Raw genomic sequence first — 57,671 nt, forward strand, 5'->3', positions numbered from 1 at the left:
GCTTGCAACTGAACTGTGCGATAGTTCCGTTGATTGTCACACGTCCCATGATAGGGACAATTCCGTTTCTCTCCTTGCTTCCGTTTACATAGAAGACTGTCTTGAATGTACTTCTCATAATTCCTTGCTTTTTGTTCTGTGCAAAATTAAATCATGAGAGTTGCATGGCAAATTCACAACCTGTGCAGAATTGAGAAGTAAAAACCGAAGCCGTTAAAAATGCTTATTAGAGCGTTTCTTTGAGGTAATGACTTGAAAGCGTTTCTACTTCTCAAATCCGCCATTTTCGCATTTCCTCACGAATGCCACAAAAAGCCAACGACTGCCACAACCACTTGAAACTCAAAACAAAAGCTCAAATCTGCTATTTTTTGCTTTTTTAGTCATTCTTTTTAAGTAAAAAACATCGCTTGATATGTAGATTTCAGAGAAAATGTTTGCAGATTCCCAATAAAAAACTTATATTTGCAGCAACAAATCCCACCACGCCTCTCAACGATGCGTACCACGGTGGGACTTCGCTTTTTATATTAGTATATGTATCCTTGCTTAAACTGTTTTCAGCATATCCGAATGTAGATTTGCATGCCATGGGATTTCCAAACGGTTGGCAGGATGAGCCTTTATGGAAAATGCCTTTCACCCCGATTTAAACACACATATTGATTATTATAGCTGGAAGATAGCAAGCAAAGGCTGGAAGATAGGCTGGAAGATATTTCGTTTCCAAGCCTATCTCCCAGCCTTTATCATGCTCATAATGTGCAGCTTACGGCATTTCTGGAAGATATGGTAGATTTTTTCGCCTACTCTATAGTGTAGGCCGTTCCTTCGCACTTGTGCTTACACTCTCCACACGTCTGCCGTTTATCTTTTTGCCGAAGTTAAAGTTCCAGCTTAGGTTATAGGCTATTCTGAATTCAGAATATCTGTTGCGTCGCTCCATGCGCCAACCGTCTCCTGACGTTGTCGTCACCACTTTGTTACACAAAGCCCTGTAGCCCGTAAGGTCCATGTTAAGATGATTCTTGCAGAACGAGGCGTATGCTCCTAAGCTAAGAACGTAATTTCCAGATTTCTTTACGTTTACAGACTTGCTCGGAGCTTTATAATCGAACCTCAATTTCAGCCCCGTGTTGTTTGTCAGACGAGCATAGCTGTGCACACTCAGAAAAGCCGTAGCCGCATTAAAACGCTCGTTTGGTGTATGCGTATTCTTGTACTCACCGACCAGCATGGCATTTACAGTCCATATTCTGAACGGATTCACACGATAGCTGAGCACCAAGCTGTGTACGTTCTCGTGTCCTGCATTTTCCGGACAGGTATAATATACCGTCGGATCGGTTGAGTCCTGATGCATGAACACACTCACGAAGTTGGTACGATGGGAGAAGCCGTAATTAATGCTGAGATGGGGGTTGGCAGAATATGCCAATTCGAAGATATACAGCTTCTCGACATCAAGGTCGGGGTTGCCTTTGTTGTACAGTTTGTCGTTCTGATACACTACGACAGGCGAATAGTAGCCGTAGTTAGGGTAAGAGAATGTGTATATCGCCGACATGTTCAGATAGCGCTGCTTTTCCTGATTGAACGGAATGTAACCCGACACGCTGCCATATAGTCCGTTGCTGACATTCGCAATACGTGCACCGGCAAGATGGTCATCGTAGCCCAGTTTGTAATGGTCGAAGTTCATCTCCGCCTTCAGATAATACTTGCCAGCTATAGTGTTCTCATACTCCACCATTCCGTGCGTCTGCGCCACGGAGAGCCTGTTGTCAGTGTCGTCCATAAACTTAACAGTGTTTCCACCAAGGTTTTTATAGCTGTTCAGTTCCGATATCCTATTATAGTTCACGCCCGCCTTCAGCGAATGACTCCTGCCGATAGCGTATGTAAGTATTGTGCTGATGTCGGCATTGTATCTGCCATTGTCGATGTCCATCAACTGTACGCCGGACGAGAAGGCTTCGTACTTACGGTCTTCCTTGAAATGCGATTCGGAGTAAGAACCCTTCACCGACACCTTGCTCACACCGTCCTTCTTCAATCCCTTCACCATCTTCACGCTTACTCCGTTGCCGTAGTTGGAGTCATGCCCATGCTCGTTGAACAACGCAACATCCCCCGTGTTCAGAAGTTTGCCGCTTTCTTTATGCGTAGAATACGAGGCATTGACATCAATATGGTCGTATGGCGTGAAGCTATAACGCATATTCAAGTCGTTTTGCAGCGAACGCTTCAGCTTTTGACGCGATTCTGCCTTTTGATGTGTTTCGTGGTCGGCATAGAAGACATCCTGTTTGATTCCGTCCCTCCAGAATCCGTTTGTGTTACTGAAGTTGTTGAGCAGACTGAATTTGCCCAACGAAAGCAGAGCGTTTGCGGTCTCCGTCAACGCCCAACTCTCATCCATACAATACCATGACGAAAGCCCTACTGACCCTAACAGACCAGGTTCATTGCGCAAGACCACACGCAGAAGCGGCGGCTTAACGCCACCACTCACATACTCCGACGGAGCCTGCTGTTCAAGTTCTATACGCTCTATCATTGAAGTCGGTATCTCTTTAAGCTGCTTGTAGCTTATCACACGGTCGTTGAGCGCAATTATCACTCCCTGCTTGCCGAACACACGTATATCGTCAGATATGGATATGCCACGAATAGTGCTCAAAAAGTTCTCTGTTGAGCTGACCTTTGCCAGCGGATTACCCTTCACTTGCACCACATAACCGCCCTTATGGTTCATCTTTGTGTATTTAGCATTAACGAGCACCTCATTAAGCATGTGCGCAGACTCCTTCAATACGAATGACGGAAGTATGGTGTCATTACCGACCATGACTGTCCTTGACTCGGTTTCATAGCCTACACAAGACACCTCCATATTATACTTGCCCTTGATAATATCCTCAAGCCGAAACACACCATTCTGGTCTGTCGCAGTGCTGTATGTCTGCGTGCTGTCTGCAGCCGACCGCAGCCGGACCGTAGCCCATGCCACACGTTCGCCATTTGCATCTCCATCGAACACCTCACCGCCGACAAACACTTTCACAGTATCTGTCTGCGCAGAAACATCAAGACTATACGACATCAGCGCAAACACAAAAAGGTTAATTAGATTTGGTATTCTCATAAGCATAAATAATTTTGTTCGCTGCAAATGTAACACAATTAGCCCGACATTCATTAAAAAACGACTTTTATTGCTTAACAAAAAAGTTCACAATACTTCACAAAACTTCATTAAATTAATAGTTTGATAGATTATAACATGTTCTATATCAGCGTCTTAATATATTCGTCGAAATCCTTAGCAGAGCCTTTCGATTTTGTCAGTTTTTCATACATCCTTTTGCGTGCATTAGATACATTCGGCAAAGAACTGTCTGTAAGCACTGCTATTTCGGACGGCTTAAAACCTAACCTGACAAGGATCATCACATCAAATTCGAATGGGCTAACTACAGATTTCAAAGCAAAAGTCTGCGGATAGAACTCCTCTATGTATAGTTTCAGTTGATTCCACTCTTTTCTCGTAGCGGCTCTCGGAGTCTTGTCAACGATATGCCAGAGTAAGCTGATTATAGAGCCGTTCTGATCGTCTGTACCATCGGACGAATCGGCAGACGAACGTCCTTTTCCTTGAAGCTTTGCAACCAATTCTTTCTTCTCTTCGATAAGAGCATTTATCTTTGATTGCTGTTTAGACATCAATATGTCGAGGTCTTTCTTTCCTTGTTCGAGTGCAAGAAGGTTGTTTCTTTTTGATTCGTTCTCTGCCTCCAACTGTTGTATCTGTAGCATTCTTCGTATGCGCTCCATTGATTTCTTGTGTATTTCTCTCAAAAAAAGCAACGCCAACACAGACAACAACACGAGGAATGAGAGCACAACCGTTTTTAATCGTGTTGTGGCTTCTGCCTCCTTGCTTTTAGCCACAAGCGCCTCTGTTTCCTTACTGCTATAGTTGTATGCCGCTTGCATCTGCTGCATTCTCAACGTAGACAGTTCGACATAGGCAGAATCGTTTTCACGGCGAGCAAGCTCAGAGTATTTAGCTACGGAATCGGACAAGCCCAGCTTCTTGTAAGTTTGCGCAAGTCCTCGCAGAAACGCTTCTCTGTATTCGTGGTCGTCGGTAGAGCGCATGCCTTTCCGATAATAACCCAAAGCACCTGACACATCCGATTTAGCCAAAAGATAATTGGCTTTGTCGTTATAGTATTTTTCAAGTCCACTAACTACATTGCCCAGACTATCCACATCTCCAGAATGCTCTTCGTAAGAGCGTAATATACGACCCACCTCTTCCACCTTGCCTCTTCCGAGCAGAGTAGACACATTGGGTACAAGAACCTTTGAAGCTTCTCGCACAAAACCGTTTTTCAGATATTCATCATGCAGCCACTCTCTCAACTTACACGCCTCGTCTCGCCGATTTTGCAAATAAAGCACATTAGCTATCTGCTCTTTTGAGAGCAACACACCAAGCGTATCCTTATCTTTACAAGCAAAACGTACAGCCAGAGAGTAGGCAACGCCTGCCTCGTTGAAAGCAAGTTGGCTCAACAACACGTCGCCCATCTGTCCATACACACGATTGAGGAAAGCGTTATTTTTATTGCCGTCTGTTGTGTCAGCCAACGCAACCGCCTTCTGATAATCGGCCAACGCCTCTGGGTAATTGTCAAGGTCGCGATAAACGCTTCCAAGCACATAATAGGCGGACATTTGCTCTTCAACGCTGCCGTTGTCGTCGAAATACTCCACCACTTTACGTGCCAGAGAATCAGAAGCGAACGGCTCACCGACAGAATTCTGAGCCCTTAAACGATATAGAGTAAGAAGCATACGATTATGTTGCGACATATCATTGTGGCATGACATAAAACTATCTATAGCAATAATGGCTTCAGCAGGATTCTGCTGATATAGGGTATCAATATGCGACAGAAACGCATTTGCACGACGATTGCTTCCACACGAAACGATACAAGCAAGTGTCAACAATAATATAAAGGGCTTCATTTTTTCATGCATCAGAACGTTGCACACATTATATATATACACAACATATTTGTAGTTCTTCATAATTCTTAATATTTAGATTCGTCTGCAAAGATACGACTTCTTTGGAATAGCGCAAGTTTTGCCCTCTATTTTCTTCTAAATAAGCATTGATAGCGCAGCCAAAGGACTATTTACAATAAAAACCTCGTTTTATTCGTCAATTTTATGTAAGTTTGTATTTTCAATTAAACTACGATCTGATTATAAAAGCAAAAGGAGGGACGATTATGGAGACTTCGTATATTGATTTGATAATGCGGCTCTCGCTCGCTCTTGTTCTTGGCGGAGCGATAGGTCTTGAGCGCGAGTATAGAGCGAAGGAGGCGGGCTTCCGCACCCATTTTCTTGTGGCGTTGGGCAGCGCACTGTTCTGCGTCGTGTCGCAGTTCGGTTTCGGCTTCGACCTGAAGGACTCATCGCGTGTGGCGGCGCAGGTGGTGTCGGGCATCGGCTTCCTCGGAGCCGGAACCATCATCTTTCAGAAGAACGTGGTGCGCGGACTCACTACGGCAGCAGGACTTTGGGTTACGGCGGCGATAGGTCTGGCTTGCGGCACAGGCATGTACGTTGCAGCGACGCTGGCTACGGCGATGGTGCTGCTTGGCTTGGAGGTGATAAACGCCATGATTCCGCAGCTCGGCACCACAAGTGTAGAGGTGTCGTTCTCGGCTACGTCGATAGAGAGCGTGCGGCAGGTGATAGCAAGCATGCGATACGACGGAATGGACGTGCAGACCTATCAGATTAAGGAGCGCCGCACATCGCAGGGCGAGTTCATCGAGGCGGATATACAGCTGAAGGTGAAGCGCGGCACTACCGACACACTGCGCGTCATCGAATACATGGACAAGTTTACGGACGTAACGATTTCGGCTGTAGAAGGATAAACAAAAAAGGCTGAGTTCCAATGCGGAACTCAGCCTTTTTGCTATTGTATTTCTAAGCCTATCTAAGCCTATCTAAGTCTATCTAAGCCTTCTTAAGCTTAGAATTTTTATGCGATTTCTTTACTCAAGACCCTTGCCGTGGCAGTTCTTGAACTTTTTGCCGCTTCCGCAAGGACACGGGTCGTTGCGTCCCGGGAGCTTGTCCTTAACCAGCGGAGTGTGGTTCTCTTCGATGTTCTCGCGGGTGTCGTGGTTAGCGGCAGCCTGCTGTGCAGGGTCGTTGAGTTCGGCCTTTTGCTCGGTATACTGCTGACGCTGTGTACGTTCCTCGGGAGCTGCCTCGCGCACCTCCTGCTGCTGTTGCATTTCAGGAATCTGTCCGCGTGTGAGGATAGAAGCGATGCGGTTGTTCATGTCGTTCACCATCGAGTCGAAGAGCTTAGCACTCTCGAGCTTGAAGATGAGCAACGGGTCCTTCTGCTCGTAAGAAGCGTTCTGCACGCTGTGGCGCAACTCGTCGAGCTGGCGGAGGTTCTCCTTCCAGCAGTCGTCGATGATGTGGAGCATTATGACGCGCTCGAACTGCTTAACAACGTCGCGACCCTCGGTGCGGTAAGCCTCCTTAAGGTTGCACGGAATGTTGTAGACGCGCTTGCCGTCGGTGATAGGCACCATGATGCGCTCGTAGATAGCACCCTGGTTCTCCTCAACCTCCTTGATGATAGGCCAAGCAACGCTCTCGATGCGGTCGGTCTTGCGCTTGAAGGTAGCCATTGCGCTCTGGAAAGCACGCTCCTCAAGCTCGTCGTGGCGTACGTTCTCGAAGTCCTCCTCGCTGAACGGACACTCCATAGCCAGAACCTTGAGGAAGTCCTCGCGGCATCCGGCGTAGTCGTTTGTCTCGATGATGTTCACTACGCGGTCCCAGATGACGTTGGTGATGTCCATGCCGATACGCTCGCCCATGAGTGCGTGGCGGCGCTTCTCGTAGATTACGGTGCGCTGCTTGTTCATCACGTCGTCGTATTCGAGCAGGTGCTTACGTATACCGAAGTTGTTCTCCTCAACCTTCTTCTGTGCGCGCTCGATGCTCTTAGAGATCATCGGGTTCTCGATACGGTCGCCCTCCTTGAAGCCGAGACGGTCCATGAGGCTTGCGATGCGCTCTGAAGCGAACAGACGCATGAGCTTGTCCTCGAGCGATACGTAGAACACTGAGCTACCCGGGTCGCCCTGACGACCTGCACGACCACGCAACTGGCGGTCGACGCGGCGGCTCTCGTGGCGTTCTGTACCGATGATGGCAAGACCGCCTGCCTCCTTAACCTCCTTGGTGAGCTTGATGTCGGTACCACGACCTGCCATGTTGGTAGCAATGGTAACGGCGCCGAGCATGCGCTCCTCGAAGTGCTTGCTGCCGTCTTCTTCTGTGATCTCTACCATGCCCTTTGTGCTGCGACCAGCCTCTGCCACGATGTCTGCCTCCTTCTTGTGGAGCTTGGCGTTGAGCACCTGGTGAGGAATCTTGCGCATGTTGAGCATCTTAGAGATAAGCTCAGAGAACTCTACCGATGTGGTACCTACGAGCACCGGGCGACCGCTGTTGCGCATCTCTACGATTTCGTCGATAACGGCTGCATACTTCTCGCGGTTGGTCTTGTATACACGGTCGTCGAGGTCCTTGCGGAGCACCGGACGGTTTGTAGGAATCTCTACAACGTCGAGCTTGTAGATGTCCCAGAACTCGCCTGCCTCAGTAGAAGCAGTACCGGTCATACCAGCGAGCTTGTGGTACATACGGAAGTAGTTCTGCAGTGTGATGGTAGCGAATGTCTGTGTGGCTGCCTCCACCTTTACGTGCTCCTTAGCCTCTACAGCCTGGTGGAGTCCGTCGCTCCAGCGGCGGCCTTCCATAATACGGCCTGTCTGCTCGTCGACAATCTTCACCTCGCCGTCCATAACAACGTACTCGTCGTTCTTGTTGAACATGGTGTAAGCCTTCAGCAACTGCTGCAGGGTATGTACACGCTCCGACTGTACGGCGTAGTGGTTGAGCATGGCGTCTTTCTTGTCGAGGCGCTCCTGCTCGCTGAGGTCTTTCTCGTTCTCAAGAGCCGAGAGCTCTGAAGTGATGTCGGGCAGCACGAAGAGCTCGTTGTCGTTCACCTGTGCTGCAAGCCATGCTGTACCCTTATCGGTAAGGTCGCAGCTGTTAAGCTTCTCGTCTACAACGAAGTAGAGCGGCTCTACAGCCTCCGGCATGTGGCGGTTGTTGTTCTCCATGTAGTACTCCTCGGTCTTGAGCATACCTGCCTTGATACCCTCCTCAGAGAGGTACTTGATAAGCGGCTTGTTCTTCGGGAGAGCCTTGTGAGAACGGTATAATGCGAGGAATCCTTCCTCAATCTTCTTCTGGTCCTTGTTGGCAGTACCCTCGCTGATGAGCTGCTTTGCCTCAGCAAGATACTGTGTGGCGAGCTTGCGCTGAACGTCTACGAGGCGCTCTACAAGCGGCTGATACTCCTCGAACATCTGGTCGTCGCCCTTGGCGATAGGGCCGGAGATGATAAGCGGAGTACGTGCGTCGTCGATAAGCACAGAGTCGACCTCATCGACAATGGCGTAGTTGTGCTTGCGCTGCACGAGGTCGGCAGGCGAGATAGCCATGTTGTCGCGAAGGTAGTCGAAACCGAACTCGTTGTTCGTACCGAATGTGATGTCTGCCATGTAAGCCTTGCGGCGCTCAGGCGAGTTGGGACGGTGCTTGTCGATACAGTCGACAGAGAGTCCGTTGAACATATAGAGCGGGCCCATCCACTCAGAGTCGCGTTTTGCGAGGTAGTCGTTGACGGTTACGACGTGAACGCCGTTGCCGGTAAGAGCGTTGAGGAATACAGGGAGTGTAGACACGAGAGTCTTACCCTCACCGGTAGCCATCTCCGCAATCTTGCCCTGGTGCAGTACGATACCGCCGAAGAGCTGTACGTCGTAGTGAACCATTTCCCACTTCAGGTCGTTGCCACCTGCTGTCCAGTGGTTGTGATAGATAGCCTTGTCGCCGTCGATGGTTACGAAGTCGTTCTTCGGGTTGGCAGCGAGCTCGCGGTCGAAGTCGGTAGCTGTTACTACTGTCTCCTCGTTCTCTGCGAAACGGCGTGCTGTGTCTTTCACGATGCTGAAAGCTACCGGCATCACTTCGTTGAGTGCCTTCTCGTAGATTTCGAGCACTTCCTTCTCCAACTTGTCGATAGCGTTGAAGATGCTTTCGCGCTCGTCAATAGGTGTGTCCTCAATCTTAGCCTTGAGCTCGGCAATCTTTGCCTTCTGCTCGTTGGCAGAGTCCTGAACGTACTTTTGCAGTTCTTTGGTGCGTGCGCGCAATTCGTCGTTGCTCAGCGCCTTGATCTCTGGATATGCTTCCTTCACTTTATCTACGAGTGGCTGGATAAGCTTCATGTCCTTTGATGACTTGTTGCCAAACAATGACTGTAAAAATTTGTTGAAATTCATTGTATATTATTTTTATTTTTTCCTTAAATACTTATTCGGGTGTAAAATTACAAAAAAAAATCCATATATCGCCATTAATATATGTGTAAGTTGGTTTTTATTGCAATGGCGCAACCGAACAGGCATTAGGCGCACGTATACGAATAGCCTTGGCAACAGTAGGCGCAATGCGGTCTACGGTGGCCGGTGTATTGATGTGCTCTGCCTTTATTCCGCTTCCGTACAGGATGATGGGGAAGGGTACAAAGGCGGCACGCGAAAAGTAGTTCTCGTTAGTGTCTTCGTTTATGATTTTCCAGCCTGGGGCAGTCTCGATGAAGAGGTCGCCCGACACAGCCGGACTGTATGGACTTGTCGTAACACTGCGCACGCCAGACATTTGCACGAGCAGCTCCTTCGAACGTGTGATGACGTCGGTGTAGCTGAGGTGGCGCTGCTCGAGCAGCTTGTGGTCGAGATATATCTGGTTGTGGAAACTTGCTTCTACGTACTTCGCCTGACCGTAGATGGCGCCGAGGTACATGTTGAGCAGGTTGCATGTGCGGTTTATGTAGAATGTGCCCGAAGGAATGCGGAAACGCTCGTAGTCGGGCTGCTGGTCTTCGGTATATCCGGTGCTTGTGAGTACGAAAAGCACGTTGTCGCGGCCCACTTTGTCCTCAATGCGCTTCACGAGCGAGGCTAAAGTGCGGTCGAGCTTCAGATATACTATCTCCATTTCTGTCTGCCAGTGGGTGACATCGGTGCATTTTGCTGACAAGGTGACAGACAGCATGTCGGTAACATTGTCGCGTCCGAGCTGCAAGTCGTTGATGCAAGCCACCGAAAGGTCGGCAACAGCGTCGTTGTCGCCGTTGGTACGCTTCTGCGAGATGCTGTTGTATGCACGCACGAATCCCTGCGCGCCTTTAGAGTAATATGTAGAGGTGGTCCACTGTCCGGTCTTCTCGTTCAGCCAGAACGCTCCGTCGGCTGCATGACCTGCCGAGATTACGGCGGCGTCCTTCTCCATAGCGGTCGAGTAGACGAGGGCGGCGCCCTTGGTGAATATCTTCAGCTCGTCGCTTACTGTGGTGGTGGCAATCTTCTGCGGCGACACGTTGTATGTCTCGTCGTCTGTGCAGAATACCGGGCGTAACGTGTTGCGGTCGAGCCATTTAGTGCCTACGATGTTGTTGTAGTGAGGAGTAGCGCCGGTAGCGATAGTGGCTATTGCCGAAGCGCGGTCTACGGGCGAGAATGGGTAGTTGGCAGCCTCATAGACACAGCCATTCTGCAGCAGTTTGCGGAAGCCTTCCTCGCCGTAAAGCGGAGAGAAATGCTCTATATAGTCGGTGCGCAGCTGGTCGATGGTGATGTTCACAACAAGGCACGGCGCAGACTGCAAAGTCTGTGCTTGCAGCTCCGTGCCAGCAAGTGCCGCCAACATCATTATCGTCGATATGTATTTGTTCATATTCGTGTCTTATGCCTTATGCTTGGGCTGTCTGTCGCCCTTATTATTAAATGTATATATGTTCAATATGTTTCTTAATAGCAAAGATAGTGCCACAATTGTCACGCCTTCTGCATACGACTGCAGAAAACTGCCCAAAAGCAGCAGAATTATCATTGCGCTCCATGTTTTTGTCCACCAGTGTATGCGGTTTCGGCGTGCCGCCTTTGCTACGCTGTACAGCATGAAGAGGTTGAGCGGGTTGAGCAGAAGTATCTGCAGATTGAGGCTTACCGTAGGATGTTGCGAGAAAATCATGGCGAACATTATCAGTCCGCATGCGCCGGTGAGGAGCATTGCTACTGCATCGAACGCCCAAACAAGGCGCTTGCGGCGGCGTTCTATTGCTGCCACTACCAGTGTGAGCAGTGCGAAAGCGCCGAGGCAGACCATCGGAGAGAGAATATCAAATGCGCTCAGACTTGCCTGTTCGGCATTGATATCCTTAGCTGCCGGTTCCAGCACCCAGAACGAGCGGCTCACGAGCTTGCGCTTTGTACCGTCGGTGTTCACGATCACTGCGTGTTCGAAGTCGTCCGACAGACGCTCGGGCAGAAACTGCTGCTGTTCGAACGTTGTCTTGCGGTCGGCTTTTACGCCGAGAAGCAGGTCGTTGCCGAAGCGTGCCCAGCGGTGCTCCTCGTTGTAGAGGTGTATCAACTCGCGGAACGGCGGGTACTGTGCAGAGGTGTTGAGGTGTTGAGGTGTTGAGGCTTCATAAACGACCTTGCCGCTCAGGTTGTTCACGATAATGTCGCGGGCACGTGTCGTGCAGTTGTCGTAGAAGAAGTTGTAGCGGTACACGCGGTTCTGCGGTTCGTAGTTGCGGTCGATGGCTTGTGCTATCGCCATCTTCTCCTGCGCAGTCAGGTTGAGCACCTGCTGTCTTACGCCGCATCCCGTGCTTCCGTACTCCCAGCTGAACATCTCGAAGGTGTTGATGCCAATCTCGTAGTCGGTGAGTCCGAACACGAAGCGCAGCACAAAGTAGGGCTTATCGAACGAGAACATGCCATAGTTGACGACGAGGTCTCTGCCGCTCTGCTTGTCAAGAAAGCGTATAGCGGTATGTCCGTACATGCTGTACACCTGCTGGCGCGGTCCGCATGTCAGCAGACTTATCTCTATTGAGTCGGCTTGTTGAGTCGGCTTGTTGTCCTGTGAAGAAGCTGTGATAGGGGAGAAAAAACACAGCAAAATCGCTAATGATATGTATTTAAATAACCTTTCAAATAGTTTCATGGTGCAAAAATAACTTTAATTTCTCACTTTTCTGCCATTATCTCGTTTTTTTTCGATAATTTTGCAAGCATTATCCTACAAAGGGTTATAAAAACACCTCTATATACATATTATATATAATAGCATTTCTAAAATCTAATTAGATAAAATAAATGAGGAAAGCACTCACAACAGTCCTCTTTGCTGCGGTTTCTTTGGTTGCTGCGGCTCAAAGCGGCACTAATTCACCCTATAGTCAGTATGGTTTGGGCACGCTCGGCGAGCAGTCGGGTGGCTTCAATCGTGGCATGAACGGACTCGGCATCGGTTTCAACGAGCACAACCAGGTTAATAGCCTTAACCCTGCGTCGTATGCAACCATCGACTCGCTGTCGTTCATCTTCGACGCTGGCATATCGGGTCAGATCACAAACTATAGCGAGAGTGGCGTGAAGGTGAACGCCAAGAACGCCAACTTCGAGTATGTTATTGCCGGTTTCCGCCTTGCAAAGCGTCTCGGCTTGAGCTTCGGCTTGTTGCCGTTCAGCAACATCGGCTATTCATATTCTAACACTAAGGCGCTCAACAGCACCGACGGAAGCACATCTGTAGTGAAAGCCACCAATACATATTCGGGTACGGGCGGCTTGCACCAGGTTTACTTAGGTTTGGGCTGGAGTCCGTTCAAGGGCTTCGCTATCGGTGTTAATGCTGCATATCTCTGGGGCGACTACAGTCGCTCGGTTGTCAACTCTTACACCGATGCGTATGCCAACACGCTTTCCAAGTACTACACAGCCGAGGTGCACAACTATAAGCTCGACTTCGGTATGCAGTATACTCAGAAGATTACGAAGAACGACGCCATCACTTTGGGCGTAACCTACGGACTTGGTCACAAACTCAGTTCAGACCCGAAGTGTCAGATTATATCGACCAATGCGCAGACAGCAGTTGCCGACACAGCTACATACTCTATCGGCAACGGTTTGGAGTTGCCTCACAGCTACGGCGTAGGTCTTATGTGGAACCACGCAAACCGCTGGCGTGTAGGTGCCGACTACACACTGCAGAAGTGGTCGTCGGTGGCTTATCCTAAGTTCGACACCTCTACAAACAGCTACGAACTGGTAAGCGGACAGTTTGCCGACCGTCATAAGATGACTGTAGGCGGCGAGTTCTGTCCCGACGAGCGTAGCCGCAGCTTCTTCAAGCGTGTTCACTACCGCATGGGTGCATCGTATGCTACCGATTATCTGAAGATAAAGGGTCAGAACGGACCTAAGGAGTACAGCGTGAGCGCTGGTTTCGGCATTCCTATCGTAAACGGCTACAACAACCGCTCGCTGCTTAATATCTCGGCACAGTGGGTGCGTCAGGACTCGAAGACATTCGTCACAGAGAACTCGTTCCGCATCAATATCGGTCTGACGTTCAACGAACGTTGGTTCGCCAAGTGGAAGATGGAGTAACAGAAAACAATTCTATTCTGAATAAGCGTTGAGACTATCCAAGTACATAGTAATCATTATGTTGTGCATCGTGGCGCTTGCTTCTTGCGAAGAGCAGAAGGAGCACACGGCGCCAGCCATACACGACCGCGACTCGGTGTCAATGATGACGAGTTACGGCGTCAACACCCTAATCTCTGACTCGGGTGTCATAAAATATCGCATCGTGACGGAGCGTTGGGAGGTGAACACCGTGCGCAACCCGTCGCGCTGGATCTTCGAGAAGGGCGTGTTCTTCGAGCAGTTCGATGAGAAGTTCCATGTGCAGTCGTACATACAGGCAGATACAGCTTACTATTACGACCAGAAGAAGCTGTGGGAGTTGCGCAGCCGTGTGAGTGTGCTCACCAAGGACGGACTGAAGTTCAACAGCGAGCAGCTCTTTTGGGACGAAGCGGCTCACGAACTCTATTCGAACAAGCCCTCTAAGCTCGTCACTCCTGAAAGAACGCTTGAGGGAGCTTATTTCCGTAGCGACGAGCGCATGACCAACTATTACGTTTCGAATACATCTGGTTCGTTCGAGAAGGGACAGCTCTCAAGCGATGGTGACACAATAACTACCGCCCCCGACACTGTAAAGGCTGCTATGCGTCAGCAAATTAAGCCGCAGCGCCGACTGCGGGATCGGTAAAGGTGAGATGGTGTTATGTTGAGATGGTGAGATTTGTATCTCCTTGTCAACTTGTTGGCAGAATTTCATCTTTACCTCCTCAGCATCAACTCCTCAGCATCACAACCCTCAACCCCTCAGAATCACACCCCCTCAACACCCCAAATATATAAGAACCAATATTTAAACTATAGTGGAAGCAGACATACCTCTTTTAATTAGCATAGCCGTAACAATGGCGCTGTCGGCATTCTTTTCAGGAATGGAGATAGCGTTCGTGTCGAGCAACCGAATGCTCGCCGAGATGGATCGCGAAGGAAATGGCATTGCGAAGAAAATCATTTCCAAATTCTACAATCATCCCAATGGCTTTGTAAGCACGATGCTTGTGGGCAACAATATCGTGCTTGTGGTGTATGGTGTCCTTGTGGCACGCCTCTTTGACAGCACTATCTTCAGCTCGCTCGATGACGGCATGAAGGTGACAGCCGACACGTTGCTCTCCACACTCGTCATTCTTTTCACAGGAGAGTTCTTGCCTAAGATTCTGTTCAAGAACAACGCCAACCGCCTGTTGTCCGTATTCTCCGTGCCAGCCTATCTTTTCTACATCCTCCTGTGGCCTATAAGCCGCTTCTCTACGCTCATGTCCAAGTGCTTGCTGCGCATTGTGGGCATACGCATGGAGGCGGAAGCCGATGACGAAGGCTTCTCTAAGGTAGACCTCGACTATCTCGTGCAGTCGAGCATCGAGAATGCACATAGCGACGAGGAGATTAACGAGGAGGTGAAGATATTCCAGAACGCCCTCGACTTCTCCGACTGCAAGGTGCGCGACTGTATGGTGCCGCGTACTGAGGTGAACGCCGTTGACGTCAACGACTGCACCGTCGACGAACTGATGCAGAAGTTCGTAGAGAGCGGCAACTCGAAGATTATCGTCTACGAGGGCGACATCGACCATATCATCGGCTACATACACAGCTCCGAAATGTTCCGCAACCGCGACAACTGGCGCCAGTGCGTCTGCAAGATGCCGTTTGTGCCCGAAACGATGGCTGCGCAGAAGCTCATGCACATCTTCCTGCAGCAGAAGAAGAGTCTCGGAGTGGTGGTCGACGAGTTTGGCGGAACGAGCGGCATCGTCTCGCTCGAGGACATCGTTGAGGAGATATTCGGCGACATCGAGGACGAGCACGACAGCACGAAGTACATCGCTACGCAGGTGGGCGACAACGAGTATATGCTCTCAGCCCGTCTGGAGATAGATAAGGTGAACGACCTCTTCGATCTCGATCTGCCCGAAAGCGACGATTACATGACCATAGGCGGATATATACTGCACGAGTACCAGAGCTTCCCGAAGCTCAACGAAGTGATAACCATTGGCTGTTATGAGTTTCGCATTATCAAGAGCACTATGACGAAAATAGAGTTGGTAAAGCTAAAAGTTAACCGCTAAACTCACTTTTTCGTGCAAACGTGCCCTTGTTTGGCAATAAATTAGTATTTTTGTACGCATTTTGTGGCATTACGCCGCGAGCCGCCTTGCAGGGCAGGCTTCGCAGCAGCTGCAGGACAGATGCACGAACCTACATCTAACGAAATAATAAATAAAAAATAAAAACAAAAAAATGGCAGCATTAGGAAAAATCAGAAGCAAAGGCGCACTGCTGATAGGCATTATCGGCTTAGGCCTTTTCTCTTTCATCGCCGAAGAGGCGTTCCGCTCATGCGACTCTGCAAGCGCTGACAAGCATCAGCAGGTAGGCGAGGTGTTGGGCGAGAAAATCAACGTAACAGAGTTCCAGAAACTTGTAGACGAGTACACAGAAGTGCTCAAGATGCAGCAGGGACAGGAAAACCTCAACGAAGACCAGCTCAACCAGGTTAAGGACATGGTTTGGAACACATACGTTCAGACCAAGATCATAGAGAACGAGGCACACAAGCTCGGTCTTACAGTAACAGACGCTGAGCTCCAGCAGGTTCTCACCGAGGGTACCAACCCTATGCTTCAGCAGACTCCGTTCTTCAACCAGCAGACAGGTCGTTTCGACGTTAACGCTCTTAAGAAGTTCCTCGCCGAGTACAAGACACAGCAGACAGCCAACCCGCAGATGGCTAAGCAGTACGATACAATTTATAAGTATTGGACATTTGTAGAGAAGACTCTGCGCCAGCAGCTCCTCTCTCAGAAGTACCAGGGTCTGTTCGCTCACTGCTTCCTCTCAAACAAGATAGAGGCTAAGATGGCGTTCAACGAGCAGAACCAGGAGAGCCAGGTGCAGCTCGCAGCCTTCCCTTACTCAAGCATCGACGACAGCAAGATCAAAGTAAGCGACGCCGACCTCAAGGCTAAGTACGACGAGATGAAGCCGCGCTTCAAGCAGTATGTAGAGACACGCGACATCAAGTACATTGACGTTCAGGTAAAGGCTTCTGCAGCCGACCGCGCAGCTCTCCAGAAGGAGTTCGCAGGCTACAGCGCAGAGCTCGCAGCCGCAGCCGACCCGTCTGACGTAGTGCGCAAGAGCACATCGCTCGTCAGCTACCTCGGCGTTCCAGTTAAGAAGGAAGCCCTTCCTTCTGACATCGCACAGCGTCTCGACTCAATGGCTGTAGGCTCTACAAGCAAGGTGATCGAGAACAAGAACGATAACACACTCAACCTCGTGAAGCTCATTGCAAAGCGCGAACTTCCCGACTCAATCCAGTTCCGCGCCATCCAGGTAGGCGGTGCTACAGCAGCCGAGGCAGCTACACGCGCCGACTCTATCCTCAACGCCATTAAGGCAGGTGCCGACTTCGAGGTTGTAGCCAAGAAGTACGGTCAGACCGGCGAGAAGACATGGATGACAACACGTCAGTATCAGAGCGCTCCGTCTATCGACAAGGACACAAAGAACTACATCGAGAGCCTCAACACAATGGCTTCTGGCGAGCTCAAGAACCTCACACTCGCTCAGGGCAACCTCGTGCTCCAGGTAGTAGACCGCAAGGCAATGACTACAAAGTACGTAGCAGCCGTCGTTAAGAAGAACATCACCTTCACAAAGGATACATACTCTGCTGCTTACAACAAGTTCAGCTCATTCGTAAGCGCTAACCTCACAGCAGAGGATCTCCTGAAGAACGCTGCAAAGAGCGGCTACAACGTTCAGGAGCGCAAGGACATCACAACAGCCGAGCACTACCTCGCAGGCATCCACTCTACACGCGATGCTCTCCGTTGGTTGTTCGAGGCTAAGAAGGGTGCCGTTTCTTCACTCTACGAGTGCGGCGACAACGACCACCTCCTCATTGTGGTTCTCGACAACATCAACCCGATCGGCTATCGCTCGCTCGACGACGCTCAGGTTAAGGAGTTCGTAAAGGCAGAGGTTATCAAGGACAAGAAGGCTGAGCAGCTCATGGCTAAGGCAAAGACAGCCAAGTCGGTGGCTGACGCTAAGGCAAAGGGTGCTACAGTAGCTCCGGTTAACCAGGTTACATTTGCTGCTCCGGTGTTCGTAGCAGCAACAGGCGCAAGCGAGCCGGCTCTGAGCGGTGCTATCGCAGCTACAGCAAAGGGCAAGTTCTCTAAGCACCCGGTTAAGGGCAACGCTGGTGTTTACGTGTTCCAGGTAACAAACAAGACACAGCGTCCTGCTAAGTACGACGAGAAGTCGGAGATGCAGCGTCTCCGTCAGCGTCAGATGCAGATGGCTGGCAACTTCATGAACGAGCTTTACATCAAGGCAAACGTAGTGGACAACCGCTATCTCTTCTTCTAAGACTCACATATCATAACACATAAAAAAGACTTGGGATGCAACGGTGCAAATCGTTACATCCCAAGTCTTTTTTTGTAGAAGCCGCTGAAGCCAATACCTTATTTCGGTTTCGTTCGTTCTTATCGGTCTGCGTGCATTACGCTTATTTCGTAAGCGGCGTGATGCGTGCTATGTTCTTTCTTACAGAGTCGCTGTTTATGCCGAGCACCCTGCCTATGGCAGCGTAGTCGTAGTTGAGGTGTTGCAGCAGCATGATCAGTTGTTTTCGAGGAGCAATCTTGCCGTAGCAGCGTTCAATCTCCGCCATTGTCTCCGCAAACTCTATCTTGCAGTAAGCCATGCACAGCTCGTAGTCTTGCTTGGTCCACGTCACGGTTGTGCCGCCGTTCTTGATATGTAGGTATAGCTCCTTGCCGCATCGTGCGTTCGCTTCGCTGCTTTGCGATGCCACCATTATGTCGTTATTCAGCCTCTCTATCTTGTCCGATTTCTTTGCACTTTCCTTTTTCAGCGACTTAATCTGCGTCTTAGCTTGTTCCAGACTTTGTTTTTCTGCTTTCAGTCTATTGTGTACTGCGATCAGCCTCTTTCTTGTTCTATGCAGCATTAACGAGAATACCACTATACATAATAATATAATAATAAGTATGCCCATAGATGCAGATGTTATGGTGTTCAGCAAGTCTTTCATTGAGAGTGACGAATTTATGTTCGACTGCAATTCGCTCATGTTATATTTCTTTTTTCTTGTATAAAGACTGTCTTTAGCCTCCGACATCTTCGACATATAAAGGGCGTAATTTTTCAAATCGCCTCTTTTGTAATACAAAGCCGCTATCTTTTCACATGTTTCTGCTTGAGTCAGATAGTTCGGGTCGCAATCAATGGATTTCTTCCACATCTCTTCTGCCTTGGCATCGTTTCCTAAAGCGTTGTTGTAGTAGCCTGCAACTCTATATGATACCGCATCCTTGCTGTAGTATAATGCGCTGTCAAGATAATCTTTTGCTTTCCTATTGTCTTTATTTATGAAATAGTCGGCAATGATAGAATAGGCGTATCCCTTGCAGCTGTTGTGTGTATATGGTAAAAGAGGCTGCGCCTATTTTGACACAGCCCCTTTATTTATGAGTGCCAATGTAGCACAAAAGCCCTATATATCAAGGATATATTAAATTTCTAACTTCTAATTTCTAAATCAATACACTTTGTAGACGACGCGGAATTTGCCTTGGCGGTCGATGAGGCCCTCGAAGGTGACGTCGCCGTTGGGCGAAACGATGGTGGCAGGGGCGTAGCCGTCGGTGCTGAATGCACCAATCGTCCATGGGAAGCAGTAGTGCGAACCAACACCCACTTCCGAGGTTTCGGTTTCGGAGAAGTGTGCCACATCTGCCTCGTCGTACCATGGTGTGCCCCACATTGCGGTGTGTAGGTCGGCTTCAATTCTCATGCCTTTAGTTTCATCGTAGCCCTCAACGCTGGGCTGGATAATAAGGACAGAAGGAAATTCCTCGTTTTCAGCCTCGTCGATAAAGCGCATATATCCCTTACCGTTATGGAGCGCCGAACCCCACAATGCCACACCGCTCAACTTGCCCGATGTGGTGTAGTAGCGCGCATAGAAATTATCGCCTATCTCCATTGGGGCGATGGTGCATAAACCACCGTCGTAGTCGCTCACCGACGATGGGAAAATGTTCTCGTCCACCTTCCTCGGCTCAAAGCATTTGCGCCCCGTAACATCAATAAAATAGAAATCGTCGTTTTTCTCAACCACCAGCGCCATGCTGTCGGAGAATGAGCGCACTTCCCTATATTGTGGCTTAATCACGATTTTTCCCAATCCGTTCATGAATCCCCAACTGCCATCAAAACCGTTCTCGTTAGGCACATACACGGCACGCATACTGCCACGAAGCGGAGCAATGGTGAATTGATTTTTGCCAAACTGCATCGGCTGTGTCACCACACCTGGGGCGAATGGCTTCAAACTGCGGTCGATGAAAGTCCAGTTCAACGCATAGCCCGAAGTGGCAGTAGCCACGGCGGCAATGCCGTCAACAAAGTTGGTGGCATTCACATATTTCTTGGGCAGAGCCTCCACCGCGCCGGTAGGCTTAATAAGGTAGAGCTGCTGAGTGTTGTCGTTCTTATACATAATCAGCCCCTCCTTCTCCATACGGGGGATTCGGGTGAAGTCAGCCACCTTCCACGCATTTTTGCCACCAATGGTGCCACCATCAATGTAGCGAAGTGTGTAAACGGTGCCGTCGGTGCTGATGCCATACACACCGCAACTCACTGGCGTAACGATTTTTGTGTCTGCGTCCTCGCTATCGTCGAGAAACTGGGTGTAGCCTGCCTCAAAATGCAGCGGCATCTGTAGCGATGCCTCACTTGCATCTTGCTTCCCCACTCCACCTTTCTCAAGCCAGTCGGTGGCGTGAGCGATTGAAAAACTCAGCGTGAGCGCACCCACGAGCATCATACCCTTTCGTAAAATATTAGCCTTCATCATCATTGGTTTTAATTAGTGTTCATTAAATTCGCAGCTTAATTATTTGTTATAAATGCAAGTCCTTGACAAACATTTGTTTACAAAGACTTGCATATGTCAGGATTTTCACTTAACTTGGTGCTGCAACACAACCGAGTAAGTATTTGCTAGCATATGACAAAGTTACAAATTAAATCCGATAGAATCACATCTTTTGGCGGAATTTATCTCGTAATCACTTATTTGACCAGTTATATCGAAAAAGTATGTACAAGGGGGTTGTGATGCAAATATTTGACCAGTTATATCGAAAAAGTATGTACAAGGGGGTTGTGATGCAAATCACAGCCCTCTTGCTTTGTATATGGTCTCCTTTGCGGCGTTTATCTCCTGGAATTTCTTCTCGGCAGCCTTGCGCACATCGTCGCCGAGCGTAGCCACGCGATCGGGGTGGTGCTTGAGTGCCATGCGGCGGTAGGCAGCCTTCACCTCGTCGTCGGTGGCTGACGGTTCGATGCCGAGCACCTTGTATGCGGCTTCGAGGCTGTTGCCGCCCGAAGAGAGGTTGAGCATCGAGCTGAGGTCCTCGGCGGAGATGCCGAGACTGGCAGCCACGAAGTGCAGGGCGTCGATCTCGCTCTGCGGCACGGCGCCGTCGGCCTGCGCTATGAGCACGAGAAAGTTGAGCAGCTGCAGACGCTGCGAGTAGTCCATGTGCTGCGCTATCTCGGCGCACGACTCGCGTATGGTGTTCTTGAACGCCGCTTCGCCCATCTGCTTCTGTCGTTCGAAGAGGCGCAGAAGTATCTCCTCGCCCTCGCGCACGGCTATCTCGCCGAAGTTGCGGCGCAGGAAGGTGCGCACAAGCTCCATCTCGGAGTGCATCACCCTGCCGTCGGCTTTCATGATATACGAGGCGAGCACGAGCAGCGAGAAGAGGAACGAGTTGCGCTCGCCCTCATACTGCTGTTGGGCTGAATAGCCGCCGTAAGTGTTGCCGCTGTATGCGTTGCTGTTTCTGTACGTGCCGTTGTCGAACGTGTTGTCGGCGTTGTCGCTAAAGCCCTCGGCTCCCTTCTCAAAGAGCCAGCCTATGGCGTAGCCGGCAAGTGCTCCAAGCGGTCCGCCGTTGATAAAGCCGAGGAAACCGCCAATCCATCTTCCTATTCCCATGTTTTGTTGTTTGTTGTTTATTTCTGTAGCGGAGGTCTCCGGCCTCCGCAGCAAGCAATGATGCATACGCTTTAATTGCTTGTGGTTTGTGTTAGACTTGGTGTTGCGGAGGCCGGAGACCTCCGCTACGGGTGGTTTAATAAGCCTTTTGTACGAATTGCTCCGCTTCGGCTTCCTTCAGTCCGCTCTCCACAAGCACCTGCTTCAGGTTAGCGTAGTTGCGGCGGAACGCCTCGATGCGCTCAGCTGCCTCCTGCGGGGCGTAGCTGATAGCGACTCCTGTCGACTCCATTGTGCCCAACTGCTCGTTGAACAAGAAGCCCGGCGTGCGGCTCTTGATGGCTATGCAGCCCTGCTGTATATGGCGGAACATGCCGATGAGTCCGTCGGCAACAGGCGCGGCGTTCTTCGGGAACGTAACGGTGACGGTCTTCTCCTTGGCGCAGTCGGTCTCGGCGATGTCGATGAGCACCGAGAGGTTGTTGCCGTCGTACGCATAAGACGCCTCTGCGCCGTCTATCTGCACGCTGGCGGGCACGGTAGACGCAACCAGCTTGAGCGTGTAGTGGCGGTTGGCGGGCATATCCTTGTACGTGCCCTTGCGCGCACCGATGGTTACGGCTATGGTGCTGTCGTTGAGCGTGCGCTTGGTGAGCAGCGTGGTGGCGTACTCGCTGGCGTAGTGCTTATCGTTGCCGTTGTCCTCGTAGAGCGTGAAGCTGCTGTCGCCCTTGCCCGGATAGACGGCTACGGTTATCGGTTCGCTCGTGCTGCTGAGGTTCTCCACCTTGCCGTATTCGGGCAGCACTGAGCCAGCCTTTACGTAGACAGGATACTCGTCGAGCTGGAACTTGCGGCTGACGGTCTGTCCGCCACGTAAGAGCGTACCCGACGAGAGCTCGTACCAGTCGCAGCCCTCAGGCAGCCACACCTGTTGCGTGGAGATGCCGTCGTGCATAGGACTTGTGATGGGGTAGACAAGCATGTTGTCGCCGAACATATACTCGTTGCGGTTGGCGTAAGCCTCCTCGTTCTCGGGGTAGTCGTAGTACATAGGGCGGCAGAGCGGCAGGGCGTCGTCGTAGGTGCGGCGCGCCATGCTATATATATAAGGTGCGAACTGGTAGCGCTGGCGAATTATGTCGTGCAGGATGTCGCGCTCGTGGTCGGCGAACACCCACGGCTCCTTGTTCAGTCCGGCGTCCTTCGTAGAGTGGGTGCGCAGGATAGGGCTGAACGCGCCGAACTGCATCCAGCGTATATACATCTCGGGGTCGATGGAGTGGGCGCCCATGTGTCCGCCCATATCATGACTCCAGTAGCCGTAGAGCACGTTAGACGCCGTAGAATTGAAGTAAGGCTGGAAGTCGAGCGATTTCCAGCTTATTATGGCGTCGCCCGAGAAGCCAATCTGATAGCGGTGGTTGCCCAGTCCGCCCCAACGGTGGTAGAGCATAGGGCGCGTTTCGCGGTTGCGCTCCATGTCGGTGAACGTAGTATAGTTGATCCACCAGGTGTTGCTGAGGTTGGGGAACTGCTTGTCGTTGCTCCACTGCTGCCAGTCGAGCCACCAGAAGTCGACGCCGTCCTTCTCCATCGGGTGCAGCACCTTCTCGTACCAGCCCTGCATGAAGTGTTTGTCTGACGCCGTCCACTCTATAGTCTTCTTCTCGTCGGGGTTCATGCCCATCCACTGCGCCATAGCCGGGTAGCAATCCTCGTCGGGCTTTATGCCGTCGGCAGGGTGCAGGTTGAGCGTGGTCTGCAGGTTCTGCTGCTTTGCCCACTGCAGGAAGCCCTTAGGCGAGGGAAACAGGCGTCGGTTCCAGGAGTAGCCTGTCCAGCCGCCACGTGCAGGCTCGGCATAATGCCAGTCCATATCTACGACGAGCACATCGAGCGGAATGTCGTAGTTGTGCATCTTCGTGACGAGGTTGCGCAGCTCGTTGTCGCTGTACGTCCAGTAGCGCGACCACCAGTAGCCGAAGGCGTAGCGCGGCGGCAGTGGCACCTTGCCCGCAAACTCGGTATAGTCGCGCAGCGCCTTCTTGTAGTCGTGTCCGTAGGCGAGGAAATACCAGTCCTGCGTCTTGCCCTCGTTCGGGCGGTGGGCAACCCACTGCCAGTCGGAGTCGTCGAACACATATCCGTTGGAGTCGTCGATGAACGTCCATCCGTTGCGCGAGAGGAGTCCGTCTTCGAGTGGCATCTTGTGCGAGTCGAGATTCGTGTCGCCGTCGTATCCGTCGAGCGTGCGGTAGGTGCCCTTCAGGTTAGCGTTGTCCTTCAAGCCCGGATGCCAGCTGAACGAGGTGGTGTACAGGCTGCTGGCTTTCTGCTTGCCGGCGGCTTTCTGCTTCGTCTTGACGGAAGATATGCGCAGGTTGTTCTCGTTGAACATTCCGCTGCCTTTGGCGTACGACAGGACAAAGCGGTCGGTAGAGATGGTGACGGTCTTCGGCGTGTTCTTCACCTTGTAGGCTGTGGCAGGGTAGCTGCGGTCTACGGCGATGAACGACTTGTTGTTAAGAAACTGTCCGTCGGGCGTGTATTCCATGCGGATTGCTCCGTCGGTAATCACGGTGAAGCGCACGTTCTGGTCCTGATAGGCGATGTTCTGGTTCTGCGCAACGGCGCACGTGGCTAATGCTGCAAGTGCTGTTGTGATAAGGCTTCTTTTCATAATTGTATGTGTTTTATAGTGGTTTGGTTTAATGTATATCGTTGTTTTGCTTGTTGTTTATCGTTGTTCTGCCTGCGATATGTCGTTGTTCAGCCTGCGATATTTCATCGTTCTCCGAACGCGATCCGCACCGACACCGTACGCCGTCCGATTGGATTCCGTTCGCCGCCCGATCGGATTGCGTTCGCCGTCCGATCAGATTGCGTCCGCCGTCCGATCGGATTCCGTTCGCCGTCCGATGACTTTCGCTTAGGCTTTGCACGGTGTGAGTATGGTTTTTTATGTGCAAAAACCGTGCCTGTCGGGGCGTTTGTCGGTGTTTTCAGTCGTCGGCAATCGACTCGTAGGTCGGTATGTCTTGCAGGAAGTCGTACGTGCGCTTGTCGTAGTCGATGCGGCAGCAGTAGTGTTGCAGTCCGTTGCTCACCACAAGGTAGTCTACGTGCAGCAACAGGTTGTACGCCGCAATCTGCTCGAACACCTTCTGCGTTATCTCCACCGTCGGCGCCTTGTACTCCATTATCATGCGCGGCTGCAGGTGGCGGTTGTAGAGCACGCTGTCGGCGCGCAGCTTCTTGTTGCCGATACTGAGGCTCATCTCGTTCGCCATGAGCGCGGCAGGGTAGCCCTTGTGCTCTATCAGATAGTGGACGAAGTGCTGGCGCACCCACTCCTCGGGCGTGAGCGCTACGTAGCGGTGGCGCAGAATGTCGAAGATGCGGGGCTGTTCTTTCGTGCCCGATAACTTTATTTCGAAAGATGGTAGGTTTAATCGAATCATTTTTGTAATTTTGCTATCTTATGCAAAGTTAGTGCATTTTGCGTAAAAAGCGGATGCTGTGCATGCCGTTTTGCGTATTTTTACACCTTATTATATATATTATTATGGCAGAAAAGAAAGCTACGGTCACATTCGACGCTATTATGCGCGACTTGAAGTCGGGGAAATACGCTCCGGTGTATATCCTCATGGGCGACGAGTCGTACTATATAGACCGTATTACCGATTACATAGCAGAAAATGTGCTCGACCCCGACGACCGCGACTTCAATCAGACCGTGGTGTTCGGCGCGGATACCACCGCAGCACAGGTAGTGGATATGGCGAAGGGCTACCCCGTCATGCCGGCTGCGCATCGTGTGGTGATAGTGAAGGAGGCGCAAGGACTCAAGTCGCTCGACGCCCTGGAGCGCTACTTCGAGAAACCGCTGGCGTCGACGCTACTCGTCATAGCCTACAAGAACGGCACCATCGACCGCCGAAAGAAGGTGGTGGGCAAGGCGGAGGCTGTAGGAGTGGTGTTCGAGAGCAAGAAAAAGCGCGACTACGAGCTTCCGGCGTTCATCGAGACGTATCTGAAGAAGAATCATGTGGCGATCGACCCGAAGTCGGCTGCGATGATTGCAGAGCATATCGGTGCCGACCTCAGCCGACTCATTTCGGAGCTCGACAAGGTGATGATCTCGCTTCCCGACGACAACAGGCGCGTGACGCCCGACATTGTGGAGCGCGAGATTGGTGTGAGCAAGGAGTTCAACATCTTCGAACTGAAGACCGCCATCATCGAGCGCAACGTGTTCAAGGCAAACCAAATCGTGAAATACTTCGACAAGAACCCGAAGGCGGGATCGCTATTCTCGTGCCTGCCGTTGCTCTACACGTTCTTCCAAAACCTGATGGTGGCGTTCTACGCACCCGACAAAAACAACGATAATACCCTTGCCGCTTTTCTGGAACTAAAATCGGTGTGGGCTTTGAAAGACTATAGGGTGGGGATGCGCAATTTCTCTGCGATGAAGACTCTCCAGATTTTAGCCAAAATAAGAGAAACAGACGCCAAAAGTAAGGGTCTGGACAGTCTGAATACCTCTACAGACGACCTGATGAGGGAGCTTATCTTCTTCATTTTGCACTAAAACAGCCCGTTTTTCGCCCCGATTTTCTCTAAAATAGAAATTCTGAAAGACCTTAATTTTTAGCCTAATTCCCTACGTTTCATGGGAGTTAGGCTATTTTTGTGCCCTCGTACGTGGCACTTTTTTGAAATTCTTTTCCCCTCGTTCGTAATTTTTCTGTTTTGCGAAAATCTGCAGTTTCCGAAGCCAAATTATTCACGTTTCGTATATCTTAACATAAAGAATTGTGCATTTACAAATTTAAATCAGGCGTTAATTTGTTTTTGTAAAGCTATATGCGTTTAATAAGATTTGTAAATGTAAATACTTTGGAATTGTGTATTTGTACTTTCTAATTCACAAATCAATAATTTGAAAGTGTGGTGATTATATAAATTCAATAATAATAAATCGGTGTAAACGCTTGAAAGACACCGAAATGTATGTTTACGTTGTGTAAACACTTTCGAATATTCGCCAAATATCGGCTAAAATGCTCGATTGAATATTATTTAGCAGTTTAAACGCTTATGGTAAGCGCAATTATATCAGTGATTTATACTAAATCGTTAAATATAATGTTATATATGTATTTAGGCGTTTTTCGATATGCTTATCCACAAATCTACAAAACTATACGGCGTCCGATGTTCTGAAAAACAACTTTGTAAATGTGTACGAAAATATTGATTTTAAAATTTAAATTCAAAAACTTGCATTTGCTGTTTTTTTTGTTTAACTTTGTAAATGCAACGAAAAACGCCGAAAATGGCGGTTTTTGGCTTGCCTAACGTAAAAAGTAACTGTAAAATGAAGGATAGAATCAAGAAAATTATGGAGATGCAGCGAAGCACCCAACAGGATTTCGCTGACCAACTGAAAATAGCTCCCGCCACTTTGAGCAGTATTTTCACAGGACGCACCCGCCCCACCTTGGCGATCGTCGACGCAATAAAAAGTCGCTACCCTCAGATCTCTACCGACTGGCTCATGTTCGGCAAGGGAGACATGCTCGTGAAGCAGGATGCGGAGGGCGAAAAGGATGCCGACCGGAACGAAACTGAAAACGACCTGTTGGTTGATGCCGATTATGCGCCGAACGCAGAGCCGCACTATGGCGGATTCTCACCTGTTGAACCGGGCGTAAACCATACTGCAAAAAGTGCTGATGTGGCAGGCTTCGCTATGAAAAGCGGCGAGGTGAAGCAGCGCCGAATCACCGAAATTCGCGTCTTTTACGACGATCAGACCTGGGAAACCTTCGTTCCGAGTAATCCGTAAGGCTTCCTGTCGCCTTCGGCACGCAACTCTGCCCGCAACAGCAGAGTTGCTATGCTCGCAGGTTAAATATCATTAACTGTTTTCTTGTGAAAATAATAATTTGTATCTTTGCACCTTACTAATTATAAGTAATAACGGTGCTCGCACCTTATTAAATAGGTACATAAAATCAAATATTATATAAATATTCAATGAAACAGTACAAATTAGTGAACAATGTGCTTGGCTGGCTCACGTTCTTCGTGGCGGCTTTCGTATATTGTTCTACGATTGAGCCGACAGCCAGCTTCTGGGACTGTCCTGAATTTATCACAACGGGTTACAAACTCGAAGTAGGTCATCCGCCTGGAGCACCTTTCTTTATGCTTACCGCAAACCTGTTCTCGCAGTTTGCAAGCGATCCGTCGCAGGTTGCGCGTATGGTAAACACGATGAGCGCATTGCTCAGTGCCACCACGATCCTGTTCCTGTTCTGGAGTATCACGCACCTTGCGCGCAAACTCATTCTTAAGGATTGGAGCGAGCTGACTCTCGGCAAACTCATCGCTATAGAGGCTTCTGGCTTGGTGGGCGCACTCATCTACACTTTCTCAGACACATTCTGGTTCTCTGCTGTAGAGGGCGAGGTTTATGCCTATTCGTCAGCGTTCACAGCTATCGTTTTCTGGCTCATTCTGAAGTGGGAAGATCACGCCGACGAGCCTCACAGCGACCGCTGGCTGGTGCTTATCGCATACATGACTGGTCTTTCAATCGGTGTTCACCTGTTGAACCTGCTTTGTCTGCCGGCTATTGTGCTTGTATACTGCTACCGCCGCTTCCCGAACATCGAGCTTAAGGGTTCGCTCATAGCGCTTGTAGGCTCGTTCATCCTCGTGGCTGCCGTGCTCTACGGCGTCGTTCCGGGCATCATCACCGTGGCAGGTTGGTTCGAACTCCTGTTCGTGAACACTCTCGGATGTCCGTTCAATACGGGCGAAATCATCTATATCGTGCTGCTCGTTGCTATTGTTATTTGGGCAATATACGAGTCGTACGTCGACAAGAGCTTTAAGCGTCAGAACGTTTCGTTCGTTCTTGCGGTGGGTATGCTCGGCATCCCGTTCCGTGGAATGACATGGAGCGCAGCTATCCTTGGCTTGGTGATACTCGCAGCTATCTATTTCGGCTTGAACTATCGCAAAAAGATTGGCAAGGACCTTGTTCCTGTGGTTACATCACGCTTCAAGAACACCGCTCTGCTCTGCATGCTGATGCTTATGATCGGCTATTCGAGCTACGCAGTCATCGTTATCCGCTCGGCTGCTAACCCGCCGATGGACCAGAACTCGCCGGAGGACGTGTTCACACTCGGCTCTTATCTCAGCCGCGACCAGTACGGCGACTCACCGCTGCTCTACGGACAGGCTTACACTTCGCAGGTGGCTTACGACGTCGACGGCAATATGTGCGTGCCTAAGCACAAGGAAGGTGCTGCTATCTGGCAGCGCAAGGAGAAGGCTTCTAAGGATGAGAAGGACTCTTACTTCGTGGTTTCGCATAAGGACAAGATCATATATGCTCAGAATATGCTCTTCCCACGTATGCACTCGTCGGCTCATGCTGGAGCTTACGAGAACTGGATGGGAGGCGTTGAGGGCACTCAGGTGCCTTACGACCGTTGCGGCGAGCCTGTGATGGTGAAGATGCCTACTCAGATGGAGAACATCCGCTTCTTCCTCTCTTATCAGTGCAACTTCATGTACTGGCGCTACTTCATGTGGAACTTCGCCGGACGTCAGAACGATATTCAGGGCAACGGCGAGCCTGAGCATGGCAACTGGATAACCGGTATATCGTTCATCGACGACTGGATGCTTGGTGACCAGAGTAAGATGCCGGCTGAACTGAAGGCTAACAAGGGTCACAACGTGTTCTACTGTCTGCCTCTCCTGCTCGGACTCATCGGTCTTTTCTGGCAGGCTTGGCGCGGTCAGCGCGGCATCCGCCAGTTCTGGGTTGTGTTCTTCCTCTTCTTTATGACTGGTCTTGCCATCGTGCTCTACCTTAACCAGACTCCGCAGCAGCCGCGTGAGCGCGACTATGCTTATGCAGGCTCGTTCTACGCTTACGCTATCTGGTGTGGTCTTGGTGTTCTGGCTATCTACGATATGCTCAAGAAGAAGATAAATTGCAACGATGTCGCTGTAGCCGGTGTTGTAGGCGTAGCCTGTCTGCTCGTGCCTATACAGATGGCTTCGCAGACCTGGGACGACCACGACCGCAGCGGACGCTATACTTGCCGCGACTTCGGTCAGAACTATCTCATGACGTTGCAGGATAAGGGCAATCCTATCATCTTCACCAACGGCGACAACGATACCTTCCCACTTTGGTACAACCAGGAGACTGAGGGCGTGCGTACAGACGCTCGTGTCTGCAACCTCTCTTATTTGCAGACAGACTGGTATATCGACCAGATGAAGCGTCCGGCTTACGATTCGCCTTCTGTGCCTATCACTTGGCCGCGTATCGACTTCTGCTCGGGAACAAACGACTATATCGAGGTTAAACCTGGAATGAAGCAGCAGCTTCTCGAGTTCTACCGCGATTATCCGCAGGAGGCGCGCGCTGCGTTCGGCGATGAGCCGTTCGAGTTGAAGAACATTTTGAAGTATTGGGTGCGCTCTAAGGATAGCGACACGCACATAATTCCTACAGATACGCTCTATATCACTATCGACAAGGAGGCTGTGCGCCGCTCTGGCATGATGATGGCAAGCGATACTATCCCAGATCGCATGGTTATCTCGCTCGCCGGCAAGCGTGCTATCTATAAGAACGACCTTATGATGCTCGAGATGCTTGCACAGTGCAACTGGGAGCGTCCGTTGTATGTGGCTACAACCGTGGGTTCTGACAACTACATGAATCTCGGTGACAACTTCGTGCAGGAGGGTCTGGCTTACCGCATAACGCCGTTCAACACTAAGGCACCCGGAGCTAAGAACTTCGACACGGAAAAGACGTATAACAACGTGATGAACCGCTTCAAGTGGGGCGGTCTTGACAAGCCGGGACTATACATCGACGAGACTGTGATGCGCATGTGCTACACTCATCGCCACCTCTTTGCTACTCTTGCCATGCAGCTCATCGCTGAAGGTCAGAACGCAAAGGCCGAGAAAGTGCTCCGTAAGTCGGAGAAGGTGCTGCCGGAGTATAATGTGCCCTACACATTCATGTCTGGTGCAAGCGATTTGGCGCGTGCTTACGCCCTTATCGGCAAGAAGGCTGACGCTGCGTGCATCCTCAACAAGGTTTGGGCTGACGCAAAGAGCTACGCCGACTACTATCTGCAGCTCACAGGTTCGCGCTTTATGATGTCGCAGAACGAGGTTCTTCGCCAGCTCTACATCATGCAGAACATCGCTGACATGACTCAGGCTTGCGATAAGAATCTCGCCAACAAGCGTCTTAAGACCGTTAATGCCCTCTACGCTGTATATCAGGCGAAGGGTGGCACGCCTTATCAAGGCGAATAAGCGCAACGGTGAACAAGCAAAGTACGTTGGTTAATGGACAAAGTACGACTTGAATAGACATGTACTACGGCTATATTACGCAAAGTACGACTAAGAGTAAACAAAACGACGAAGAATAAATAGTCAGCAATGTTTATAGAACAACCATCAATATGGCTTCGATGGCTCTATCCGAGAGCGTCGTGGAGAATGGACCACAATGACCATTCGGTGTATCTCACGTTTGATGACGGACCGATACCCGAGTCGACACCGTTCATTCTCCAGACGCTGAAGGAGTTCGGTATACACGCCACCTTCTTCATGGTGGGCGACAACGTGCGCAAGTATCCCGAACTCTACAAGCAGATTGTGGCAGAGGGACATCAGGTAGGCAACCACACGTATCATCATTTGGGCGGCTTCAAGCACTTCACCCATACATACGTGAAGGATACCAACAAGGCTAATGAGCTGATTGGTTCCCACCTGTTCCGTCCGCCGCACGGCTGCATGAGTCATGCAGAGTATCTGTGGCTGCGCCGCAAGTATCGCATTGTGATGTGGGACCTTGTGACGCGCGACTACTCTAAATGGCTTACTGCCGACGATGTTGTGGAGAATGTGAAGCGATACGCTCGCAACGGCTCAATCATCACGTTTCACGACTCGTTGAAGAGCATCGAGAAGCTGAAGACCGCCTTGCCCCGTTCGCTGCAATGGCTGAAGGATCAGGGATACAGCTTCAAGGTTTTCGATTAAAATGAAGATTAGGATTTGATTTTATTGAAATAATCCACAACATCTTAATTGATGATTTTATGATATAATCAAGAATGTCTTGATGGTAATCCATTACATATATGACATGGTTATCCATAACATCTTAATGTTGATTATATTTATAAAATCAAATAACATCTGAAATGGTGATTTTATGACAAACAGCATAACATCTGAACTGATAAAAGCCGAGGCAAAGAGTCTCGGCTTTTTTGCTTGTGGTATAGCGAAGGCGGATGCCGTTGAGCAGAGTGTTGTAGACAGCTACCGCCGTTGGATAGCAGAAGGCTGTAATGCCAGCATGGCCTATCTTGAGAACTATCCCGATAAACGTTTCGACCCGCGCCTGCTTGTGCCTGGCGTGCGCAGCATTGTGTCTGTGGCGCTCAACTATGCGCCGTCGCGCCGTATGCCCACAGACGCGCCGCAATTTGCGTCGTACGCATTGGGTAAGGACTATCATGATGTAGTGAAGCACAAGCTCTCCCAACTGGCAGAGCGACTCGGTTTTGAGCTTAGCGACCAGGTGCGCGCCTTCTGCGACTCAGCGCCCGTGCTTGAACGCTATTGGGCTGTGCGGGCAGGGTTGGGCTGGATAGGACGCAACCATCAGCTCATAATACCTCATGCCGGCTCGATGTTCTTCCTCGGTGAGTTGTTTTTGCCCGTAGAAGTGGACTACGACAAGCCGATGGAGTCGCGTTGCGGCACGTGCAACAACTGTGTTGAGGCTTGTCCTACGCAGGCGTTGAAGCGCAATGAAGACGGCGACACCTGTAAGTTCGACAGCAGGCTTTGCCTAAACTATCAGACGATAGAGAATCGCGGTGAAATTCCCGACGAACTTGCAGCAAAACTCGCACCTTATATATATGGTTGCGACCGCTGCCAGTCGGCATGTCCGTGGAATCGCTTCGCTGTGCCCAATACAACGCCTGAGCTGCAGCCTTCAGACGAGCTGCTTGCGATGAAGCGCGAGGACTGGCTTACGCTTACAGAGGAAGAATATCGCAAGCTGTTCAAGGGGAGTGCGGTGAAACGCGCGAAGTATGCGGGGCTTATGAGGAATATTAAGGATGCACTGGAATGAGTTTTTTTCTTGATTGGTGTACTTCTTGCTTTGGCAAGCGGCAAAGCTATATTTCTTGGTTGGTGCACTTGAGACAAGTGCACCCCCTGAGAGTAGTGGTAAGAGTCAATTGATTCTTACAATTCTGATATTTCTTGGTTGGTGCACTTGAGACAAGCGCACCCCCTGAGAGTAGTGGTAAGAGTCAATTGATTCTTACAATTCTGATATTTCTTGGTTGGTGCACTTGAGACAAGTGCACCCCCTGATGGTAGTGGTAAGAATCAGTTGATTCTTACGATTCTGATGCCCACTTGCGACGGATGCTTCTGCATATAATCGTGCAGCGTCATGGGTTCCTCCACCACTTTCTTATGAATCTGCGACGCGTTCAGCATGTGCAGTCCGTCTTTATGCCACACTGCGATGCCGATATGCGATGTGTCGAGACCCTTTTTCTTTGTAATGATAGCGATGATGTCGCCGTCGTGTATGGCAGAACGCAGCAGTTTCGTATTCTTGATGTCACCCTTCGGTATATACATGTAAGTATTGCCCGACAGGCGGCGTTCCATTTCTGCAATCGGCTTCACCATTTCTGGGTTGTTCTTCAGCATCGGATAGGCGTCGGTGTGCGTGCTCATGAAGCTGATAGAGAGCGTCTGTCGAGTGTTGAACGGCGGATTAGGCGTGTTTATTTCGCGAACGAAGCCGTCCTTTGTGTTCTCTTCAATCCACTCCGTGAAGTAATGCTGGCGAGCCGAGTAGTCGACGTTGCCATCAACGTAGCGAATGCGTCGCAGGAAGTGGAGATAGTCGGCGTAAGAGGTGCGGTTGTGCTTCACGCATTCGTAGACGGCGAGCACGTTCTCCACGTACGTAGTGCAGTCGAGCTGTCGCAGATTGACCACAAGATTCTCCTTACTGTCGTTCTCGAGCGTCTTTGCCACGTACGGAATGCCGCAGAAGCTGCGTGCTATGTGCAGCAACAGCAGTTGTCGCTGTCGGTCGGCGTCGATGTTCTGCGCTATTGACGCCTTGTATTTCAGCGCCTTGCTGATGTGCTGCATCACGAGCGAGCTGTCGTTCGGGGCAGATTGCACTTCGAACGCAGGTTTTATTGTTTTTTGTGTAGAGTCGTGTAGCGAAGCGTCAGCCTGTTTCGCTACACGACTTGTTTGTTTTGCGGCAGTTGCAGACTGTTCTACGGCAGGAGCAGACTGTTTTGGAGCCGCGTTGCATTGCGCCATCAGCGTTGCTGAGGCTATGATTGTTAAGAATGTTGCTTTCATAATTGAATTTGTTAGGCTTGGACTCCTTTGTTACTTTCTTTTTCTGAAGTTGAAACCGAAGTAGATGTTCAGACTTCCGAACATGCTGTTCGTAGAGAATCGGGTTTTCTTGTAGTTGTACGAATGTACTATGGCGCTCATTCCGGCGAACCATCTCATGTTGTTCCACACGATGCCGAAGCGTCCCACGCCGTCGATATTGAAGTTGTTCATGCTGAAGTCGTGGAACGAGAGCACGTCGTTGTTGCCGTTGCCCGTAGTGTTCTTGTATCCGAGCGCCATCGACACGGACGCCGCAGCCAGCCAGTTGCGTGCGAACACCCAGTTATAGGCATATCCGCACGAGGCAGACAGGTCGGTATACTTGATTTCCTTCATCTTCAGGTTGCTGTCCATGCATCTCGACGCCACATCCTCGCCCAGCCGGTCAGCCACGGTGTCGTACAGCTTGTCCCAATCAATCTTCAGCGAATGTTTCGTATAGCCCATTCCGCAGAGCCACGAGCCCGCCGAGCGCCGTTGTATGGTGCTCTGGCTGAATGCGGCGGGGTAGGAGAATCGCCGGTGGTTGAAGATATAATAGAGGTTGAAGCCCTTGATGCCCACGTTGATGCCGTCGAAGTCGACGTTCTTAAGCGGATGCGTATTGACGGAATAGCTCGGGTTGAAGCTTGCGCGCGAAATCTTGTAGTTGCTGCCTGTCTTGCGGTAGAACAGGTCGACGCCGAAGACGGCTGTGTACAGGCTAAGGTCGAACTCCGTGCTTCGGCTCTTGTTCTTCAAGTCGTTGAAGTCGACGGTATATCCGAGGAACAGCCATCGCCATCCGAAGTAGGGTCCGAACTTCATCTTCGGTTCGGGAGCGAACGAGAAGTCGTTGCCCTGCTCGCTGATTATTCTGTAGCGTTCATACGTATTGGTGTTCTGCACCATCGCGGCAAAGTCGTATCCCTGCGGCTCTATGTACGTCGTGTCTACGTCGGAGAACGACTCAAACAGACGCACGAAGGCGCCGCCCAATCGCTTTATGAACGGCTTCTTCTTGTGCGACTTGGCAATGAGGCTGTCTGCGGGCGGTGGGTCTGCGGTCTTCAGTCCGATAGCAGCCACGGAATCCGTCGCAGCCGTCGTGCAGGCAGCCGTCGTGTAAGTAGCTGCAGAATCCGCCACAGCCACCCGTCCGATGCTGTCGGCAGGCGTCTGAGCAGCAGTCTGCAGGCTTGCGCAGGCGGCGAGGCAGAGAATGAAGGCGTGTCGTCTCATTGCGTTATGTGGTATTGTCGGTTTTCCTTGTTTAAAGCTTTCCGAGAAGCTTAGAGCTTGCCCAGTATGCGGTCCATCACCCAGTTCACAGGCGTGGCGCTCACGCTCGTACAGGTGCAGATGCCCGTGCCCTGCAAGTGCTCTATAACCGCCTTGATTATAGGCAGCTGCACGTATGGCGGGTTGGGCACCACGATGCTCGTCTTGCCCTTGCTCGTGACGAGCTGAATCGGGTCGTAGTTGTACACCGAGAACGAGAGCATGCCCTTCTCGCCAATCACCTCTATGCAGTCCTCCTTGGCGCTCTGGTGTCCCACGAAGCACCACGAGCCGCTGCCCGGCAGTCCGTTCTCGAAGAAGAAGCAGGCGCTGATGGTGTCCTCCGCCTTGTACAGATGTGCGCGGTTGGAGCAGTAGCCGTGCGCACGCGTGATTATGCCGAATATCTCCTGCAGCAAGTCGAGCTGATGCGGCGCGAGGTCGTAGAAGTAGCCCGCACCCGCAATGTCGGGCTGCAGACGCCACGGCAGGTTGTGCGATGCGCTGTAGTCGAGGTCGCGCGGCGGCACTGAGAAGCGTATCTGCACGTTCGTCACCGTGCCTATCTCGCCCGACTCGATAATCTGCTTCACCTTCTGGAAGTAGGGCAAGTAGCGGCGGTAGTAAGCCACGAAACAGGGCACGCCTGTAATCTCGCTGATGCGGTTGATGCGTGCGCAATCCTCGTAGCTCGCTGCCAGCGGCTTTTCTATATACACGGGCTTGCCAGCCTTCATCGCCATGATGGCGAATGTGGCGTGGCTCGACGGCGGAGTGGCTATATATACAGCCGTCACCTCGGGGTCGTCAATGAGCTGTTGCGGGTCGGTATACCAGCGCTTTATGCCGTGACGCTTGGCGTACGACTTCGCTTTAGCCTCGTTGCGGCTCATCACAGCCACAACCTTCGAGCCGGGCACCTCGTTGAACGCCGGTCCCGACTTCTTCTCGGTCACTTCTCCGCAACCTATGAATCCCCAACCTATCTGTTTCATTTCTTTATTCGTGTTTTATTAGTCAAAAATTAAGCTGATGCCAGTCTTTCGGCGTATCTTTTCTGATGCTGCAGCCCAGCTTTCGCGCCGGATTGCGTTCGCCGCCCGATCAGATTGCGTTCGCCGCCCAATCGGATTGCGTTCGCCGCCCGATTGGATTGCGTTCGCCGCCCGATTGGATTGCGTTCGGTGCCCGATCAGATTGCGTTCGCCGCCCGACGACTCGGCGTGAGCTTTTAGCAGTAGGAGGCTACGGCATTCTTGCCGTAGCCATAGCCAATAGCCGTTGTCATTGTCATTGCCATTGCCAATAGCCGTAGTCATTGCCAATAATAGTTGTAGCGACTAATGGCTACGGCAGGAATGCCGTAGCCTCCTACGATTGGTATGCCAACCTTCGCCTTTACATATTTCGCTCCAGCCAATCGTCGATGAGCATGCGCGCCAGACTCAGCTTCTCGGGTATCGTAGGCAGCGAGTGCTTGTTGAACCATCCGCCGCGCGACAGCTCATCGTCCTGTAGCTTCAGCTCTCCGCTCTCGTATTCGGCGAAGAAGCCCACCATCAGTCCGCAAGGGTAGGGCCAGGGCTGCGACTTGAAGTATCGCAGATTCTTTATCTTGAGCTGCGTCTCCTCCATCACCTCGCGTCTTACAGCCTCCTCCAGCGATTCGCCCGTCTCCACGAAGCCCGCTATACAGCCGTAGAAGTCGGTCTTGAAGTTGCGCGCGTGCACCAGCAGCAGGTCGTCGCCGCGGTTGATGAGCACGATGATAGCCGTGGCAAGCTGCGGCCAAACCGTCTTGCCGCAGTTGGGGCAGCGCTTCGATATGTCGGTGTCCATCTCCATCGGCGAGCCGCAGACGCCGCAGAAGCGCGTGTTGCGGTCCCAGTAGATCAGCTCCTGTGCCTTGCCCGCCTTGAGGTAGAGCGGCAGCGAGAGCTTGTAGAACGACTGGCGCAGTCCGCACATCTCGTAGCGCGGGTCGTCGGGCGCCTCAGCTATGGCGAGAGCCTTCACGGCAGTGCCGTCGTCCATAGGCGAAACGTTAAGAATGTGAGCGTCGGCAGCCACGCTTACTGGAGGCTCCTCGCCGCTCGGAATGGTGTGAGTGCCGTCGGTGCGTCGCTCCAGGAGCACGTCTCCGCGACAGAAAACAAACCAATATGCCATACGTTATTGAAATTAAATTGAAGTTAGTGGTACAAAGTTAATGCTTTTTAGATAAAAAAAAGATGAATTCTTGTATAATCGAAAGAATTTTGTACCTTTGCAATCATCAAAACCTTTGTAGGAATACTACATTATGATACTATTAATCATTACGATACTGGTTATTGGTTCTATTCTGATAGCTACAGAAAAGTACACCAATATAAACAAAGCTGCGGTTGCCATCTTTGTAGGCACACTCGGCTGGATACTCTATGTATGTTTCGGCGCCGACTTCGTGATGGGGCATCACGCTGTCGACTATGCTACGTTCCTCGACGGAGCCGAATCGTCGTCGGCAGAGGTGAAGCAGTTCATCGCCTACAACGTGTTCCTCAAGTACGTAGGCAAAGCCTCGGAGATAGTGCTCTTCCTGCTCGCCACGATGGTTATCGTGGAGATACTGCAGAACAACGGATGCTTCGACTTTATATCCCAGCTGCTGCGAACGCGCAGCAGCCAACGCATGCTTTGGACGCTCTCCGTCGTCACCTTCCTTATCTCAGCCAACCTCGACAACCTCACCACGACGGTGATGATGCTCACCATCATGCACGACGTGGTGATACGCCAGCGGCAGCGCGTGTTGCTCGGCTGTGCCATAGTGATATCAGCCAACTGCGGCGGAGCGCTCACCGTTATCGGCGACCCGTCGGGCATCGTGCTCTGGAACATGGGCGCCGTCACAGCCACCAACTTCTCGGCTTCGATGGCGCTGCCCTGTCTCATAGCGTGGCTCGTGCCCATCTTCTGGATAGGCCGCCAGCTGCCCACGCGCATCGAGACGCAATGGATAGTGCTGCCTTATCGCGGCGACGACACACGCCTTAAGGTGTGGCAGCGCCTCGTGATGCTCTTCGTGGGCATCGGTGGACTGTGGTTCATCCCCACGTTCCATAGCATCACTAAGCTCAGCCCGTTCCTCGGAGCGCTCTGCGTGCTCTGCGTGCTCTGGATTGTGAACGAGATAGTAAATCGCAAGCTCATGAACGCCGACGAGATGATACAGCGCCGCGTGCCGCGCGTGCTGCAGTACGGCGTCATACAGATGATGCTCTTCGTGCTCGGCATAATGCTCATCGTGGGCTTCGTGAAGGAGACAGGCGTGGCCACACAGATGGCACAGGCGGCAGACAGGTATATGGGCAACGTGCTCGTGCTCGGCTTCTTCACGCAGATGCTCAGCAGCGTGCTCGACAGCTTCATGTCGCTCATGACGATGGTCTCGATGCACGACGTGGCAGACGGAGTACAGAATGTGCTCTACGCTCAGAACGGAGCCTTCTGGAAGATGATGGCGTACGCATCGGCTGTAGGCGGCAACATCTTCTGCATCGGAAGCGTCACCGGACTGGCGCTGATGAAGATGGAGCGCATACCGCTCGGCTGGTATGCAAAGAATGTAGGCATGGTGGCGTTCATCGCCGCCACAGCCGGACTCGTCGCAATGTACTTCATCGTGGCGTAGCGCACGGCAAGTACATATATAATAATGTATAAGAAACATAATAGAAACAGAATATTAACAACAAAACCAATATAATAATTTAATAGCAATGGCAAGAGTTAAGACTATAGGTGTGCTCACCTCAGGTGGCGACGCACCAGGTATGAATGCTGCTATCAGAGCGGTGACACGTGCAGGTATCTGCAACGGATTTAACATAAAAGGCATCTATCGCGGATACGACGGACTCATCAACGGCGAGATAGAAGAATTCACCACAGAGAACGTCAGCGGCATCATCATGTCGGGCGGTACAATCCTGAAGACAGCACGCTCAAAGGAATTCATGACAGACGAAGGCAAGGAGAAGGCTTACCAGCAGATGCAGGAACACGGCATCGACGCCCTCGTCGTCATAGGCGGTAACGGCTCGCTCACCGGCGCAATGGAGTTCGCTAAGAAGTTCGACGTCTGCTGCATCGGTCTGCCCGGCACAATCGACAACGACCTCTACGGCACCGACTCTACAATCGGATACGACACCACAATGAACACCATCGTAGAGTGCGTAGACCGCATCCGCGACACAGCGCAGAGCCACGAGCGCATCTTCTTCATCGAAGTGATGGGCCGCGACGCAGGCTTCCTCGCACAGAACTCAGCCATCGCAAGCGGCGCTGAGGCAGCCATCATCCCCGAAGACTCTACCGACGTCGACCAGTTGGCACGCTTCATGGAGCGCGGCATCCGCAAGTCGAAGAAGAGCTGCATCGTCATCGTGTCTGAAAGCCCGAAGTGCGGCGCCATGTACTACGCAGAGCGCGTGCGCAACGAGTTCCCGCAGTACGACGTGCGCGTCTCTATCCTCGGCCACTTGCAGCGCGGCGGACGCCCGTCGGCACACGACCGCATCCTCGCATCGCGCACCGGCGTTGGCGCTATCGAAGCTATCGTCCAGGGACAGCGCAACGTGATGATCGGCGTGCGCAACAATGAAATCGTATACGTTCCGCTGAGCGAGGCTATCCGCAGCGACAAGCCGTTCGACCGCAAACTCATTCAGGTGCTCGACGAACTCAGCATCTAATACAGCGCAAATAAAGCAGTGGCGTAAGCGTAATTTGTAGATTTCTGCTACAAAATTTGTATATTTGGAACTGGAAAGTACAATTAATATTAAATAGTTTTTTCAATAACAATATAGTTGTTATATTTGCAACGGAATTAAAAATTTAAATAAATATAGTATGTCACAACTCAACGGGCACATCTCGCAGATTATCGGACCGGTTATCGACGTTTACTTCGATACAGCCGGAAAGAAAGCTGAAGAGGTGCTGCCTAAAATACACGAAGCGCTGAAGCTCAAGCGTCCGAACGGACAGGAACTCATCATTGAGGTTCAGCAGCATATCGGTGAGGACACAGTTCGTTGCGTGGCAATGGACAACACCGACGGTTTGCAACGTGGCTTGGAAGTGGTGCCGACAGGCAACGCCATCCTTATGCCGGCAGGTGAACAAATCAAGGGCCGTATGATGAACGTTATCGGTCAGCCTATCGATGGTATGAGCAAACTCGACATGGAGGGCGCTTATCCTATCCACCGCGAGGCGCCGAAGTTCGAAGACCTCTCTACACACAAGGAGATGCTCGCTACGGGTATCAAGGTCATCGACCTCCTCGAGCCTTACATGAAGGGCGGTAAGATCGGTTTGTTCGGCGGTGCCGGCGTAGGCAAGACCGTGCTCATCATGGAGCTTATCAACAACATCGCAAAGGGACACAACGGCTACTCGGTGTTCGCTGGTGTAGGTGAGCGTACACGTGAGGGTAACGACCTCATCCGCGATATGCTCGAGTCGGGCGTTATACGCTACGGCGAGAAGTTCAAGAAGGCAATGGAGGAGGGCAAATGGGACCTCTCGCTCGTTGACCCAGAAGAACTCAAGAAGAGTCAGGCAACACTTGTCTACGGACAGATGAACGAGCCGCCAGGAGCACGTGCTTCTGTAGCCCTCTCTGGTCTTACCGTGGCAGAGGAGTTCCGCGATCATGGAGGCAAGGACGGCGAGGCAGCCGACATCATGTTCTTCATCGACAACATCTTCCGTTTTACACAGGCAGGTTCTGAGGTGTCGGCTCTTCTCGGCCGTATGCCGTCGGCTGTAGGTTATCAGCCTACACTTGCAAGCGAGATGGGCAAGATGCAGGAGCGTATCACCTCTACAAAGAAAGGCTCAATCACGTCAGTACAGGCCGTATACGTGCCTGCCGACGACTTGACCGACCCGGCTCCTGCCACAACCTTTACACACCTCGACGCTACAACCGAGCTCTCGCGTAAGATCACCGAGCTTGGTATCTATCCGGCTGTCGACCCGCTGGGCTCTACATCGCGTATCCTCGACCCGCTCATCGTGGGCAAGGCTCACTACGAGTGCGCACAGCGCGTGAAGCAGATTCTGCAGCGCTACAAGGAGTTGCAGGACATCATCGCCATCCTTGGTATGGACGAACTCTCTGACGAGGACAAGCTCACCGTGAACCGCGCACGCCGCGTTCAGCGCTTCCTCTCTCAGCCGTTCACCGTAGCCGAGCAGTTCACAGGCATCCCCGGCGTGATGGTTCCTATCGAGGACACCATCAAGGGCTTCAACATGATTCTCGACGGCGAGGTAGACAACCTGCCTGAGCAGGCCTTCCTCAACGTAGGAACCATCGAGGACGCTATTGCCAAGGGTAAGCGACTGCTTGAGGCTGCCAAGGGTTAACATCACATCATTAATGTTTTGTATCTATGAGTTTGAATTTGAAAATCGTTTCCCCCGAAAAGGTGGTATATGACGGAGCCGTGGAGCGCGTTGTCGTTCCGGGCACAAGCGGCGAGTTCGAGATTCTCGTCAACCACGCGCCTATCATCTCCACCCTCGAAAAGGGAAAGCTCGTCTATCAAGACTCTGAAGGTCAGCACGAACTGATGGTTAACGGCGGTTTCGTTGAAGTGCAGAAGAACAACGTGAACATCTGTGTTGAACTCTGACGAAACGGACAATAACATGTTGAAAGAAGAAATAAAAGGCATCAGCCGCCGATACATCATCCAGTCGCTTTGCATGCTGGCAGTTGTCACGCTGATACCCCTGCTGCTCTCATTGCTGACAAACGTCGGCGACCTTACGGCGCCTACCATTGTAGCATTGGTGTTCGCAGCAGTGGTGGAGACGGTAGACGCTCTCGTATGGGGCAAGGTGCGACAGGCTGGCGAAGACGGCTTGCCCACATTCTACACCGCCGTGTCGGGCTTTCGTATGTTGTTGGCATTGGCAACCTTAGTTGTGTGCTACTTCGTGGTAGGTCGTGACGCGATGATGGAGTACTGCCTGGTGTTCATCGGCTACTATTTCGCCATAATGACACACCACTCGGTGTTCTTCGCGCGCATATCAAATTCTCACACATCGTGTGACAATGAAAACAAATAATATAATGAAACAGATAAGGTCATTAATCGTACTCTTGGTAGTGATGCTCATGCCGCTCGCGGCTAACGCCTCGCATCAGAAAGAGGGACAGATCGACATACCGGAGATGGTTCTTGAGCACCTTTCCGACTCATACGAGTGGCATATCGCTTCGTACGAGGGAAAGAACCTAAGCATACCATTGCCCATAATCGTACGCAGTTCGGCTACAGGCGACTGGACGCTGTGTACTGCGGAGAGTCTGCCTGCCAACTACTTCTTCGATGCAGCGCATCATGGCAAGATCTACGAGAAGATGCCCGACGGCACAAGCGTAAGACCGCTCGACCTGAGCATAACAAAGACCGTAGCACAGATATGGATTGTTGTGTTCGTGCTCATCGCTGTCTTCCTCTCTTGCGCTCGTTGGTATAAGAACAAAGACGAGAAGAGCGAGGCTCCGAGAGGATTTGTCGGTTTGATGGAAATGTTCGTCATGACTATCTACGACGATGTTATCAAGGCTGCAATCGGCGAGAAACACTTCAAGCCGTTCGCTCCCTACTTGCTCACAGTGTTCTTCTTCATCTTCACAACCAACTTGTTGGGACTCCTCCCGATATTCCCCGGCGGAGCTAACGTGACTGGCAATATCAACATCACGTTCTTCCTCGCATTGTGTACGATGATTGCTATCAACCTGTTCGGCAAAAAGGAGTACTGGAAGGATATCTTCTGGCCGCATGTACCGGTGTTCCTGAAGGCTCCGGTGCCGTTGATGCCAGTGATTGAGTTCTTCGGCGTGTTTACAAAGCCGTTCGCTCTCATGGTGCGTCTCTTTGCCAACATGATGGCAGGACACGCCATTATCCTTAGCTTCACTTGCGTCATCTTCCTCGGATGGTCGATGGGCGTTGGTTATGGCATCGGACTGAACACCGTGAGCGTCATCATGATGCTGTTCATGAACATGCTTGAGGTGCTTGTAGCATTCATTCAGGCTTATGTCTTCACGCTGCTGAGTGCAGTCTTCATCGGACTGGCTCAGAAGGACGAGGAGGCAGAGGCTTAAAAAACTTAAGAGAATAAATATTAACAATAAAAATAATAATTTAAAAAACTAAAGAACTATGATTATTTCATCACTTTTGGCTGCTGAAGGTCTGGCACAGCTGGGCTGCGGTCTCGGAGCAGGTATTGCAACAATCGGCGCAGGTTTGGGTATTGGTAAGATTGGTAGCAGCGCAATGGATGCTATCGCTCGTCAGCCAGAGGCTACTGGCAAAATCCAGACAAACATGATTCTTACCTCTGCATTCGTTGAGGGTTGTGCTCTGTTTGCCATCGTAGCTTGCGCCTTCCTTATCAAGTAGGAACAGGTCATCGTGTAAATTATAGCAAATGAATTTTGATACATTACCATCAATATTAAATCCTGATCTCGGACTCCTCTTCTGGATGCTGTTGGCATTCCTTGTGGTGTTCTTCGTATTGGCACGTTGGGGTTTCCCTGCCATTATTGTAATGGTGGACAAGCGCAGTGCGTACATCAACGAGAGCTTGAAGAAGGCTGAACAGGCCGCTTCACAACTCGAGAACATCAAGCAAGAGAGCGAGGCTATGCTTCAGGAAGCACGAGAGAAGCAGGCCTCTATACTGAAAGAGGCTGCTGCTACTCGTGATGCTATTGTGGAGAAAGCTCAGGAGAAGGCGCGAGAGGAGAGTGCACGCATCCTCGGCGAGGCGAAAGCCGAGATCGAGGCGCAGAAGCAGGCTGCCATCGGCGAGCTCCGTGAGCAAGTAGCCATATTGAGTGTCGAGGTATCGGAGAAGATTCTCAGAAAGAAGCTCGGCACTGATGCAGCACAGATGGATTACATTAATCAGATGCTTGACGAGGTTACATTAAATAATAAATAAGTGTAGGCTATGGATTTAGGATTAATATCGGTAAGATATGCCCGGGCCTTGCTTAAGGCTGGCATTGAGGCGAGTGTTTCTGACCGCGTGTATAGCGATATGCTCACGGTGCTGGAGAGCTATGCCAAGGTGCCGCAGCTCAAGGCTACCATAGACAATCCGATGCTGTCGAGACAGCAGAAGGAAGACTTGCTGATAGCTGCGGCAGGCGGCGCTCCATGCGAACTCACACGTACGTTCTTCGGACTCGTACTGAAGGAGGGGCGTGAGCGTATCATGCAATTTATAGCTAACTCGTTTATTACGTTGTACAGAAAGCATAACAATCTAATTAGTGCTAAATTAACTACCGCCACAACTCTCGACTCGCAGACTGAGGCGAAGTTGCGTCGGTTGGTAGAAAGTAAGACAAATGGCACTGTTGAGTTCAAGACAGACGTGAAGCCCGAACTTATTGGCGGATTCGTACTCGAGTACGACACCTATCGTATGGACGCAAGCGTGAAGTCGCAGCTCAACACCATATTGTCGCAGCTTAATTAAATAAAGATTAATTTTCTTATGTCAGATAAAATTAAACCAAGCGAAGTGTCACAGGTGCTCCTCGAGCAGCTTAAGGGCCTTAACAACGGCAACAAGTTCGACGAGGTGGGCACTGTGCTCGAAGTGAGCGACGGCGTAGCGCGTATCTACGGCTTGCGCAACGCTGAAGCCAACGAGCTTCTCGAATTCGAGAACGGCACAATGGCTATCGTCATGAACTTGGAGGAGGACAACGTAGGTTGTGTGCTTCTCGGTTCTACCGACGGTATCAAGGAGGGCATGGTGGTAAAGCGTACGAAGCGTATCGCGTCTATCAACGTGAACGACAATATGCTCGGTCGTGTCATCAATCCTCTTGGTCAGGCCATCGACGGTAAGGGCGCTATCGACCTTACCGACTCTTTCGAGATGCCGCTCGACCGCAAGGCTCCTGGTGTGATCTATCGCCAGCCGGTGAAGGAACCGCTGCAGACAGGTCTGAAGTCGGTCGACTCGATGATTCCTATCGGACGTGGTCAGCGCGAGCTTATCATCGGCGACCGTCAGACCGGTAAGACCGCCATTGCTGTCGACACCATCATCAACCAGAAGAGTTTCTACGAGGCTGGCAAGCCTGTATATTGTATATATGTGGCAATCGGTCAGAAGGCATCTACCGTTGCGGCTCTCGTAGAGAACCTCAAGCAGCATGGCGCTATGCCTTATACTATCGTTGTTGCGGCTACGGCTGCCGACCCGGCTGCCATGCAGTACTACGCACCATTTGCGGGTGCTGCTATCGGCGAGTACTTCCGCGACCGTGGCTACTCGGCTCTCGTTGTGTACGACGACCTTTCGAAGCAGGCTGTTGCCTACCGTGAGGTGTCGCTGATTCTGCGCCGTCCTTCTGGACGTGAGGCTTATCCTGGCGACGTGTTCTACTTGCACAGCCGCCTCTTGGAGCGCGCTGCACGTATCAACGACCAGCAGGAGGTAGCAGAGCAGATGAACGACCTGCCGGAGTGCATGAAGGGTCATGTGAAGGGTGGTGGTTCGCTCACAGCGCTTCCTATCATCGAGACCCAGGCTGGCGACGTGTCGGCTTACATTCCGACAAACGTTATCTCTATCACCGACGGTCAGATCTACCTTGAGAGCGACCTCTTCAACCAGGGCTTCCGTCCTGCCGTTAACGTAGGTATCTCGGTATCGCGTGTAGGTGGTTCGGCTCAGATCAAGAGTATGAAGAAGGTTGCCGGTACGTTGAAGATTGATATGGCTCAGTATCGTGAGCTTGAGGCCTTCTCTAAGTTCTCGAGCGACATGGATGCCGTTACAGCCATGACTATCGACCGCGGACGCAAGAACAACCAGCTTCTCATACAGCCTCAGTATTCACCGATGCCTGTAGGCGAGCAGATTGCTATCATCTATTGCGGTACGCACGGATTGATGCACGCTGTGCCGGTAGAGAAGGTGCGCGAGTGCCAGGAGGCGTTCCTCGAGAAGATGCGCTCTGTTCATCAGGACGTCATCGATGCTCTCGGAAGCGGAAAGCTCGACGAACAGCTCACTGCTACCATCGAACAGACAATGGCCGACATCTCTGGTCAGTATAAAAACTAATTGCTTATGCCGTCGCTCAAAGAGATTAAAAACCGATTATCATCTGTCAACAGCACACGTAAGATTACGAGTGCGATGAAGATGGTGGCTTCCTCTAAGCTGCATCATGCGCAGACGATGATTGAGAATATGCTTCCGTACGAGACTCTCCTGGAACATATCCTCAAGACGTTCCTTGCATCGGAGACCGATGCACGCACGGTGCTCAACGAGGTGAGACCGGTAAAGCGCGTGGCATTGGTGGTATATGCGTCTAACAGCAGCCTGTGCGGAGGCTTCAACGCCAACGTGATACGCCTCCTGCAGCATGTTGTGGACGAGTATGCCGAATTGGGCAAGGAGAACATTGTTGTCTACCCGATTGGCCGCAAGGTGGCTGAGAAGGCGGTAAAGATGGGCCTTAACGTGGCGGGCGACTTCACGGCGCTTGCCGAGAAGCCCAACGCCAACGACTGCATCACCATAGCGCGCGAGCTGGGCGAGAAGTTCATTAGCGGCGAGTTCGACCGCGTAGAGATGATTTACCACCACTTCAAGAGTGCTGGTTCGCAGATTCTCACACGCAAGCCGTTCCTGCCTATCGACATCGAAGAGGAGCTTAAACGCGACCATGAGCGCGACCTTACTTCAAACGTCACTACAAAGAAGGCGCAGGAGTACATCAAGCGCAAGGAGGAGGAGAAGAAACGCGAGGAGAAGGAAGCTGTGCCGCTCAACGACAACTTCCTCGTGGAGCCGGATATGAACACCGTGCTCACGAAGCTCATCCCGAAGTATCTCCATCTGATGGTCTATACGGCGCTGCTCGACAGCATCGCCAGCGAGCATGCGGCGCGTATGGTTGCCATGCAGACCGCTACGGACAATGCTGACGAGATTCTGCGCGAGCTCAATCTGCAGTACAACAAGAGCCGTCAGCAGGCCATCACAAGCGAGTTGCTCGACATCGTTGGTGGAAGCATCAACAACTAAAGGCGCAAGCTCTAACAGATACTATAATACAGAAAGGAGAAGTCATGGCTATGGCTTCTCCTTTCTGTTTTTTAGGCGGCTGAATGCTTTAATGCCATTTATTTTCCGTATATTTGCACATTGCTTTAGGGGGTGTGGTTGTCTCAACTACACCAACCCAGTTAAAGTGAAAACTATTCAGAATAAAATAACTAATCTCAAAACAATAACAATGAACGTAAAACTTTATCTGCTTTCTTCGAGCCTATTCTTCTGCTCGCTCGCCGCTTCTGCGCAGCGTAGCATGCAGGCAGAGGAGTTCCCGTTGGGTCAATACGAGGAGCTGACAGACACCAAACCGCATGATTCCGACGCTAAGTGGGCTGCAATGAAGTCGCCCGTAATGCTCAGCTGGGCATCTACCGACGTGCGCTACGGCAAGCACCATGTGCCGCATCTCGCTAATAGCAGCGCCTGCACGCTTAAGGCATGGCGTGGCGAGCGTGTCAACGCCCAGGCTGTGCTCTGGACCAATGTAGACCTTAACGACGTGGAGCTCACCGTGAGCGATTTGCGTTCGGGCGCCAACGTGATTCCCGCCTCAAAGGTGCGCTCCCACTTCGTGCGCTACGTGATGACCGACGAGCTTAACAAGGACGGCAAGGGTGGATGCGGATGCCGCGAGAACAAAGCCGAGTGGGACTCGTCCGTGGTTGCCGACGCGCTCGACATCAACAAGTGGCTGCCCGTGCAGCGCAAGACGGCGCAGCCTCTGTGGGTGAACGTATGGGTGCCCGAGGACGCCAAGCCCGGCACATACACCGGCACGCTCACCGTGCGTGGCGGCGGAATGGACGACCGTGTGCTGAAGCTCAGCGTGCAGGTATTGAACCGCACATTGCCCAGTCCGAGCGACTGGCACTTGAACCTCGACCTCTGGCAGAACCCGTACGCCGTGGCACGCTACTATAAGGTGCCGCTGTGGAGCAAGGCTCACTTCGACGCCATGCGCCCGATTATGAAGATGTTTGCCGACATCGGACAGCAGTCGATCACAGCGAGCATCATGCACAAGCCGTGGAACGGACAGACTGAGGACCACTACGACAGTATGGTGACACGCATCAAACGCCTCGACGGAACGTGGAAGTACGACTACGCCGTGTTCGACCGCTGGGTTGAATTTATGATGAACGAAATCGGCATAAAAGGGCTCATCTCCTGCTACACCATGATACCCTGGGAGCTGAGCTTCGACTACTACGACGAGGCTACCAACCGCGTGCAGTTCATCAAAGCAGAGCCCGGCGACGAGGCATACTCTGAGTACTGGGGCAGCTTCCTGCGCGACTTCGCTCGCCATCTGAAGCAGAAAGGCTGGTTCGAGAAGACCGCTATCTCTATGGACGAGCGCTCGATGGAGGCTATGCAGGCGGCTATAAAGGTGATAAAGGACGCCGACCCCGACTTCAAGATTACGCTTGCCGGCAACTATCACGACGAGATTCAGGCCGACCTCTACTATCTCAGCATTCCTTACGGCGTACGCTTCCCCGAGAAGGTGCTGAAGGAGCGCCGTGCAAAGGGGCAGATCAGCACCTACTACACTTGCTGCACCGAGCCGTTCCCCGGAACATTCTCGTTCTCTAACCCTGCCGACGCCACATGGATTGGCATACACGCCGTAGCAGGCGACTACGACGGCTATCTGCGTTGGGCTGTGAACAGCTGGACACGCGACCCGCTGCGCGATTCGCGCTTCCGCACATGGGCTGCAGGCGACACCTACAGCATCTATCCCGGTCCGCGCAGCAGCATCCGCTTCGAGCGCCTCGTAGAGGGCTTGCAGGACGCCGAGAAGATTTGGCAGTTGCGCAACCAGTACAAGAAGACTGGCGACACACACCGTCTCGCACGCCTCAACAAGAAGCTCGCCGAGTTCACGCCGGCTAACATGACGGCTGAAAAGGAGCGCAATGCGGGCCGTATGGTTCGCGAAATGGAGCGACTGCTTAATGACTGATAAAATTGAATAGTGCATAAGAAAATGGCGAAAGTTTTATAACCTTCGCTATTTTCTATGTATAAATAGTAGATTAAGATAAAAGAACTATCATTATTGGACTTAATAAAAGTCTGTATGCTTGTGTGTTATGGTGTTTTTTACTAACTTTGCAAACAAACGCAATCGTATATAACAGACAAACAATTATGAATACTAACAGAATAGATATTATTATTCCGGTTTATAACGTTGAACCATACTTGCGTCGTTGTCTTAATAGTATCCTCAAACAGACATACAGACATTGGCGTGCCATTTGTATTGATGATGGCTCTACAGACGGATGTCCTGCTATCCTTGAAGAGTATGCTGCAAAAGACTCTCGCTTTATGGTGGTTCATCAAGAAAATGGTGGACTCTCTCATGCTCGAAATGAAGGTATGGCTCTCGCCGATGCCGAGTATGTTATGTTTGTGGATTCTGACGATTTCATACATCCGCAGACCCTTGAACTTGCTGTGAAACTGATTGAGCGCGACGGAACGGATATGGTGAGTTGGTACAAGGATGTTATATATATAAACATTCAGCTACGCTTGATGCATAAGTTGAAAATGGACACTATCAATGCTCGTCCATGGCGTATCCCGTTTAGGTGTAGCCTTAAACTATCGAAATCAGTAATTACTGACGATGCTTTGAAACATGCTTCCGACTGGCGCCATCCTGATATCAAATATCCGATAAAACATAACTACGTTTGGCGCCATCTGTTTAAACGCTCTTTGATAAAGGATATAAAGTTTATCAAGGGATTGAAGTATGAAGATATTCCCTGGTGGTCGGAGTTGTTGATAAAACCTGTGAAAGCTACAATTACTCATCTTCCGCTTTATTACTATTACGTCAATCATAAATCAATATCGAAAGCTACGGGAGGGGTAGAACGTCTGATGTCTCAGCTTAAGGGTCTCTCTTATGCACAGAAGCTATATGAAGAAGCTGGCAATACGGAGCGTCTGCGTTTGTGGAGTCGTAACATTAAATGGGCAATTCTAACGGGTAGTTCAAGAGTTCTGTATAAAATGGGAAAAGGACCACAAACGGATAGTCTGGTGAAGTATATTACAGACTTGGTAAAGGCTGGTTTTTTTGACGATGCTGTAGGGGAGAAGGAGAGTTTGGCAAAAGAAGCGTATTATACAGTTGCAAAAGGACTACGACCAGTTAAAAAAGATTGATTATTAAAAACAAATCGCACGAGTATTACATATGTAATCTTCGTGCGATTTGTGTATTGTTATTTCTCAAACTGAGACTTCTTCGGGAATTGTTGGTCGAGGAATTCTATGGCAGCTTTTCTGTCTGCATCGTTAGCAAACTCCGAATCGTTCATGCAGAAGAATACAGGATTGTTTCGTTTAAACTTCTCGTAAAGTTTGTGGTTGTCTATGTGTAGTCTGAACGAATGCGACTGCGATACGTAACGTAAATGTCCTTTTTTCTCGGCAAGAGCTACGTATGAATAAACGCTTCGCTGCACATCGTCGGCAGAGCGTACATGATGTGGAATCATAGGGCTGAATTCCTTCTCGAACTTTCTGTTGGCAAACGTTATTGTGCTTTTCAGATACGAGTCGATGTTATGATGAGGCTTGCATCCATAATACGTTCCATAGTGTTTCTCTACAAGTTCTGCAGCGTTTCTGATTATTTTCAGATACATGCTCAATGGCTTGCCTACCACTTTATCTCTGAAGAACAGTGCAAGTTTGCGGAAAGGCTTGCGGTTCATGTATAGTATAGGCAGTCCATCGGTCTCGAAGAAGGTTGCAGGGCTTACGGGACGGTTGATATACATGTCGTCGTTTGAGAAGAGAAAGTGTTCTGAGAGACCTGGTATTTTGTCAAGATAATGTTCTATCAACGTAGAGTTGAAGCATGGCAGACTCTCTGTAGGCAATATCTCCTTGTGGTCTACAATGCGCACTTTCGGATTGTTCGTGTCAAGCCATTCTGGTACTTGGTCGTCAGTTACTATGAATATCTTACGAATCCACGGAGCGTACTTCTCTACAGATCGTAGGCTGTATTTTAATTCGCCGCTGTCAGCATAGCGTCCAGCACAGTTCTCCTGTTTATCAGTAGGTTTACCGATGCAGGCGTTGCGCTTTGCTATCCATTTCGGGTCGTTGCCGTTAACCCAAAGATATACTAAGTCTATATCCATAATCCTAATTCTTTTTACTGTTTTTCTACAAGTCGTTTAATCTCGGGGTAGTGTTCGCAGATGGCGTTGAAAGCCTTCACGTTGCGGTCTACGCCAGCCTTGAAGTTGCTTGTTTTCAGCGAGAGTTCCTTCGGCTTATGCAGTCCGCGCGGCTTGTTGTGGCCGAACGGCACGGGCACGACGGGGAATCCGTTGGCTGCTCCTGCTGCCCAGAACCAAATGTCGTCGGTGCTTGGCGCGAGCTTTGTGAAGAGTTCCACGTCCATCATGTCTGCCCTCAGCGAGTGGGGAGGGTAGAGCACGCCGCCCACGCCGGTCTGTATGTTGTCGAAGCGGCGGTAGATGCGCTTGAAGAGGAAGTGATACCAGCGGTATTTGCTCCACTTTTTGTACGGCATTCCGTACTTGATGCGCTTTGCGCGGTGCGCCAGTATTGCGTCGGGTATCTGTGCGTGCAGGTCGAGCAGGTCTTTCAGCATGTTACGGTGATAATACACATCGTCGTCAACGGTTACGATGATGGCTTCGGGGAAATCAGCCAGAGCCGGTATCAGCTTGCGGTAGGAGCGTATGTCGCGGTCGTAGTTGCGTATCTCGAACACGGGGTTCTCCTTGGCGAGCGCAAGCAGACCTTCGGGCATTTCGCCCTCTGCGAATTGTGACAGCGTTACATACAATATCAGTTTGTCGGGTAGCACGCTGCCGTTGAGGAGCGAACGCACCGCATCTTCGGCAAACGGAATGGCGGCAGGGAACGAAGTCATCGAGATGACCACCTGCTGTTTATGCTTGTTTTCTGTCATAATATATCGTTTATTGTTCTGCTCAATGTTGTTTGTTTGATTTCCTCAATTCGTTTATTGTTTCTCTTCAATATCGTTGAGGTCGTACTCGTTGAAATAGTCCATCGGTACGGATGTCTTTGTGCCGCTTGCTCTGCCTCGCAGCTGCTTCTCGCGGAATTCTTCGAGCGAACGCACGGCGTAGTGGTTGATGCGTATCACGTCCTGTTGCGGTGTGCGCTCTCTGAAGTTGCGTGTGATTGGGTTGCCGTGCGAGTCGGCTGCCTTTCCGTCGATGCGTGCCACTTCGTGACAGCCTATCATCGTGAAGACGCGTCGCGGATTGACGATGCTCTTCACGTGGCGGTTCAGATAGTGGTCGGGTAGGGAGTGGAAGCGAAATCGCTTCATCACGTCCTCATTGCTTTTCTCTTTATTGCCTCCGCTGCCGTATACGAGCCAGTTTATCTCTACCGCAGGGAACGCCTCGAAGCGCTTCAGAAAGTCGGGTATCGTGGCGTCCTTAACGGGCACGATGAACTCGTCGAGGTCGATGAACGCTATCCAGCGCGAGTCGAAGCGGTGGTGTTCGAGGCAATGGTCATAGGCAGCAAGCTGCATGCGGTAGCCTGGCCAGTATTTGTAGTCGACTACTCCGCGCTCTATGTACGGCTCAAGTATCTCCTTTGTGCCGTCGTTGCTCTCGTTGTCGTAGATGAAGAACTGGTCTACGCCGTGCGCCAGGTGCCATTCTATCCACTCCTTGAAGTAAGGTCCTTCGTTCTTGGCTATGGCGCATACCGCCAAACGGAACTTCGGCTCGGTGTGGTTGCGGCTTATCTCGCGCTTCAGCCTGATGGCGTTGAAGAGTCCGTATCTGAGTATGCCTCTCCAGCGGTTGCGCGTCATCTTGTGCGGAATTACTCCTGCTATTATCTCTGCTAATACTTTATTCATAGGTTAACGCGTTCAAAAAGGTTCGTGGGTTAAAGCTCGAAGCTCGACTTCTCGGGCAATATGCTCTGGAAGGCGTCGTGTAGGTTCTGCATCACGATGTCGTAGTTGCGTATGTGCACGTTGTCGTTGAGGCAGATGAGCGAGTAAGCCTGCTCGTAGATTGCCTTCACTGCTTTCTTCGACTTCACCATGAGCGGGAACATCTTCGTGTCGCTGTACGTGTTGTACGGCTCGAAGTTGCCCTTGCATATCTGCCAGATGCGGAACAGTTCCGGCGTGTAGTCGTCTAAGGCGCGGAATCGGTTGACTGAAGTACGCGTCAGCTCCTCGCCTTCCTCAGCCCACACCTCCTCGAAGGTGCTCTTCAGATAGGGTTGGGCGTTGTGCGGCACACGCAGCGTGATGAACTTGTTGTAGAAGCGCAGCAGATAGTTCCAGCGGGCGCGTGATCCGTAGCTCTTGTGGAACCACTTGTCGTGCCAGCGCTTCATCACCTCCTTCTTGTCGAAGTGGCGGTTGATGAGTCTAATGTTGTTCTTTATGCGCACATACCATTGCGACCACGACGGGTTGTAGGTGAACACGGCGATGTCGCAGGGCAGTCCGTTGCGGAAGAAGCGCTCCGGATTTATGTTGTTGATAATGAAGAAGTCGTCGTTGAAGTAGACGAAATGTTCCGCCAGTCCGGGTATACGGTACATATAGCGTTCTATCACTACCGAGTTGTATGTAGGCAGGAATTCGGCGGGTATGAAGTCCTTGTGGCTCACGAGGTGAATCTTCGGATTGCTCTCGTCGAGCCAATCGGGCTTCTGACCGCTCGTAACGAAATGTATCTTTCTTACCCAGGGCGCAAACTTCTCCACACCGCGGAACCAGTATTTCAGAAAGCCGTAGTCTCTGAAACGTGCTTTCGAAACGCCGTTCTTGGTGTTGTCCTTATTGCCTGAATATTTAGAGAATTCATTCTGCCATTCGGGGTCGTCCATATTGACCCATGTAACCACAAAATCAATATCCATATTTCTCTCTTTAAAGTGTATAATTAGTTTTGTGCATATTTGAAGCGGTTGTGTGTCCAGAGATAGCACTCCGGCTGGCGTTTTATCTCGGCTTCAAGATGCTCGAAGTAGATGTCTGACAGCTCATAGTCGGGCAGCGCCGCCGGGTTGTCGTGCAGCAGCGAGAACTCGCACTCGTAGTAGCCGCGCTTCACTCTTCTTGCGTTCACGAAGATTGGCATGTAGTTGAAGTGCTTCGTTATCTTCTCAGGACCTACAAGCACCGGAACCGTGTGGTTGAGGAACTTCACGTAGTGCTTTATCTGCTTGCGTTTAGGCGACTGGTCGGCTATGAGCGCCACCATGCACGTCCGATTCTCGGCTGTCATGTTCGCTATGAACCTTGCCGTATGGCGCATCTCCACACAGGTGTTGCCCATGCGCTCGCGCATCTGCTTTATTATCTTGTCAAACTGCTTGTTTATCAGCTTGTGGTATACCTGTGCGCACACCACGTCGTCGTTTATCCACAGGCCCACGGATGTCATCCACTCCCAGTTGCAGTAGTGACCCATGAAGAACGCCAGCGACTTGCCTTCGTCCAGCAGCTTGTTTGTCTTGTCTACGTTCACGAACTTCATACGCTTGCGTATTTCGGCGGGAGAGATTGACGCCATCTTGCTGCTTTCGAGAATCATGTCCATGAAGTAGCGGTAGAACTTCTTTTCTATCGCTACAATCTCCTCATGGCTCTTCTCGGGGAACGATTCGGTGAGGTTCTTGCGCACTATCTTCCTGCGGTAACGTATCACGTAGTAGAGGGGATAGTACATTATGTCAGACAGAATGTAGAGCGCCCAAAAGGGGATATACGACAATGCCTTGACTATGAAATATATTAAGTAATACATTTTCGATGTTATTTATTTGACTGTTTTTGCAAAATTACAACTATTTTTTCTCATTAGAGCATGTTTTGGTGCATTACTTCTATATAATTGAACAAAAAAACGTAGCAAAGGTCTCCTTGCTACGTTTCGTTATGGGTTCGGCTTCGCTTGAAGCGTGTATGTTTACAGCCACGGCGCAAGCAGATGGGCGAACCATCCGCGGAACTTCTGCCAGCCGGTACGCTGTGTCTTCCAGTATTCGGGCGTGAGCAGAAAGCTCTTCTTCTTGTCGCGCTCGAACATGTTGTTGAGCTGGCGTGTGGTGCATGGGTCTACGATTACGGCGTTCTCCTCGTAGTCGAAGCGCATGCTTCGTGCGTCGAGGTTGGCGCTGCCCACGGTGCAGAACTTGCCGTCTACCATTATTATCTTCGTATGGTGGAAGCCCGGGCGGTACACCCATACGTCCACGCCGTGTTTCATCATCTTGTGGGCGTTGTAGAACACGCAGTCGGGCGTGAGCGGAATGTCGCTGCGCTCCGAAATCATCACCTCTACCTTCACGCCGCGCTTCGCCGCCTTGCGCAGCGCCTTCTTTATCTTCGGTATAAGCGTGAAGTAGGGCGTCACTATCTTTATGCTGTCCTTAGCGTTGTTGATGGCTCCGGCGTAGAACGTTCGTATGATGCGGTTTGTAGTGCGCGGTTCGCGGTTGATAATGCCCACCATCTTCTTGCCCGCCGTAGCACAGGTGTCGGGTTTCAGACCCTTGAAGTAGTAGCCGCCGCGCACGCCTCTGTAGTATTTCGCGCCGTGCACGTTCTGCTTTGCGGTCTTGTTCCAGATGCGCAGGAAGATTGCCTGCAGCGTGTTCACCTCGTCGCCGTCGATGCGGCAGTGCATGTCGTGCCATTCGCCTACCTGCTTCGTGCCTTTGATGTAGTAGTCGGCTACATTCATGCCGCCGGTGTAGGCTATCTGTCCGTCTATTATCACTATCTTGCGGTGGTCGCGGTGCAGCACCTGGTTTATCCAAGGAAAGCGTAGCGGACTGAACTCGTATATCTCTATGCCGCGCTGGCGTATCGACTTCAGGTGCTTCTTCTTAAGCGGACGGTTGTTGGAGCTGTTGCCGAAGGCGTCGAACAGCGCGCGCACTTCCACGCCTTCCTTCACCTTCTCGGCGAGCAGGTCGAAAAGCATGCTGGCGATCGAGTCGTTGCGGAAGTTGAAGTATTCGAGATGCACGCTGCTGCGTGCCTGGCGTATTGCGCTGAACATGTCGTCGAACTTCTCCTGTCCGTTCATCAATAGCGTAACGGAGTTGTTGTGCGAGAACTTCACGCCTTCTTCTTGCAGGCAGGCTACAATCAGCGAGTCGCTTGTCTGCGCAACCGAATTGTTGAGCCACAGGCAAGCCGTCAATAATACTAACAAATATCTTTTTACCATTTCTCTATATACCAATTTAGCCTGCAAAATTACTCAAATTTAGCCGATGGAACAAGACTTTGAGTGCTAATTGTGTAATATACACCACATATATGGTTAGAATTTCCACTTTACCTGCAGGTCGATGTCGGTCTTGTGCGACTTGTCTATCTGCTGAAGCGAGCTTGATATGTGGTTGCGGTCGAAGTATTTCGTCGTTCCGGCTTTGCCTATCACGGTCAGGTTTGGGGTTATGTCGGCACGCAGCAGGATGGCGCCGCGCATGCCTTCGCCGAAGAACACGGGGAACGTGAAGTTGTAGAGCGTACTGCGCTCGTATGTGTACAGACGCGACTGATAGTTGTCGGTATGGAAGTAGCCTGCGTTGGCTGCAAGCGTAAAGATGCCCAGACGCATAGCCGCCGTCTGTGCAATCATCCAGCCTTTGCTCTCGGTGGGGTCAGAATGGGGTGGGGCGACGCTGGTGTATGCGGCGTCTATCTGCGTCTTCGTGCTCCATGCTCCGCTTTGGTATGCGGCTGAAAGTCGCGCTCTGTGCTCGTTCTTGTCAGCCAGCAGCGCCTTTGCGTTGTCGCTTTCCTTGTAGTCTTGCTGACTTAGACGCAGTCGGTAGCGGGCTGTCAGCGTCCATTTGTG

General features: G+C 51.1%; 44 protein-coding genes and 1 pseudogene (1 of these 45 running past the window's edge). 23 read left to right on the top strand and 22 right to left on the bottom strand.

The genetic code is table 11. The features are described 5' to 3' along the window. The 3 genes and pseudogenes from KTQ90_RS01325 to KTQ90_RS01335 form a co-directional block, all read right to left on the bottom strand. Positions 1 to 121, bottom strand: a pseudogene (locus KTQ90_RS01325) (site-specific integrase); the annotation flags it as partial. Between the two features lie 690 nt (positions 122 to 811). Beyond that, the gene (locus KTQ90_RS01330; protein WP_217316930.1) at positions 812 to 3,148 is read right to left on the bottom strand and encodes a TonB-dependent receptor; all 2,337 of its coding nucleotides are present in this window, start codon (positions 3,146 to 3,148) and stop codon (positions 812 to 814) included. 143 nt (positions 3,149 to 3,291) lie between these two features. Continuing rightward, positions 3,292 to 5,106, bottom strand: coding sequence for a tetratricopeptide repeat protein (locus KTQ90_RS01335; protein ID WP_217316931.1), 1,815 nt, complete (start codon positions 5,104 to 5,106; stop codon positions 3,292 to 3,294). Between the two features lie 206 nt (positions 5,107 to 5,312). Between KTQ90_RS01335 and KTQ90_RS01340 the strand changes: the two genes are divergently transcribed. Beyond that, entirely contained in the window at positions 5,313 to 5,972 is a 660-nt protein-coding gene (locus KTQ90_RS01340) for an MgtC/SapB family protein (RefSeq protein ID WP_022157876.1), read from the top strand. Positions 5,973 to 6,092: 120 nt separating this feature from the next. Here the strand turns inward: KTQ90_RS01340 and secA are convergent, their stop codons facing one another. The 3 genes from secA to KTQ90_RS01355 all read right to left on the bottom strand — a co-directional run bounded on the left by secA (position 6,093) and on the right by KTQ90_RS01355 (position 12,174). Continuing rightward, entirely contained in the window at positions 6,093 to 9,482 is a 3,390-nt protein-coding gene (gene secA / locus KTQ90_RS01345; protein ID WP_022157875.1) for a preprotein translocase subunit SecA, read from the bottom strand. Positions 9,483 to 9,579: 97 nt separating this feature from the next. Continuing rightward, on the bottom strand, positions 9,580 to 10,938 hold the full coding sequence (locus KTQ90_RS01350; protein WP_217316932.1) for an alkaline phosphatase family protein: 1,359 nt from the start codon (positions 10,936 to 10,938) through the stop codon (positions 9,580 to 9,582). A 9-nt stretch (positions 10,939 to 10,947) separates the two neighbouring features. Next, positions 10,948 to 12,174: an Lnb N-terminal periplasmic domain-containing protein gene (locus KTQ90_RS01355; RefSeq protein ID WP_254359360.1), complete on the bottom strand. Its 1,227-nt coding sequence runs from the start codon at positions 12,172 to 12,174 to the stop codon at positions 10,948 to 10,950. Positions 12,175 to 12,371: 197 nt separating this feature from the next. Between KTQ90_RS01355 and bamG the strand changes: the two genes are divergently transcribed. The 4 genes from bamG to KTQ90_RS01375 all read left to right on the top strand — a co-directional run bounded on the left by bamG (position 12,372) and on the right by KTQ90_RS01375 (position 18,098). Beyond that, positions 12,372 to 13,670 (top strand): BamG family beta-barrel-assembly machinery protein, encoded by a 1,299-nt coding sequence (gene bamG, locus KTQ90_RS01360; protein ID WP_217316934.1) that lies wholly within the window; start codon positions 12,372 to 12,374, stop codon positions 13,668 to 13,670. Positions 13,671 to 13,728: 58 nt separating this feature from the next. Then, positions 13,729 to 14,343 (top strand): LptA/OstA family protein, encoded by a 615-nt coding sequence (locus KTQ90_RS01365; RefSeq protein ID WP_217316935.1) that lies wholly within the window; start codon positions 13,729 to 13,731, stop codon positions 14,341 to 14,343. A 214-nt stretch (positions 14,344 to 14,557) separates the two neighbouring features. Then, a complete protein-coding gene (locus tag KTQ90_RS01370) occupies positions 14,558 to 15,784 on the top strand; it encodes a hemolysin family protein (RefSeq protein ID WP_217316966.1) in 1,227 nt (408 codons plus the stop codon). A 172-nt stretch (positions 15,785 to 15,956) separates the two neighbouring features. Continuing rightward, positions 15,957 to 18,098, top strand: coding sequence for a SurA N-terminal domain-containing protein (locus KTQ90_RS01375; protein ID WP_217316936.1), 2,142 nt, complete (start codon positions 15,957 to 15,959; stop codon positions 18,096 to 18,098). Between the two features lie 142 nt (positions 18,099 to 18,240). On the opposite strand, the gene KTQ90_RS01380 is transcribed toward KTQ90_RS01375, so the two are convergent. The 5 genes from KTQ90_RS01380 to KTQ90_RS01400 all read right to left on the bottom strand — a co-directional run bounded on the left by KTQ90_RS01380 (position 18,241) and on the right by KTQ90_RS01400 (position 25,235). Beyond that, positions 18,241 to 18,927, bottom strand: coding sequence for a hypothetical protein (locus KTQ90_RS01380; protein WP_217316937.1), 687 nt, complete (start codon positions 18,925 to 18,927; stop codon positions 18,241 to 18,243). A gap of 369 nt (positions 18,928 to 19,296) precedes the next feature. Continuing rightward, positions 19,297 to 20,622 carry a WG repeat-containing protein gene (locus KTQ90_RS01385; RefSeq protein ID WP_217316938.1) on the bottom strand — a complete coding sequence of 442 codons (1,326 nt, stop codon included), beginning with the start codon at positions 20,620 to 20,622 and terminating at the stop codon, positions 19,297 to 19,299. A 318-nt stretch (positions 20,623 to 20,940) separates the two neighbouring features. Next, positions 20,941 to 21,771 (bottom strand): DnaJ domain-containing protein, encoded by an 831-nt coding sequence (locus tag KTQ90_RS01390; protein ID WP_217316939.1) that lies wholly within the window; start codon positions 21,769 to 21,771, stop codon positions 20,941 to 20,943. Between the two features lie 136 nt (positions 21,772 to 21,907). Further along, entirely contained in the window at positions 21,908 to 24,454 is a 2,547-nt protein-coding gene (locus tag KTQ90_RS01395; protein ID WP_217316940.1) for a glycoside hydrolase family 31 protein, read from the bottom strand. A gap of 322 nt (positions 24,455 to 24,776) precedes the next feature. Continuing rightward, entirely contained in the window at positions 24,777 to 25,235 is a 459-nt protein-coding gene (locus tag KTQ90_RS01400) for a type I restriction enzyme HsdR N-terminal domain-containing protein (RefSeq protein WP_217316941.1), read from the bottom strand. A 104-nt stretch (positions 25,236 to 25,339) separates the two neighbouring features. On the opposite strand from KTQ90_RS01400, the gene holA reads away from it, so the two are divergent. The 5 genes from holA to queG all read left to right on the top strand — a co-directional run bounded on the left by holA (position 25,340) and on the right by queG (position 33,007). After that, positions 25,340 to 26,371, top strand: coding sequence for a DNA polymerase III subunit delta (gene holA, locus KTQ90_RS01405; protein ID WP_217316942.1), 1,032 nt, complete (start codon positions 25,340 to 25,342; stop codon positions 26,369 to 26,371). A 789-nt stretch (positions 26,372 to 27,160) separates the two neighbouring features. After that, positions 27,161 to 27,631, top strand: coding sequence for a helix-turn-helix domain-containing protein (locus KTQ90_RS01410; RefSeq protein ID WP_217316943.1), 471 nt, complete (start codon positions 27,161 to 27,163; stop codon positions 27,629 to 27,631). A gap of 191 nt (positions 27,632 to 27,822) precedes the next feature. Further along, positions 27,823 to 31,155 (top strand): glycosyltransferase family 117 protein, encoded by a 3,333-nt coding sequence (locus KTQ90_RS01415; protein ID WP_217316944.1) that lies wholly within the window; start codon positions 27,823 to 27,825, stop codon positions 31,153 to 31,155. A 129-nt stretch (positions 31,156 to 31,284) separates the two neighbouring features. Then, positions 31,285 to 31,896 (top strand): polysaccharide deacetylase family protein, encoded by a 612-nt coding sequence (locus KTQ90_RS01420; protein ID WP_022157860.1) that lies wholly within the window; start codon positions 31,285 to 31,287, stop codon positions 31,894 to 31,896. 175 nt (positions 31,897 to 32,071) lie between these two features. Then, positions 32,072 to 33,007 (top strand): tRNA epoxyqueuosine(34) reductase QueG, encoded by a 936-nt coding sequence (gene queG, locus KTQ90_RS01425; RefSeq protein ID WP_217316945.1) that lies wholly within the window; start codon positions 32,072 to 32,074, stop codon positions 33,005 to 33,007. A gap of 263 nt (positions 33,008 to 33,270) precedes the next feature. On the opposite strand, the gene KTQ90_RS01430 is transcribed toward queG, so the two are convergent. The 4 genes from KTQ90_RS01430 to nudC form a co-directional block, all read right to left on the bottom strand. Further along, a complete protein-coding gene (locus KTQ90_RS01430; RefSeq protein ID WP_254359362.1) occupies positions 33,271 to 34,278 on the bottom strand; it encodes an N-acetylmuramoyl-L-alanine amidase-like domain-containing protein in 1,008 nt (335 codons plus the stop codon). A 30-nt stretch (positions 34,279 to 34,308) separates the two neighbouring features. Then, the gene (locus KTQ90_RS01435; RefSeq protein ID WP_217316946.1) at positions 34,309 to 35,541 is read right to left on the bottom strand and encodes a DUF4421 domain-containing protein; all 1,233 of its coding nucleotides are present in this window, start codon (positions 35,539 to 35,541) and stop codon (positions 34,309 to 34,311) included. A 50-nt stretch (positions 35,542 to 35,591) separates the two neighbouring features. Then, positions 35,592 to 36,575 (bottom strand): Gfo/Idh/MocA family protein, encoded by a 984-nt coding sequence (locus KTQ90_RS01440; RefSeq protein ID WP_022158671.1) that lies wholly within the window; start codon positions 36,573 to 36,575, stop codon positions 35,592 to 35,594. A 403-nt stretch (positions 36,576 to 36,978) separates the two neighbouring features. Continuing rightward, entirely contained in the window at positions 36,979 to 37,749 is a 771-nt protein-coding gene (gene nudC, locus KTQ90_RS01445; protein ID WP_217316947.1) for an NAD(+) diphosphatase, read from the bottom strand. Between the two features lie 133 nt (positions 37,750 to 37,882). Between nudC and KTQ90_RS01450 the strand changes: the two genes are divergently transcribed. The 13 genes from KTQ90_RS01450 (at position 37,883) to KTQ90_RS01510 (ending at position 50,964) form a co-directional block, all read left to right on the top strand. After that, positions 37,883 to 39,256, top strand: a complete 1,374-nt coding sequence (locus KTQ90_RS01450) for an SLC13 family permease (RefSeq protein ID WP_217316948.1) — start codon at positions 37,883 to 37,885, stop codon at positions 39,254 to 39,256. Between the two features lie 88 nt (positions 39,257 to 39,344). Beyond that, a complete protein-coding gene (gene pfkA / locus KTQ90_RS01455) occupies positions 39,345 to 40,322 on the top strand; it encodes a 6-phosphofructokinase (RefSeq protein ID WP_022158674.1) in 978 nt (325 codons plus the stop codon). A 160-nt stretch (positions 40,323 to 40,482) separates the two neighbouring features. After that, a complete protein-coding gene (atpD, locus tag KTQ90_RS01460) occupies positions 40,483 to 42,009 on the top strand; it encodes a F0F1 ATP synthase subunit beta (protein ID WP_217316949.1) in 1,527 nt (508 codons plus the stop codon). Positions 42,010 to 42,035: 26 nt separating this feature from the next. Next, a complete protein-coding gene (gene atpC, locus KTQ90_RS01465) occupies positions 42,036 to 42,278 on the top strand; it encodes an ATP synthase F1 subunit epsilon (protein ID WP_022158676.1) in 243 nt (80 codons plus the stop codon). A 16-nt stretch (positions 42,279 to 42,294) separates the two neighbouring features. Continuing rightward, entirely contained in the window at positions 42,295 to 42,720 is a 426-nt protein-coding gene (locus KTQ90_RS01470) for a hypothetical protein (RefSeq protein ID WP_217316950.1), read from the top strand. 4 nt (positions 42,721 to 42,724) lie between these two features. Next, positions 42,725 to 43,771 (top strand): F0F1 ATP synthase subunit A, encoded by a 1,047-nt coding sequence (gene atpB / locus KTQ90_RS01475; protein ID WP_217316951.1) that lies wholly within the window; start codon positions 42,725 to 42,727, stop codon positions 43,769 to 43,771. A 58-nt stretch (positions 43,772 to 43,829) separates the two neighbouring features. Further along, positions 43,830 to 44,072, top strand: coding sequence for an ATP synthase F0 subunit C (atpE, locus tag KTQ90_RS01480; RefSeq protein WP_007899298.1), 243 nt, complete (start codon positions 43,830 to 43,832; stop codon positions 44,070 to 44,072). A gap of 28 nt (positions 44,073 to 44,100) precedes the next feature. After that, the gene (gene atpF / locus KTQ90_RS01485; protein WP_217316952.1) at positions 44,101 to 44,619 is read left to right on the top strand and encodes a F0F1 ATP synthase subunit B; all 519 of its coding nucleotides are present in this window, start codon (positions 44,101 to 44,103) and stop codon (positions 44,617 to 44,619) included. 9 nt (positions 44,620 to 44,628) lie between these two features. Then, the gene (locus KTQ90_RS01490; RefSeq protein WP_022158680.1) at positions 44,629 to 45,162 is read left to right on the top strand and encodes a F0F1 ATP synthase subunit delta; all 534 of its coding nucleotides are present in this window, start codon (positions 44,629 to 44,631) and stop codon (positions 45,160 to 45,162) included. An 18-nt stretch (positions 45,163 to 45,180) separates the two neighbouring features. Then, complete coding sequence (atpA, locus tag KTQ90_RS01495) at positions 45,181 to 46,767, top strand: F0F1 ATP synthase subunit alpha (protein ID WP_022158681.1); 1,587 nt, start codon at positions 45,181 to 45,183, stop codon at positions 46,765 to 46,767. 6 nt (positions 46,768 to 46,773) lie between these two features. Beyond that, positions 46,774 to 47,739, top strand: coding sequence for a F0F1 ATP synthase subunit gamma (locus tag KTQ90_RS01500; protein ID WP_022158682.1), 966 nt, complete (start codon positions 46,774 to 46,776; stop codon positions 47,737 to 47,739). 211 nt (positions 47,740 to 47,950) lie between these two features. After that, on the top strand, positions 47,951 to 49,741 hold the full coding sequence (locus KTQ90_RS01505; protein WP_407936604.1) for a DUF4091 domain-containing protein: 1,791 nt from the start codon (positions 47,951 to 47,953) through the stop codon (positions 49,739 to 49,741). Between the two features lie 188 nt (positions 49,742 to 49,929). Continuing rightward, a complete protein-coding gene (locus KTQ90_RS01510) occupies positions 49,930 to 50,964 on the top strand; it encodes a glycosyltransferase (RefSeq protein ID WP_217316953.1) in 1,035 nt (344 codons plus the stop codon). A gap of 59 nt (positions 50,965 to 51,023) precedes the next feature. Here KTQ90_RS01510 and KTQ90_RS01515 read toward each other — a convergent pair whose 3' ends face one another. From KTQ90_RS01515 to KTQ90_RS01545, 7 genes are all read right to left on the bottom strand, one after another. Then, positions 51,024 to 51,953, bottom strand: coding sequence for a Stealth CR1 domain-containing protein (locus tag KTQ90_RS01515; protein WP_217316969.1), 930 nt, complete (start codon positions 51,951 to 51,953; stop codon positions 51,024 to 51,026). Between the two features lie 14 nt (positions 51,954 to 51,967). Then, entirely contained in the window at positions 51,968 to 52,756 is a 789-nt protein-coding gene (locus KTQ90_RS01520) for a glycosyltransferase (RefSeq protein WP_217316954.1), read from the bottom strand. Between the two features lie 54 nt (positions 52,757 to 52,810). Continuing rightward, on the bottom strand, positions 52,811 to 53,692 hold the full coding sequence (locus KTQ90_RS01525) for a glycosyltransferase family 92 protein (protein ID WP_217316955.1): 882 nt from the start codon (positions 53,690 to 53,692) through the stop codon (positions 52,811 to 52,813). A gap of 29 nt (positions 53,693 to 53,721) precedes the next feature. After that, entirely contained in the window at positions 53,722 to 54,714 is a 993-nt protein-coding gene (locus tag KTQ90_RS01530; protein ID WP_022158688.1) for a stealth family protein, read from the bottom strand. 23 nt (positions 54,715 to 54,737) lie between these two features. Continuing rightward, positions 54,738 to 55,604 carry a lysophospholipid acyltransferase family protein gene (locus KTQ90_RS01535; protein WP_217316956.1) on the bottom strand — a complete coding sequence of 289 codons (867 nt, stop codon included), beginning with the start codon at positions 55,602 to 55,604 and terminating at the stop codon, positions 54,738 to 54,740. A 162-nt stretch (positions 55,605 to 55,766) separates the two neighbouring features. Next, the gene (gene cls, locus KTQ90_RS01540) at positions 55,767 to 57,035 is read right to left on the bottom strand and encodes a cardiolipin synthase (protein ID WP_217316957.1); all 1,269 of its coding nucleotides are present in this window, start codon (positions 57,033 to 57,035) and stop codon (positions 55,767 to 55,769) included. Between the two features lie 96 nt (positions 57,036 to 57,131). Next, positions 57,132 to 57,671, bottom strand: partial view of a helix-hairpin-helix domain-containing protein gene (locus KTQ90_RS01545; protein ID WP_217316958.1) — the 3' portion only. The gene runs 1,518 nt beyond the window's last position; 540 of the gene's 2,058 nt are visible here — the last part of the coding sequence; the start codon falls outside the window, past its right edge — the gene reads right to left on this strand; its stop codon occupies positions 57,132 to 57,134.

The sequence above is a fragment of the Leyella stercorea genome (genome assembly GCF_019052365.1).
Classification (GTDB): Bacteria; Bacteroidota; Bacteroidia; order Bacteroidales; family Bacteroidaceae; genus Prevotella.

Bases quoted from the DNA above. Each gene is read 5' to 3' on its own strand.
- KTQ90_RS01330 (WP_217316930.1), bottom strand. From the start codon at position 3,148: ATGAGAATACCAAATCTAATTAACCTTTTTGTGTTTGCGCTGATGTCG.
- KTQ90_RS01335 (WP_217316931.1), bottom strand. From the start codon at position 5,106: ATGAAGAACTACAAATATGTTGTGTATATATATAATGTGTGCAACGTT.
- KTQ90_RS01340 (WP_022157876.1), top strand. From the start codon at position 5,313: ATGGAGACTTCGTATATTGATTTGATAATGCGGCTCTCGCTCGCTCTT.
- secA (WP_022157875.1), bottom strand. From the start codon at position 9,482: ATGAATTTCAACAAATTTTTACAGTCATTGTTTGGCAACAAGTCATCA.
- KTQ90_RS01350 (WP_217316932.1), bottom strand. From the start codon at position 10,938: ATGAACAAATACATATCGACGATAATGATGTTGGCGGCACTTGCTGGC.
- bamG (WP_217316934.1), top strand. From the start codon at position 12,372: ATGAGGAAAGCACTCACAACAGTCCTCTTTGCTGCGGTTTCTTTGGTT.
- KTQ90_RS01365 (WP_217316935.1), top strand. From the start codon at position 13,729: ATGTTGTGCATCGTGGCGCTTGCTTCTTGCGAAGAGCAGAAGGAGCAC.
- KTQ90_RS01370 (WP_217316966.1), top strand. From the start codon at position 14,558: ATGGCGCTGTCGGCATTCTTTTCAGGAATGGAGATAGCGTTCGTGTCG.
- KTQ90_RS01375 (WP_217316936.1), top strand. From the start codon at position 15,957: ATGGCAGCATTAGGAAAAATCAGAAGCAAAGGCGCACTGCTGATAGGC.
- KTQ90_RS01385 (WP_217316938.1), bottom strand. From the start codon at position 20,622: ATGATGATGAAGGCTAATATTTTACGAAAGGGTATGATGCTCGTGGGT.
- KTQ90_RS01390 (WP_217316939.1), bottom strand. From the start codon at position 21,771: ATGGGAATAGGAAGATGGATTGGCGGTTTCCTCGGCTTTATCAACGGC.
- KTQ90_RS01395 (WP_217316940.1), bottom strand. From the start codon at position 24,454: ATGAAAAGAAGCCTTATCACAACAGCACTTGCAGCATTAGCCACGTGC.
- KTQ90_RS01400 (WP_217316941.1), bottom strand. From the start codon at position 25,235: ATGATTCGATTAAACCTACCATCTTTCGAAATAAAGTTATCGGGCACG.
- holA (WP_217316942.1), top strand. From the start codon at position 25,340: ATGGCAGAAAAGAAAGCTACGGTCACATTCGACGCTATTATGCGCGAC.
- KTQ90_RS01410 (WP_217316943.1), top strand. From the start codon at position 27,161: ATGAAGGATAGAATCAAGAAAATTATGGAGATGCAGCGAAGCACCCAA.
- KTQ90_RS01415 (WP_217316944.1), top strand. From the start codon at position 27,823: ATGAAACAGTACAAATTAGTGAACAATGTGCTTGGCTGGCTCACGTTC.
- KTQ90_RS01420 (WP_022157860.1), top strand. From the start codon at position 31,285: ATGTTTATAGAACAACCATCAATATGGCTTCGATGGCTCTATCCGAGA.
- queG (WP_217316945.1), top strand. From the start codon at position 32,072: ATGACAAACAGCATAACATCTGAACTGATAAAAGCCGAGGCAAAGAGT.
- KTQ90_RS01430 (WP_254359362.1), bottom strand. From the start codon at position 34,278: ATGAAAGCAACATTCTTAACAATCATAGCCTCAGCAACGCTGATGGCG.
- KTQ90_RS01435 (WP_217316946.1), bottom strand. From the start codon at position 35,541: ATGAGACGACACGCCTTCATTCTCTGCCTCGCCGCCTGCGCAAGCCTG.
- KTQ90_RS01440 (WP_022158671.1), bottom strand. From the start codon at position 36,575: ATGAAACAGATAGGTTGGGGATTCATAGGTTGCGGAGAAGTGACCGAG.
- nudC (WP_217316947.1), bottom strand. From the start codon at position 37,749: ATGGCATATTGGTTTGTTTTCTGTCGCGGAGACGTGCTCCTGGAGCGA.
- KTQ90_RS01450 (WP_217316948.1), top strand. From the start codon at position 37,883: ATGATACTATTAATCATTACGATACTGGTTATTGGTTCTATTCTGATA.
- pfkA (WP_022158674.1), top strand. From the start codon at position 39,345: ATGGCAAGAGTTAAGACTATAGGTGTGCTCACCTCAGGTGGCGACGCA.
- atpD (WP_217316949.1), top strand. From the start codon at position 40,483: ATGTCACAACTCAACGGGCACATCTCGCAGATTATCGGACCGGTTATC.
- atpC (WP_022158676.1), top strand. From the start codon at position 42,036: ATGAGTTTGAATTTGAAAATCGTTTCCCCCGAAAAGGTGGTATATGAC.
- KTQ90_RS01470 (WP_217316950.1), top strand. From the start codon at position 42,295: ATGTTGAAAGAAGAAATAAAAGGCATCAGCCGCCGATACATCATCCAG.
- atpB (WP_217316951.1), top strand. From the start codon at position 42,725: ATGAAACAGATAAGGTCATTAATCGTACTCTTGGTAGTGATGCTCATG.
- atpE (WP_007899298.1), top strand. From the start codon at position 43,830: ATGATTATTTCATCACTTTTGGCTGCTGAAGGTCTGGCACAGCTGGGC.
- atpF (WP_217316952.1), top strand. From the start codon at position 44,101: ATGAATTTTGATACATTACCATCAATATTAAATCCTGATCTCGGACTC.
- KTQ90_RS01490 (WP_022158680.1), top strand. From the start codon at position 44,629: ATGGATTTAGGATTAATATCGGTAAGATATGCCCGGGCCTTGCTTAAG.
- atpA (WP_022158681.1), top strand. From the start codon at position 45,181: ATGTCAGATAAAATTAAACCAAGCGAAGTGTCACAGGTGCTCCTCGAG.
- KTQ90_RS01500 (WP_022158682.1), top strand. From the start codon at position 46,774: ATGCCGTCGCTCAAAGAGATTAAAAACCGATTATCATCTGTCAACAGC.
- KTQ90_RS01505 (WP_407936604.1), top strand. From the start codon at position 47,951: ATGAACGTAAAACTTTATCTGCTTTCTTCGAGCCTATTCTTCTGCTCG.
- KTQ90_RS01510 (WP_217316953.1), top strand. From the start codon at position 49,930: ATGAATACTAACAGAATAGATATTATTATTCCGGTTTATAACGTTGAA.
- KTQ90_RS01515 (WP_217316969.1), bottom strand. From the start codon at position 51,953: ATGGATATAGACTTAGTATATCTTTGGGTTAACGGCAACGACCCGAAA.
- KTQ90_RS01520 (WP_217316954.1), bottom strand. From the start codon at position 52,756: ATGACAGAAAACAAGCATAAACAGCAGGTGGTCATCTCGATGACTTCG.
- KTQ90_RS01525 (WP_217316955.1), bottom strand. From the start codon at position 53,692: ATGAATAAAGTATTAGCAGAGATAATAGCAGGAGTAATTCCGCACAAG.
- KTQ90_RS01530 (WP_022158688.1), bottom strand. From the start codon at position 54,714: ATGGATATTGATTTTGTGGTTACATGGGTCAATATGGACGACCCCGAA.
- KTQ90_RS01535 (WP_217316956.1), bottom strand. From the start codon at position 55,604: ATGTATTACTTAATATATTTCATAGTCAAGGCATTGTCGTATATCCCC.
- cls (WP_217316957.1), bottom strand. From the start codon at position 57,035: ATGGTAAAAAGATATTTGTTAGTATTATTGACGGCTTGCCTGTGGCTC.